Source organism: Mycobacterium sp. P2_H7, from assembly GCF_056403275.1.
In genome coordinates, this window is sequence record NZ_JBFUFU010000008.1 from 34,027 (window position 1) to 91,697 (window position 57,671).

The window sequence follows — 57,671 nt, forward strand, 5'->3', positions numbered from 1 at the left end:
GGGGGGCCCCCACTGCTGTCGGGCCTACTGGCTCTGCAGGTTGGCGATGCGGGCCGGGCCGTGGTTGTTGTGCCAGCCGGGCTTGGCGGTGGGGGCGGGCTTGGCATAGGTGTCGGGGCTGTAGGAGTAGCCCGGGCCGGTCGGGCTGGTGGTCGTGGTGGCTGCGGCGGCGGTGCCGGCCAGGCCGAGCGCTCCGGCGCCGATGATGCCGGCGGTGCAGATTCCGAGTGCGATGTTCTTGATCATATCTGTAATCCTTTGTGTAAGTGAGGCTTTGGCTTGTCTTGTCGGCTTGTTTTGCCGTTGAGATAAGAATGCCCCGGATCACGCGCCGGATCTGTCGGGTGACTGGTGGATGCACCGGATGAAGTCGCTGTCCCCCGATCAGGGGAAGCGCGTCAGGTGCGTGCGAACGTTGATTACCGCTCGACTTCGACACGCTCACATAGCGCGGTAACCAACGTTCGCGGGAGCCAAACCGACAACACCCGGCGTACGGTTGATGGGGCGACCGTAACCCGTCCGATCAGCGACGAAAGGTGCCCCGATGACACTAAGTGGAACCAACAGCGTCAACGACATTCGCAACGCGATACGCGAGCTGACGGCTCGCGCCGAGCTGGCCCGCAAGGAGAGCCGTCCAAGCGACGCGGCCGAGATCGAGCAGCGCATCGCTGCCTACCGCGAGGAGCTTGCGGGGCGTCCTTAGACGCCGAGCTTGCGGAACGTGCTGCGGTGGAAGACGATCGGCGGCACGTCATGCACGGTGATGTCGGTGACCTGGAGAACCACGATGGTGTGGTCACCGGCCTCCACCTGCTGATCGATGGTGCTGCGCAGCCATACGCTGGTGCCGTGCACGAACACCGCACCGCTCTCGTGTGAGTGGGTTTCCAGGCCTTCGAACCGATCGCCGGTCTTGGCGGCCAGGGTGCGGGCGGCCTGATCGTGCGATTCGCCGAGGACACTGATGCCCAGCGACGGCAGATCCTTGAGCTTGGGCCAGGTCTCGGAGCTGTTCTGGACGCAGAACGCTACCAGCGGCGGATCCAGCGAAACAGGAACGAAGGTGCTTGCCGCCAGGCCGACCCGGACGCCGTCAACTTCCGCGGCGATCGCGATGACACCGGACGGGAAATGGCCGAATGCCTCACGCAGGGAGGCCGGGCTCAGCTCTGTGTCACTCATAACACTTCCATCTTCACACGTAACGGTGCGCCGCGGCCACATCAGGGTGCGCACGCAATCGGCTCTTCCACGCATTACGCCCGTAAACAGCGTAGATGCGATCGTTGGCGGGGTCGTCGGTGACTCCGCGGGCTTGGGCCGCCAGTTCGTCGGACAGCGGCAGGACGGGCAGCTGCGCATCGAGGCGCGGGTTGAAGAAGTAGGCGATCGACAGGCGTTCTGCGTCGCGGATCCGTACACGGTGCTCGGTGGCGCGCAGGTAGCCGCCGCTGGCGATCTCCAGCATCTCGCCGATGTTGACGATGAGCGCTCCCGGTAGCGGGTCGACGTCGACATATCCCGCTTCAGTGCGGACCTGCAGGCCCGCACTGCCCGGTTCTGCGAGCAACAGGGTCAGCACCCCGGCGTCGCGATGTGCGCCGACGCCCTGGCCGGACGGCGCGCCACCGGGATATCGGATCACTTTGATGAGCGTGGCCGGTGTGCCCGCGAACGCCGCGTCGAAGACGTCCTCGGGATTGCCGAGCGCAACGGCCCAGTGCCGCAGCAGAGTTCGACCGACCTCGGACAGCGCCGCGTCCCACTCGGCGATGACCTCCGGCAGTTCAGGCAGTCCGGCCGGCCACTGATTGGGCCCCTGCAGGCGCAGGTAGGGCTCGGCCGGGTCGGCCAGTGGGGTGCGCTCAGGACCGATGTCGATCTGCTCGCGCCAGTCCACCTCGCCGCCGGTCAGTTCGCCGCCCAGCCGGGTGTAACCGCGGAAGTGCGGGCTGTTGACCATCGCGACGGCGTCCTTGGACTCCTGCGGCAGCGCGAACAGCCGCCGGGACTGTGTCAGCACCCGGTCGATCAGTTCGTCGGGGACACCGTGGCCCGAGAGGTAGAAGAACCCGACCTCGTGGGCCACCTGGCCGAGGGTGCGCCGCAGGACCTCCGGGTCATCCCGGAGGTCGACGACCGGCAACGCCGTCTGCACAGACACCACAGGACCATCTTCCCTGCCGGTCGGCTGGGTGGCCATGGTCTGGCTCAGGCTGAACGCAAACTCGGCCCGCTTACTTCGGCTTGGATTCTCCGTAGTAGCTGTACGAGTACGCGTACGCCGAGCTGTTCTTCGCGGGAATCATCGTCAAGACCGATCCCAGGAGCGTCGCACCGACACTGTGCAAACTCTCGACAGCCTGCGCAAGTTGCTCGCGCTTTGTCTGGCCATAACGCACCATGATCAATGCGCCATCCGCGTTCGCAGCAAGTATTGCGGCATCGGTCACTGCGAGCAGAGGTGAGGAGTCGACGATCACGTAGTCGAAATGGGCACGTAGTTCAGCAAGGATCTTGCTAGCTGCCTGCGAAGCAAGGAGCTCGCTTGGATTGGGCGGCGTCGCGCCGGCCGCCAACACAGTCAGTCCGTCGAACTGCGTCTGCTGCGTAGCTTCGTCCAATGTCACTGCACCGCTAAGCACCGTGCTAAACCCCACGGTGCCCACCAAGTCGAGGTACTTGTGCACAGTGGGCCTGCGCATATCGCCGTCGACCAGTGCGACGTTGTTGCCGCTCTCCGCCAACGCCAAAGCGATGTTGATGGCGGTAGTCGACTTTCCTTCGTTCGGAACCGAGCTAGTGACGACGATGACCCGCGGCGGGTTGTCGACCGCGAGGAAACTCAGATTGGTACGCAGCTTCCTGAACGACTCTGCAATGGCACTGTTGTCTTTCCCGAAGAAGATCGGTGGCGTCTTTCGGCGTTCCTTGTCTAGTTGAATTCCACCTACAACCCCGACCTCGGAGATCTCCTCTAGTACTTCTCTGCTCTTTACGGTGTTGTCCAGGAGGTCTCGAAGGATGGCCAATCCGATACCGAGTGCTAAACCTGCCGCTAGCCCGAGCAGGATATTTCGAGTCTTCTTCGGGCTAACCGGTGTTTCGGGAACGGAGGCGCGTTGTTCCACGACTACGCGGGCATCTGGCGTTGCGCCACCTTCTACAGTCTCCAGTTGGCGGACCATGACCACGAATTCGTCGGAGAGCGCATTGGCTACGTCGCGCGCGCGGACCGGCGATGCATCGAGGACAGCCACGTCGATGAGCACAGTTCCCGTTTTCGCTGTTGCCTTGACTTTGGCCTGCAACTCACTTGCGGTCATTTCCAAGCCGAGCTTGTCGATGGTGCGTTGAGCAAGCGTCTCGCCCATGAGCAGCTGCGCGTAGGACACGACACGTTCTTGAGAGAAGCGGTTGCCCTGGTAGATATCGGTAACACTCGAAGAACTGGAAGCCGACACGAACAGCCGAGTCGACGCTTGGTATAGCGGAGTCGTTAGCAGAGTGACCGCTACCGCAGCCAGAGCGGCAACAATTACCGAGGCACAAACGGTAATCCATCGAGCCCGAATCAATTTCAGGAAATCTTGTAGATTCAACGCCAACCCTTCGCCGTAAATCTTTTGCGTATCAACGCCCTGCGGCCAGGACTCTGACGCTCGGGCAGCATACCGTCGGCTGTCGGTGCAACCCGTGTCAAACCAGTTACCTGTACCTGCGACCGCCCGTCACGCTCTTCCCCTGATGACCAATTGTTGGCCATTACGGGCATTCCGGCACTTTAACGATCGGAGCGACGCTATCGATCAGGGGCTGCACCGGAACACGCGGGGCGCCCGCCGCCGTCGGTTCCGACAATCGGAAGACTAGCTCGCCCGCCTGCCGCGGCGGAATAGCCACCTGGATCTCGAAAGTCGGATGCCCGCGCTCCGTACCTGTGAACACCGGTACCCGTTCGCCGTTTGAGAACGCGCTCAAGATCTTGGCGTCCTTCGTCGCAACTAGGCGCACCGACGTCAGCATCGACCCGCTTGGCATCGTGAACGGCAGATTCGGAATGACGCCGCCCGCCGATGCTACGTAGTCGGGCAATGGCATATCCGGCGCCACACTCTTCAACTTCACCGTGACGGTGGTATTCCGCTGATCCTGCGAGCAACCGTCGGCCGCGTACTCGATTTCGCGCCGGAGGTAGTAATCCATCTTGTTGCCGCCGAGGTTATTGATCACGACCGCGGCGTACGGCGCGGAGTCCTCCGGAATGGTGTGGGCAAGCGGGGTCTCTTCGAGGATCTTCTGATCCGTCGGCGAAGCGCTCCATACCGCGATACGTCGTTCGCCAACGGCTCTGCCCAATGCGTCGAGCAGCTGGCGCGGAGCCTCTACCTGCCCCGTCATTTTCTTCACAACTGCGTTGGCAATGTCTTGGAGGTATTGCTTGCGCGCAACCTGATCTGTCGGGAAGCGTTGATATGCAATTGATTCGGTGAGCTCGACCACGTTCTCTTTGGTGATCTTCTCACCGTCGGCCAGCGTCACCGGCCCGACGGCACCAAGAATGTAGCTCAACGCGACGGGGTCGATGGCGATAGCGCCGTCGACATTCGTTCCCGACTGCTGCGCCCACATGGACTTCCAGATCTGGGCCGCGTACGGGAAATGCGAACTGAGGTTGCTGTTGCGGAAATCTGTGCTGGCGTTGGTAAATCCGTACTGCTCGGTGTACTCCGGACCGAGGTCGAGAGTCGTGAACGGTCCCTTGAGTTCGGTGTTGGCTCCCAGCGCCTCGACGGTGGGTGCACCGTTGTCAAGGTGAAGTATGCCGAATCCGCCGAGAATGCCGCCTGTGCCCCGCGCTTCAGCATTGGTCTGAAATCCCATGAAGTATGATCGCGGACCGTCTGCGCCCATCATTGAAGGCGCCAAACGAGCTGCAAGAGCGGTGTTTTCAAGCAGGGCGGTAATCTTCTCGGTCTGCGTTTGGACTTGCGTGCGGGCCTTCCCGAGCACCGAGAGATATGCAGGTTGCGGGATCGCATCTGCCTCTGCTTCCAGACGACGCGCATCCGCGGAGATCCTGCTGAGTGCCGGCTCGTTGTCGCGGAGAAGACGTACGTTCAGACGCGACCCTTCGAACAGCTTGTCGGGCGAAATGGCCGCGCCGACTTGCGACGACGGCTTGAGAACGTCTCTTGCCAGACCGAGGACCACGTTCGAAATCTGCTTACCGGTCTCGAATGGGCTCCCCACCCACGGGACCGCCGCAGCGATGCCCCATGGAAGCGAATGGGTTGAATCGCTCGCGGCTTGTGCATGAGATTGGGCCGAGTCTGCGAACCGCTGGGCCTCGTCGACGCGCCCGTCGGCCAGTGCATCCTTCGTTTGCTGCGCTGCCGCGCGAGCTTGCTCTAGGGAACCCTTGGCTGAGTAGGCCTCGAACCCAAGCCAACCGAGCAGCGCAAGCACAACAACAAGAAACGCTGCAGCGATCAACTTCGTCTCACGTCGACGCAGTAGGTCGCCAAAATGCTCGAACCTCGACGAGTCCTCTACGTCCGCTATTGGATTGTCATCTTCATTGTTCGAAGATTGGCTCAGCGGACGTAGCCTTCCCATATCGGGTTGCAGCCCGGAATCCGGGCTGCAACATCAACGGGACAAATGACTGTCCCGACTAGCCGACTCGGCGGGACTAGCAGCCCCTGCTGAACGACACGGTGAAGGTGCCATAGGGCCCGATCTTGGCACTGGCTCCAAGGAAGCACACCCGGAAGTCGAGCCCGCCCGTGATCGACTTGTAAATCGGCTTCAGGAACCCCGGGATGAGTGCGAGCGGCTTGAACACAAGCACCTGAGATGAAGGCTTCGGGGGAACACGATCTTCACCAATCCACCAAAGCTGATTCTGCAGCCAGTTGTCTTGGGCGATGTTGTCCAGCACCTGGGTCACCGGAGCAAGTGGTGCCGGGGTGGCGATATCGGCCTGAGCGGCAATCGCCGGAGTGAGCGTGGCAGCGGCTGCGACGGCGCAGGCTGCAGCAGTCACCTGAAACTTAGTTGTTGCGTGGGAAAAGCGTGTCGCGATAGCGGACATTTTCCTGGCCTTCCGTCAGGGAACTTGGGATAAAGAATCGCAGACTGTACGCGCTCTGTCAACACGAAACGTTGCAGGTGAGAGGATGTTTCTACGTGCAAGCAAATTAGGCGGAATGTTACCGCTGAATGACCGCTATCTCGGCTTAGTCGTGCCCGCGGAGTGGGTTTTCGCGGGATACATAACTTGCCAGCATCTCGCTGGCATCGGCCGCCTGATATCCCGCGGAATACGCTTTTGCCAGGTCTAATGCGCTATTTCGGGGCCGTGGCGCGATTGGATGTGCAATCGAGGCAAAGTATTGTTCGGAACTCACCCCACCTACGCGGTCCGGGTCATGGCCAGACAGCGCAAACACGCGACGGGCGATGTCCGCCCATGAGGTCACCGGCCCGGAGCCCGTCACGTTGTACACGCCGTGCTCGGCACGCTGATCCACCAAGAAGCGGATGGCACCGGCCAGTTCGGATGCGAAGGTCAATCTGCCGAACTGATCGTCCACCACTGACGGGTTCACGCCCCGCGCGGCAAGAGACACCATGGTGCGGACAAAGTTGGGTCCGTCGCCGATCACCCAGGACGTCCGCACGATGTAGTGCTTTGGGACCGTCGAAACAATCTGGTCGCCGGCAGCCTTCGTCGTTCCGTAGACACCCACTGGGGCTACGGGGTCATCCTCGCGGTAGGGCCGTTCTGTCGCGCCGTCAAAGACATAGTCGCTGGAGACGTGCACCAAGGTAAGGCCGTATTCAGCTGCAATACGCGCCAACGCCGTCAAGCCGGTCACGTTCGTCGCCCACGCGGCACCGCGGCCTTCTGGGGTCTCGGCCGCATCGACTGCGGTATACGCGGCAGCGTTGATGATGGTGTCGTAGTCCTGCCACCGGAACGCATCGTCGAAGTTGGCGAGGGACAGGTCCAGTTCCGCCCGTCCGGCGAAGTCCACGTGAGGGAAGTCGGCGTAAGCGCTCCGCAGGGCTCGCCCGACCTGTCCATTCGCGCCGAGGACCAGCGTCTTGCGTGGCAAAACCGGATCGACGTCCACCAGCGCCGGATGGACGCGGTCCTTAGCCGACAACTCTGCATTCTGCGGCGGAATCGGCCAGGCAATCGCGAGTGTTTCATCCGCGAGATTGACTGACGTGTAAGAAGCCTCAGGTGAATAGTGATCGTTCACCAGATAGGTGTAAACAGTATTCGGCTCAAGGGTCTGAAAGGCATTGCCGACGCCGCGCGGTACATACACCGCACGGGACGGATCGAGCTCGGCCGTGAACACTGCCCCGAAAGTGGGACCGGATCGCAGGTCGACCCACGCGCCAAAAATCCGCCCTGCGGCGACGGATACCAGTTTGTCCCATGGCTCGGCGTGGATGCCGCGGGTAGTTCCCACTGCGTCATTGGACGACACGTTGTTCTGCACCGGTCTGAAGTCGGGAAGCCCTGCGGCCATCATCTTCTCGCGTTGCCAGTTCTCCTTGAACCATCCGCGGTTGTCACCATGGACGGGGAGGTCCCAGATCGTCAGGCCTGGAATCGGGGTTACGTTGGCACGTAGTGCTTTTCCATATTCAGTCACGGTCACTGCCCTAGACGGGCGTAGAAGGCCTCGGTCGCGTCCTTGCTGGGCGCCCACCAGGCTTCGTTTTCGCGATACCACTGGATGGTCTCCGCCAGCCCAGTCTCAAAGTCGCGGTAGCGCGGCTCCCAGCCGAGTTCGGCTCGCAATTTGGAGGAATCGATTGCGTAGCGCAGGTCGTGACCCGCACGGTCGACGACGTGGTCGTATGCGTCGCCCGGTTGGCCCATAAGCTTGAGGATCATCTCGATGACAGTCTTATTGTTCTGTTCGCCATCAGCGCCAATGAGATAGGTCTCACCGCTACGGCCATTGTCCAGGATGGCGAGCACAGCCGATGAGTGGTCATCGGCATGGATCCAGTCCCGCACGTTCAGGCCCGCGCCGTACAACTTGGGGCGGATACCCCGCAGAATGTTGGTGATCTGGCGAGGTATGAACTTCTCGACATGCTGGTAAGGCCCATAGTTGTTGGAGCAGTTGGAGATTGTGGCGTGAACGCCGAAGGATCGAACCCAGGCGCGGACCATCAGGTCGCTGCCCGCTTTGGTTGATGAGTAGGGCGAGGACGGGTTGTACGGAGTTGCCTCGGTGAACCTGGACGGGTCGTCGAGTTCCAGGTCGCCGTACACCTCGTCCGTTGAAATATGGTGCAGCCGAACCCCATGCCTGCGGGCGGCCTCCAAGATCGTGAAGCTACCCACCAAGTTCGTGTGCAGGAAGGGATGCGGATCGCTCAAGGAGTTGTCGTTGTGAGACTCTGCTGCGTAATGCACCACGGCGTCGACCGATCCAACCAAACCGTCCACCAGTGCGACATCGGCTATGTCGCCGAGGACGAAAGACAGTCGATCATCCGGTAGACCCGCCAACGACTCTCGGTTACCCGCGTAGGTGAGCTTGTCCAGCACCGTCACGTGGTGGTCGGTGTGCGCAACGACGTAGTGCGCAAAGTTGGAGCCGATAAACCCTGCGCCACCGGTGACTAGCAATCGCGCCATCAGTGCCCTCTGTCCAACAGACCCAGCAAGTAGGTCCCGTAGCCCGACTTCACCAGCAGCTCAGCACGCTCACGCAAGTCATCATCGGTGAAATATCCTTGCCGCCAGGCGATTTCCTCGGGAACTCCGATCTTCAAGCCCGTGCGCCGCTCCATGGTGCGAACGAATTCGGCGGCATCGGTCATCTGATCAAATGTCCCGGTATCCAACCACGCGGTACCCCGAGGCAACACCTGCACGTGTAACCGACCCTGCTCAAGGTAGGTGCGGTTGATATCAGTGATCTCGTATTCACCGCGCGCACTGGGCTTGAGGACTTTCGCCATCGACACCACGTCATTGTCATAGAAGTACAGACCCGGGACGGCGTAGTTGCTCTTGGGAGACTTCGGCTTCTCCTCCAGCGACACCGCGGTTCCCTGCGCATCGAATTCGATGACGCCGTACGCAGCGGGCTCCGCGACCCAGTACGCGAAGATGGCACCACCATCCACGTCGTTGAACGCCTGAAGTTGCGAACCCAAACCAGGGCCGTATAGCAAATTGTCTCCAAGTACGAGCGCAACGCTTTCCGCGCCAAGGAATTCGGCACCAATCGTGAACGCTTGAGCCAGCCCATCTGGTGAGGGCTGCTGTGCGTACGTAATCGACACACCGAATCGCGAACCATCCCCCAGTAAGCGCTCGAAACTGGCTGCGTCGTGAGGGGTGGTGATCACCAGGATGTCCCGGATACCGGCCAACATCAACGTCGACAGCGGGTAGTACACCATCGGCTTGTCGTAGACGGGGATCAACTGCTTGGACACCCCCATGGTGATTGGGTACAAACGTGTTCCCGAACCACCAGCCAGGATTATCCCTTTCACGCGGCCATCGTGGCACAGCGTGGGCCGGTGGGCTAACTTTGTAGCGCGACTGGATCCACATCGCTACCAGCAGCAAATCCGCACCGCGCACCAGAGCTGAACCGGGAGTCGATCTGCACGTCCTATTCGTCTGCACCGGAAATATTTGCCGATCCCCGACCGCTGACCGGCTCGCCGAGGCGCTGGGTGCAGAACTTCAGATCCCGAATTTCGCGGCCTCCAGTGCAGGTACCCGCGCTGTCATCGGACATCCGATGCACGCCGAAGCTGCGCGTGTTCTCAGGGACTTGGGCGGTGATCCCTGCGATTTCGCGGCTCGACAGTTGACACCGCCTATAGCCAACCGCGCCGACTTGGTCCTCACGATGACCACAGCGCACCTCAACGCAGTGTTGGAACTCGCGCCGCGGCAATTTCGCAGAACCTTCACGCTTGGCGAGGCCGCTCTACTGGCGACTGCGGACGAATTACCAACCGTCGCGGACCTGGCCGTCCTGCGTCCACGACTTGCAGGTCGCGCTGTTGCCGACATTCCAGACCCCATCGGACAAAGCCCGGCGTACTTCGACGAGGTCGGATCACGGATCGCCGCACTACTGCCACCGATCCTCGAGCTGTGCCGGCGGTCCGCTTCGGCGAGCGGCGACTAAGCGCCACATGTGGCTCACCCTCTTCGTCATGGCCGTTGCGGTCAGCCTGGAACCCTTCCGCATCGGCATGTCAGTGGTGATGCTGAAGCGCCCACGCCCTCACCTGCAACTCGCTGCATTTCTTGCTGGCGGTTTCGCGATGGGACTGGCCGTAGGCGTCACGTTGTTATTCGCGATCGGCGGGCGGTTGCCCCAGGCACACTTCACGCTGCCCCGCGTGCAGATCGCAATCGGAGCCTTGGCGATCGTCGCGGCGCTCGTGATCGCAGTTACACCGGGGAAGGCGAGGACGCCTCCGGCCTGGCTGACGCGAGCGCTGGAAGGCCAGTCGCTCTGGGTCGCTGGCTGTGCCGGATTGGGGATCGCTCTCCCATCGGTGGACTATCTGGCGGCCCTCGCCCTCATCGCGTCGTCAGGGACCGATCCGTCAGTTCAGTTGGGCGCGGTCGTCTCGTTCAATGTCGTGGCATTTGGACTGGTGGAGATCCCACTGATCGCCTATCTGATCGCGCCAACTCAGACCAGCGCCGCTATGAGTGCCCTGAACGACTGGATACGCGGCCGGAAGCGCAGGGAAGTCGCCGTGCTCCTGTCAGTCGTCGGAGTGGTACTTCTCGTCGCGGGCCTGCTGGGAATCTGAGCTGGGCCATGGGGAGCCGGATCCGTGGGGGTTCCTTGGATCGGCATGGCCGCCGCTCGAGAATTTACTTCTCGTTCATCCCAGCATCAGAGGCCCACTTGCGCTCGGCAGAGCACCACAGGCATCCCGCTACTTGTGGTGTGGCCGATGCGACGACCGCCTGCAACCCACCGTCGGGCCCGCACTTTCCCGATGAAGCAGTGGCGGCAACTGTGTTGGCCGCACAGCTATCCCACAGTCAAGATCAATAGCTACAGCGCAACGCACGGCCGCCCACGTTGCCTGGCGTCGCCACAACGGAGACGGCGGATGCACACAATTCGGCGCCAATCAGGCAAGAGGGCTGTCGCACAAGGGATAAAGCAACCACGCATCCGGCCCGGACACTCCAGCCGCTTGTTTGCCGCACACAGATAAGCAACTCGGGATGGTCGACACACCTGCAGGCATCGAGCTATCGCGGCTAACGGCGACATCTGCTTCAAAACGGAAACATATGCGGCGCAATTATCGAACAACAATGCAAATACAGCAAACTCGAAGTTAGTCGTTTTCGTCGATTCGGGACAATCGAGACTCGCCGATTTCAACGAAAATCGTACGTTCGGACGACAACGAATATCGCTGTCCGACCTGCGGTTTTACGCGTATCTGGACAGTGCAGAAGGGTAGATCCAAAATTTTTAGCGTGCTCGTCAATAATTCACTGTGCAAACGCCGCATACGGCCGTTAGTATCCTCCTGAACTGCAGAAAGGATGAGAGTTGCATGGCGGAAGACGCACTCAAGAGCCTCGTATTTGATCGCGCACCTTCTTTGCAATTCAGCAAACCTTCTACAGGAACCGGCGACGCAGCCTCAGCGATAGCGGACAACGGCGTTCACTGTCACGCGCACACCCACGAAACATTGCCCGAATTGACGGTGCCGTCAGTGCAATACCAGCTTTAGCGTCGATATTTCAGAAATTCTGCGGAGGCCAAAATGTTTGCTGACTTCGAACGGACAGGCAAGTGACGGACGTAGCTGACGCCTTTACGAATACCGCTGATGCTGGGAAAACCCCGAGAGCCGACGAGGCGGTTAAGAAGCTGACCGCGGGCGCAGCCGAGGTGGCGCGGATGGGTTGGGACCGAATCGTGGTGCCGACAACCCGAATGGCGCCGCAGCCGACCGCCGATATTTCCGTCCGGGCCATCGACAAGACGGCACCCAGCCGACCGTTTCTCAGTCGTATCCGTGGATACATGGTGGTGCCAGTCGTTGATTGCGCCATGATGTTGGCCCCGCTGGCTTGGCGGCCGCCGCAAATCTATTCCATGATTGCGTTGGCTGTCCTTGGGATGCTGCTCCTCACCGGCGGCACCAAATACACGGCGCCACTGCACCTCAGCGTCTTGGACGAGCTGCCGACCATCCTCACCCGACTGTTGGCTGCCACCGCAGTTGTTGCGACGGCAATTCTCTATACGCACCAGAAGATCTCAGTCCTGACGTTTCTCGAGACGGCAGCGCAGGCTATCGCTCTCGTTGTCGTTGGCCGCGTGATCACGACGCGCGCCATCGCGGCTAGCCGCCGGCGGGGGCTGACGAGGCACAACACCGTCCTCATCGGCGGAGGGCCGGCGGCCGCCGAACTCGCGCGCACTCTTGCCGAGCATCCCGAATACGGACTGCGAGTCGAGGGATTTGTCGACGACTGCGACCTGTGCCCAGCCGAACAGCATCTTCCTCGCCTCGGCCGCGTCGCGGACTTGGACATGGCAGTAGTGACTTCCGGTGCAGACACGCTCCTCATTGCCGACGGCGCCTTTGAGGAGCGCGCTTTGATGACGGCCGTTCGAACCAAAGAATGCTTGACAGCGGAGCTGCTGATCGTCCCGCGGATGCATCACTTTCACACTCAGACTGGTATGGCCGACCAGATCGGCTCGATCCCGATCATGCGGATCCGTAATCCCAATCTGCAAGGACCCACCCGCGTGATCAAGCGAGTGTTCGACATCGTCGTCTCGTCGATCGCGCTCATGGTGCTGACCCCGGTGTTGGCTGCCGCCGCGCTCGCGGTTCGGATAGAAGGCGGTCCCGGCGTCATCTTCAAGCAGGTTCGAGTCGGTCGTGACGGCAAGCAGTTCGAGCTGCTCAAATTCCGTTCGATGCGTCCAGCGAACGAGGCCGAGTCCCAGACTCGGTGGAATGTCGCCTCCGACAACCGAGTTGGCGCTGTTGGCCGATTCCTGCGATGCACCTCAATTGACGAGCTGCCTCAACTTTGGAATATTTTCCGCGGCGACATGACCGTGGTGGGGCCCCGCCCAGAACGGCCACATTTTGTGAAGCAGTTCTCCGATGAAGTCGACCGGTATGCCTACCGCCACCGGGTTCAGGTCGGACTTACCGGCTTTGCCCAGGTCAGCGGACTCAAGGGGAATACGTCAATATTCGACCGAGCGCGATACGACAACTTCTATATCGAGAATTGGTCCCTCTGGCTAGATATCAAAATCGTGATTCGGACGTTCCGCGCGGTTGTTCTCTATCGCGAGAGGTCCGGCCGCTAGCGAGTTTCGACTGGACCAGAAACATCTCGGTCATCCTGTGGGCGTGGAACCGGCAGACACCCACCACAGGATGACCGAGTCGTTGAGTAGCCTGACCACCATGCCGAACGCGTCCATCCTGACCCTGCTGCAGGAACGCGCCATCGCGACTCCCGACGCCGAGGCCTTCACGTTCACCGACTACGACGTCGACCCGGCCGGTGTCCCGGAAACGCTGACCTGGGCGCAGGTACACCGCCGCACCGTCAACGCGGCGCTGGAGTTCGAGCAGTACGGGTCACCCGGAGACCGGGCTCTGATCATCGCGCCCCAGGGTTTGGACTACATCGTCGCCTTCCTAGGAGCCATGCAGGCCGGCTTCATCGCCGTTCCCCTGTCGGTTCCGGTGCCCGGCTCCCACGATGAGCGGGTCAGCGCCGTCGTGGCCGACACATCGCCGGTGGTGGTGCTCACCACCTCCCCCGTTGCTCACCTGGCCACCCAGTACGTCGACGACGGGGCTGCCGTGGTCGCGGTGGTATCCGTTGACACCCTCGACCTCGACGGGCCGGTGCCTCCCAATGCAGATCCGGCCGACGGCCCGGATACCGCCTACCTGCAGTACACGTCGGGTTCGACCCGATTGCCGGCCGGGGTCATGATCAGCCATCGGAACCTGCTGGCGAACTTCGAACAACTCATGGCCGACTACTTCGCCGACTTCGCAGGAGTGCTGCCCCTGACCTCGAAACTGGTGTCGTGGCTGCCCTTTTACCACGATATGGGCCTGATGCTGGGAATCGTGGGGCCCATCCTCTCGGGACAACCCGCGCTCCTGATGAGTCCGATCGCGTTCCTGACCAATCCGGTGCGCTGGGTAGAGACGATGTCGCAGCCCGAGTACGCGTGGTCGGCGGCGCCCAACTTCGCCTTCGATCTGACCGCGCGACGAACCACCGACGCCGATCTCAAGCGCCTCGATCTCAGCGGAGTCGTCGGCATCATCAATGGTGCCGAACGGATTCACCCGTCGACACTGGTGAAGTTCAACGAGTGCTTCAAACCGGTGGGTTTCCGGCCGGAGATGGTGGTGCCCTCTTACGGACTCGCGGAGGCGACGGTCTTCGTCGCCAGCGGCAACAACAACCGTGCATCCGATGCCGTCGACTTCGACCCTGCCGCGCTGGCCGCAGGCAGCGCGGTCCGCAGTCCAGGGGGGCTGCCTCTGGTGCGGTACGGGATGCCCGTCTCGCCGTTGGTGCGGATCGTCGACGCCGATACCTGCCGGTCGTGCTCGGACGGCACCATCGGTGAGATCTGGACCCACGGAGAGAACGTCTCTGCGGGCTACTGGCGTAAACCCGAGCAGACCGGGTCGGCGTTCGGCGCGACGCTGATCGAGGCTCCTGCGGGCACCCCTGACGCGGGTTGGCTACGAACCGGCGATCAGGGCTTCATCTCCGAGGGTGATCTCTTCATCGTGGGGCGCATCAAGGACATGCTGATCGTGCGAGGCCGCAACTACTACCCCGAGGACATCGAGGCCACCGTCCAGCAGATCACCCGCGGGCGGGTCGCTGCCATTGCCGTGCCCGACGAGCAGACCGAGAAACTGGTCACCGTCATCGAGTTGAAGAAACTCGACGACTCGGGGGATCTGGCCATGGTGAGAAACGATGTGACAGCTGCGATTTCACGCGCGCACGGACTGCACGTCGCCGATATCGTACTGGTGGCTCCTGGTTCGATCCCCACCACGACGAGCGGCAAGATCCGCCGGGCTGCGTGCATCGACCAACATCGGCAGGGGCAGTTCGTGCGGCTCGACGCCTAAACCGTGACCTTGTCGGCGGTCAGTGGTTTCGCCGTGTTCGGGAACGAATGCGTGCCGTGACACACACGCCGCGGAGCGCTGGACGGTGCCCGTTCAAGTGAGAGCCTGGCGGCAATGCTTGCATCAGAATCGAGCGTGACGCTGCAGAACTACTGGTTGCAGCACTTTCTCGTCGCCGCTAAGCGGGAGCATAAGAGCGTATGTCGCCCCCATGATCAACATCAGAAGGCCATACAGCGGATCAGATAACAGACCCCAGCCCGTAAAGGTGCTGATGACGAACGGAACGAAAAAAGCTGCCGCGGCCGCGGCTGGTACTTGGACGATACCGACTTCCTTGCGCAGGCGAAATCCGCGAATGAACGTCCAGAGTACGGGTAGCCACAGAGCAATTGCACCCACTACACCCACCTCCACCGCTGCCAGCAGGAATGCATTGTGCACTGGTACACCCGAGGCGGTAAGGGCGTCTGACAGCCCGATGACACTGACATAACTGTTCGGGCCCACCCCGACCAGTGGATGGTCCATGACAGCCTGCAGCCCGATGTCCTGAAGAACGCTGCGACCGCCACCGGTCGGATCTTCCTCGAACCGTTTCTGCAATACCGGATAGCTGGCAAGCAACCCAACTATCCCGATACCCAACGCTCCGAACCTCTTTCCCCTCGGAGCCCTCTGTCCATAGGCGAAGAACGCCCAACCCATCAGCAATACAAGAGCTCCGAGAATCTGCGCACGGCTTCCCGCTCCGATACAGATTCCCATCACGAGCACGAAAATCAGCGAAGTGCGTCCGCTCCGCCAAGAAGCTGCCGAATCACGAAGGGCAAGAATAAGAACAAAGATCATCAACGTTGCATTCGCAAGCTGGCCTGGGTGATTCAGAAGGCCGTTGTATCGCCCCTCGAGGAGGGCAAGCTCCTCAGCGCTCATCGGGTTGATGTCAAACCCGATCGCTTGCGCGATGACCACCACGGCCTGTATCCCGAGCAGTCCCGTCAGATACATGGCAGCACGCTCGCGTTCACGCGGATCGGCGCGTAAGGCGTAAGCGCACGAAGTTCCGACGAGCCACGCCGCAAAGCCGACACCGAGGTGCGCGAGGCCAGCGTCGTGTTCGTCCGATCGACCCCACGACAGCCAAGTCCCGGCAACCAGCCAAATTGCGGCCGGTGCGAGAAGCCAAGCTCCCGGGCAGTGCATACGGCCTGCAAGATTGATGAGCAGTGCCGTAACCACGGCAATCATCACCGAAGTCACGCCGACCGAAGACGGGGCAATATCGACGTGCTTGTGCACGTCGCCTAGATAAAAGAGATACACCGGGGCCAAGTAGCACACTGCGACGATGAAGACCAGGGTGATCGCCGCGCTACCTTGAGCATTCTTCTGCAACCCACGCGCAACGACCAGCGCAAACACCACCGCAAGAATGTAGACAGTGGTCATGGCATCGCTACCCTTCGACCCTTGGACCATGTCGAGGCCGCACCCCAATGCGTGCTCAAGAAGCCATCAAACTTGCTATCCGAGCCGCGTTTCTCGACTTATGCTTCGAACAATACGTCGCAAAACCTTGCCAATACACTTTCGATTTCCCCACGCCTCGCGTCGAGGTGCTTTCGTAATGAAGAGCATCTATGTCGCGAAGAACGATGTTGCGGTAGCCCCGCGCATTCACCCGACGTGCCAGATCGACGTCTTCGTAGTAAAGAAAATAATCCTCGTCGAAGCCGCCGACGTCCGAAAATAGTTCGTACCGGATCGCAAAACAGAAACCAGAAACCCAATCAACCTCCAATTCGGGCCCTTCCCGCAGGCTGTCCGCCAGCGTGTTCCGCTTTCCCAGAACTCGTCCGCCGCCAGCAATGATCTTGTTCCGCAATCCAGTCGGTAGCAGATCATCCAAACGAGTCGCAGCAGCAACCTCTTTCAGCAGCGACGGCCAAGGGCCCCCGGCGAAACCGAGGCGACCATCCGGATACCGCATCCTCGGAGCCACCATCCCGACGTCGTCCGCGTTGACGCGAGTATTGAGGCGCTCGACTACGCGCGGAGTAACCACACAGTCCGGATTGACCACAAGGAGATTGATGTCATCTGCTGTCGCTGCGCGTGCGGCAGCGACAGCACGGTTGACCCCTCCACCGAAGCCGTGGTTCAGACCGTCCGACAAAACTGCGACCCTACCGCTCGCGATCTTCTCGATGACCGATCGTGTCGCGGTGTCGGGCGAGTTGTCCCATACGAATACGCGCAGTTCCGGGACTGCCAGCAGAGCGTTTATGCATTCGGCTATCACCGCCTGCGAGCGGAACCCGACCACGATGGCCACCGGAGTGTTCATTGAACCGACAAGCCAATCCCGCTTCGGCTGAGCTGGCGGGCGGGTGTGCCGGACGCGGCCGTTCGATCGCTATGCCCATCTCCACTCAATTTCAGATTTGTCAAGATGACAGGCGCTCCAAACGATTCCGGGTGAATAGCCACGAGTAGCTCAGATTCACTTCAGGATAGGGGATGTAGATGCGGTGTGACACACGGAGGGAAGCATTCGATTTTCACATTTTCTTGCCTCCCGGCGCGGCACTTCGGAATAGACAACGACGGCCCCGCGTCCGCACTGTCCCGATGTTTCCATTCGGCGTACTGCCACCCTGGATCTTCCTCCTGGCGCGACATCAACGAGCCGCGTGTTTTGCAGCCAGATCGCTGAAGACGCGCGCGTACTCCTGGGCATAAGAGGTCCACGAATGGTGCTTCTCGACGAATCGCCGGCCTGCCGCTCCGACGGTACGTGCGAAAGTCGGGTCGGCGAGAACTCGTGATACTGCTTCTGCCGTGCCCACCGCGTCGTCCGAGACGAGTGCCTCCTTGCCCCAGTCGAGGCCCACCAGTGCTCGCGCAGCCAGTGAATTCAGCACCGTCGGCGCACCCGCTGCGAGCGAATGCAGTGCTTTCAGCAGCACACCGGCCTCAACCATCGAAGGAGCGAGAACAACGTCTGCTCGTCCGAACTCGCCGTGATAGTCATCGGTCGCCCCGACGACTTGTACTCCCGGGATACGAACAAGATCCCGGACCGAGTCCCGTGGTCGCGCGCCCACGATCCGTAGGACGGCGTCGGGGTGCTCTCGCCGAACGAGAGGCAAGACCTCATTCGCGAGATACTCGGCAGCAAGCACGTTCGCAGGCCGCCACATGGCGCCCGCAAAAAGCAAAACCGGAGCCTCTCGCTCCGCGCACGTCCAAGCCGGCACGTCCAGAGAGATCCCAATCCGGGGCGCGGACGACGATTGCGTCAAATGCACCACGTCGTTCCTATCACTCTCGGACAGGGTGAACACATGCGCGGCGCGACGAATAGCGGCTCGCTCCCAAAACCCAAACCGCTTGAGTTCTACACGGTTGAAGGCTCCACGTGGCGTATACCAAGGAGAACGAATGGCCTGGCGGTACGCGCGGGTGCCCAAGTCGTGCAACGTAACTGTCGTGGGGATATCTCGAATTGCCAGCGCCGCTTCTGCGGGGTGAATGTATTCCATATGCACGACATCAGGATCGACCTGCTTCGCGACCCGAAGCGCTTCACGCGTTGATTGCCTGCTCCAAGATGCCCGGAAATGATAGGGGTACAGTCCTGCAGCTGCAGCCACGCTTTCTCGCACCGGTGATGCGGCGTGATAGTTGACGCCGCCGACCACAGAACATTGAGTCTTGTCGGCGGTAGGCGCGTACACGTGCAACTCGACAAGCTTGCCGAGTTCGTGAGCCAGCGGCGCCATGTAGTCAGCGGCCGCATGATCGTGAGCCTGCAGCGGAGAGAACGGCGAGATCAGAAGGACCCTGGTCACTTCCGTTGGACCGGCGTTCACAGCAGGCCCGAAAGTGAAGAAACGGACTCCTCGAGTGCCGATCTGAGAATACCGGCCGACCGCTGCCGAACTTCTGACTCCGCCTCGATCTTGTCAAGTAATACTTTTGGCGCAGAGGCGATGTCGTGGGTGTCGATCCAGTACGGAGACGATCCCACACTCTCAAAATAGTCTGCGTACTTGAATTCGGGCTCGCCGGAGAGCTGTGGCTCCGAGAACCTGAGCAACGCAGCCGGCACACCGAGCGCATCGGCGACGATCAAGCCATGCAGACTCGAGGTGTAGACGATCGAAGCATCCCCGATCGCACGTACGACTTTTATCGGGTGCTCGTTGGGCAGGACGACCTCACACCCATCCGCAGCCAATGCTTTCAAGTGCCCCCGCGACTCCGAATTCGCCCAGACTCGATAATGCGGGACCACGACTGGGCGCGACCCGCGCCGAAACTTGAATCCTTCGACCAGAGCAGGGGCGAGTAGCCCAGGGTCACCGAGCGTCGTGCTCAGCGGCAGCCCTAGAGCGTCTCGCGTCCGAGGCCCGCGGACAGCTACGAACGTTCCCACCGACCGCAATACGGCTTCACGCGATTCCGTCGTCGGGGCAGAACGCAAGCCCGATCCCCATACGACCGAGCAAGTCGGTTTGCGTGCCCACGTATACAAGTCGAGGATAGATCCGATGCCTGTGACTTCAGCGGAGTCAAGGGAAGCCCACGTGACGTGATACCCGAACGAACGAAAAATCAGTGGCGACATTTCATCGCCAAAGTTCGACAGTAGTCTGCCACCGCTGGCGCGCAAACGAACCCACGTCGCGGAGTTGGATCTCATCTCTACCCAAGCAGCGCGCAAATCTCTACGCGGGGACCACCAGAAGAGCTTCATGCGCGATCGTCCGACTCAAGCTCGCTCACGCGCAGCGTCACGATTCCTCGGTTAGGAAGCAGCCAACTTGCTTCCAAGCGCCCCTCAGTGATCGGCCGTAGGCGAGGGAGTGAGAACTTCCGGGGAACTGCACCTCCCCGGCCGGCGCACCGCTCACCCAACCCTCTGGATGTACAACGATCCCGGCTCCCGATCTTCGGTCAGATACGGGCACTTTGCCTTCAGTCGATCGAAGTGGTTGTGACGCAGAAAGTTGAGAGCGCCCAGCACTTTCCAGTCCTTGTTCGATGTCAAGAACGCCTCAACTATGTATTGCTCGTTCCAGAAACGCACTTCGTCGACTAGCCACTCAGCGGGGTAATCCTTCGGCGAGAAAATATCGTGGATATGGACTATCACGCCAGGCTTCAGCCTGGGGAGGATGTCGAGATACTCCACGACCACGTCGCCGCCAGGGCGGATGACGTGCGACGAATCGATGAACAAGATGTCATCTTCGTCGAGATCGTCAAAAATCCCGAAGTCGCAGTCTTCGACCTTTTCGCGGATCACCGTGACATTGCCACCCAGTTTCTCTAGGTAGTCGTGCTCGTAAGGTTCGATGAGCACATGCTGGCAGCTGTAGCTCGGATCTTCGGCCAGGTTCGCCGCGAGTGCACGTCGAGCGAGGCGCGTCGAGAATCCGCTGCCGATTTCGATGATCCGCTTCGGCTTTTTCAGTCGGATCAAGTTGTACCAGTACTCGGCGTCTCCAGACTCGAAAGAACTGTTCTCCAGATAGTAGTCATAGCCGGGTGCACTATGCCTAGGCAAACTATCCAATTCGCTGTCGTGCGAAAATGACTCCAATAGGCCAAGTTGATCGGCCACATTCCAGTCGATGCCAGGTAGCGGCCTGTCCTTTGCGAGCAGGCTTCGCACCGACTCGTTGTTAAAAGCCGGTTCATAGTAGTGATCCAGAAGCGGAAAGCAGCCGGCTCGAATGAGCATCGACTTGCTCTTGGGGAGACGCTCAACTCCTGCTCGCCGCACCAGCCCGAGAACGACCGCGCACAAGAACACAAGCGGCGAAATCAGCAGATCGACGGCGGGCGCAAGCCGCTCAGCCATCTGCTTGGAGAAAACCTTCAACGACCCTCCTGGATTAAGCAAGCGGCGGTTCATTTAGCCGTCGGTCCGCTCGCGTGGAGCCTAGCTTGGATTGGCGAGAACGATTGGGTTGCGTGACTCCATGTTGCGTCAAAACTACTGTCCCACAACACATCATGAGACGCCTGGCGGTGACTTGCTCAACGGAAGGCACTAAGGGAGCAGCGTATCCCAATAGCGTCTCGGGTGGAGAGTATCCCGGTTGCCTCCGGGGCGAAAGTTGTGACGACACGCAATGCGCCATGACGGTGGCCCCTCAGTGATTACGCAAGTGGTTTCAGCCGCCTCAGCACACACCCTGACCACGCTTGCGGATTCCTATCGTGGACTATTGGCGACACCGATAGCTTGCAGCTATTTTCTATCCGCATTTTTGCTTTCGGCAGCATGTCGAATTTTCTCAATCAGAGTCGCGATCGAACGATGCACCCCATAAAGTGATGCGCATAGGCGTCCAGCTCTGATCGCATTGCGCTGATAGATCACGATAGGCGATCTACATATGCGAGCCGAGCGGGTACTTGCCAGATTGAAGGGACCCAAGAAATGGCGAAGGTACTGCTCATCTCATTTTCGACTCTGCCCACGATGCAGAAGTACCTTTATAGCGCCGGCGATGAGCTCACGGCCCTCGGACATGATGTTTGGACTGCTGGTTCCACGAACTTACGAACTATCTACGAACTGGGACCTCGAAACCTCGTCGTCAGCACGCCAGCAACTCCACGCCCTTCCTTCTCGTCTCTGTGGTCATCAAAAAAATCCCTCGATATCGTGATTGAGCTAATTCAGCGTGTGCGTCCTGATGTTGTTCACTTCGTCAACAAGCACGCTTGGAACTACTTGCTTCTGCAACAAGTGAGATGGCGGGGTATCCGCACGAGATGGGTGCATACATTCCACGATCCGATTGGACACCAGGGAGACTCGGTTCAGCGAGGAGTTGTGGCCTACCACAAGGTCGTTCAGCGTCAGCTCGACGCGATCATCGTTCACTCCGAGACAGCACGATCTCAAACACAGCAGGTGCTCAGACCGAAGTGCCTCGTGGCCCGATCGCCTCTGGGCCTCAAGCGGTGGAAGGACTATGAGACCGCCGGTCCCCGCGCCTCCAAACGCGCTCTGGTGTTCGGACGATTGAACCTTTACAAGGGCTGCAAAATGTATCCGGACATCTTCAACGAGGTCCACCGACTCGACCCGAGCATCGAAATCACGGTCGCCGGGCAGCCGTCCAAGGATGTGACAGACGAGCTTCTCACTCGGATTGCAGCATGTCCCAATGTTCGTCTGGACGACCATTTTATCGAGGAGCACGCAGTGGAGCGGTACTTCCGCGAAGCGGCACTCGTCCTCACCCCGTATACATCGATGACACAGTCCGGGGTAGTCCTGGATGCGTACTCGCACTCGCGTCCGATCCTCGCGTTTCATATCGATGAGATGCGCGAATTCTTGCCGCATCGGACAAACGCAGTGAGTCCTTTCGACACGAGTGAGTACGCCAGAGCTCTGGTTGAACTCCTCAACAACCCCGCGGACTGCCACAAAGCCGGACGTGAGGCGTGGGAGTTCGGGCGGGAACAGTTCTCGCCGTCATCGATGGCCGCCGGTTTCGCTGCGGTCTATGAGGCAGTGACGGCAGGTTCGGTCAACGAACCATCAGTGGTCCAATAACAAACTGACCCTACGAGTTGTGCAGTCTGCAACTCAACGCCGTCCGCCACGGCGACGCGTCGGCGTGGACTTGGTGAGGACGCGACCCAGAACGTCTGCCAACAGTTTTCGCGTCGGTCCGCTCAGTAGGAGCAGAGGAAAGTAAACCAACCCGCCAACCGCAAGGCCGCCGAGAAGACTCACCACGGTTGAGCCCGCGTCCCACTGCGTGACAGCCCAACGCACGGCGCCGCCTGCCACAAAACCGCACGACAGTACGTGAAGCCCAGTTCGCAAGAACTTCCAAGCGGGCATCTCGTCGCAACGGTGTAGCCAAACGAGACTGACGAACCACGAGATCGCCAGTCCTACAGCAAATCCCCAAGCGACGCCCTGGACTCCGCCGATCGATCCGATGAGAATGCAGGCGACAAGGATCGGTTTTGTGACGAGGCTGAAGTAAAATAATTGCTTCGCGTTACCAGATGCAAGAAAGGCCCAGTACGACACGTAGCTTAGGACTTGCGCTGCGCCGCCTATAGACAGGATCGCTAGCAGTGGTGCAGATTCGACCCATTTCGGCCCGAGCACAAGTTGTACCAACGGCTCTGCGAGCGACGCTGTCAACGTGAAGACGAACAACAGAGATGCCGAGAGAACGACTTGCGCCTTCCACAGTAGCGGGTAGAAGTCGTTGCCTTCGTGGTGTTTCCGAGACAACAGCGGCAGAGCGACATTCGTCAGCGGCGCCAGAAGTTGGTTCGCAGGAACAGAGAATATTTGAAAGGCCCGGTTGTAGAGACCGAGTGGACCAGCCCCCCAGCGCATGCCAATCAGGTAGCTGTCGGTGTTGGAGGCCGCGTAGTTGATCAATTGGGAAGCGCCAGAATGGATGCCAAACACATAGAGTGCTTTCATGCCCGGCTCGCGACGTGGTCGCCCAGGCCACCAACGGGTGACAACCGCGCGCAAAATCAGCAGTGATCCGTAGACACCCAACATCTGGACGACGAGCGACCAGTAGCTGGCCCCAGCCACCGCCGCGGCAATCCCGGCAGCGAGACCGATAACTTGAGATGTCGTATCGGTGATCGTCAACGCGACGAAACGAAAGTCGCGGGCCAGCCTGACCTGGAACTGGGCTTGCAGCGCATTGATCGTAAACGCGAGTGCAACGAACGGAGCGATGTCCCGCAGCACTGGCTCGCTATACATGCGCGCTACCGCTGGTGCGGCCAGCGACAGCGTTGCTGTCATGGTGATTCCGACAAGCGTATTGGTCCAGAAGAGGTTGCTGGCTTGGCCATGCGTCAACTTGGACGTCTGGATTGCGGCCTGGGACAACCCGAAATCACGGAGCAGTTCTCCGAGCATGACAAAGACCGCCAACATAGCGATCAGTCCGATTTCGTAAGGACTCAGGAGCCTAGAAAACGCGATCAGACCCACCAGCTGTACCAGAGCTTTGATGAGCTGGCCGGCGATGGTGACCGCTCCGGCCCTTGTCGCGGAGGTGGCACGCATCTGCTCAGTGGGTTGAGACATCCGAGTCACCCTGCTTCGTGACGTCGGCGCAGCGAACGCGGGGTCGATTTACGTCGATGTCTCTACTCCTATGGATGGGACGTCATCCTGCCTCGTAGGAAGTCGCGTTCCGGGGTCCGTCGCGGCGGAGACCCGGCCCAGCATCGGCGCACTGAAGAGAGCTAACCAGGCGCGAGATGTATCCGCAGCCCTGAAGTGATGGCTCATTATATACAGCCGATTGTGACGGTACGTTTTGCGCTCACGGGTGGGTCCATGAAGACATCTCAGCCACTCGATTCCCATCATCGACGGATCGATCCGGTCAGATAATACCGGCGCGTTTCCGGGATATTGCTGTGAAAGTCCAACCCCCCTAGTTGGATTGGACACCTCAACAGAGTTACATCACTGACAGCCTAGCGACAAATGAATACCGCCGGCGCCCCGCACTGAGCGAGTAGACGCCGTGCTCAACGCGTGAAACGATTCGGCGCATGCAAAGTGGGACGCTATTTCGAATCACCATCCCGCGCATCTTCCCGGCGATACTGTGTTTACTCGGTGTCATCTCATGCGGTACACACCAGACTCAGGTGCCGGGCACCGCAGCCCCCTCGATGCGTGAAGTGGGGCTCCAGGGGGATCACTGCACGAGCTCGAATACCGTCGCAGCGTTCGGCGACTCTCTCACATACGCTCTGACCAAAGACGGCGATTCCTGGATACAAGCCAGACCGACTTGGCTCCAGACGATGGCGACTGATCTCGGAGGCTGGTGCTCCTTTAACGGCGGCGTGCCATCTGAAGGCTCCGCTCAGATAGCCGTGCGACAGGGCGGACTGCGACCACGGCTCACCTTGGAAGGCAACCAGATCCCGGCCCACGCAAACGAAGTCCCGGTCGCGGCCGTGAGCCCTTCGGACGGATGGTCACTCGATACGAAGGCGGGCATCCTCACCCTGAAGGGAACATTGGCCGGTGTAGCAGGCAAGCTGCAGTACACGCCTACTGGCGGAGCCAATACGTGGTCGTATCTACCGGACTCTCCGCCTCCTTCGGCTGTCTCGGTACCGATGGAATCGGAATTTCTGGGAGATCAACAATTCGGCGATCACGACGCCCTGCAGATAATTTGGGCTGGAACCAATAATCGGGTGCAGATCGACGCCATCGAGCGAGATACGGCAACGATGATCGCTTCACTGCCACCGACCACGCGGTACCTCGTTATCGGCACGATTCCCGAAACCAAGGATGTTCTCACTGCAACATATGGACAAAGGTTCGTGGATCTACGCACCTGGCTTTCCACTCATGGCCTCGCCGCGGCCGGGATTTCGTCACCAACCACCGAAGACCTGGAAGCTACCGCAGCGGGCCGCATTCCACCATCTTTGACGGTGGCGGGCGGGCACTTCACTCAGGCCGGGTATGACGCAATCGGGCATTATTTGGCGAAAGTTGTGGTCGCACTGGGCTGGGACTAGTGGAAGAGTCTGTGGTCGCGAGTATGGGCGTTCATCGATGATTGTCGTGACCTAGCAATTGATGGATCAGCGTCATCGCCTCAGATGACCCCGGCACGCTTGAGGGCTTCGCCGATGACTGGGGCAAGCCTCACACCGTAAACATCGGACATGTGTTGGTCGTCCCATCGCGTCGGAGTTGAGTCGGCAAAACTCGGACACCGGTCCTGCATGCAAAACCACGGTCTCGAATCGATCCAGATTCCACCAAGCGATTTCGCGAGATCCTGCTCCGCTGATGCCCTCAAGCGCCAGATGCGAGTAACCCTGTTGACACATCCAGACGGAGTACTCGACCGCTTTCCGTAGCAGTCCCGTATGTTCACGCCGACGTCAGCTGGCGGGGCGGCCAGGAGTGCAATTTTATTCACACTAGCCCGTATCTTCGCCACGATACGATTTGTCGACGAGGTCCAATCCGCCGGTGTCATCTTCCGGTCGGCGCCGTTGACTCTTTTTTCCAGATAAGTGTTCGAAATGATCACCACATCGGGCTTGGTGGCGTTGATGTAATCGATCGCATGCTGCTTTTTTGCTGGACATGCGGCCATCGCCTTGTCGTCCCCGATGTAGAGAACGTCATCGACGAATTCGCAACCATACATCGCTTCGGTGTGAACCTGTACCGCTCCACCGGAATTCAACGCGATTTCCTTCAACGGTCCTACGTACGTCATTGCAATCGAGTCGCCGACCAGCACGATACGAGTCTTCGCAGAACTCGAACCCCACGTGCACGAACCATCTATCTGATCAAGACCGCTGCACGCGGCGATATCCGGTGGAACATTGGGGCCACCGATGACATCCTCAATCGAGGGGTGGAGTTCAGGCCACGATGCTGCTGTCAATGCTTCGGCGATCTGGGCTTGAAGCGCGGAACCTGCCGGGCCCAACTTGAGTTCGGCAGCGGCTGCCGCTACGGCACTCGGGGCGATCTCGCCGTCCGTGAGCACATCGTCGTGATTGACCGTCGGTTTGATGACCAGGATGCACATGGCGGCGGTCAGCAGAAGCGTTGCGGCAGCGGCGCCATACTGACTTGATTGTTGCGGGTGGTACTTTCCGCGCCGAATCCTTTTTGCGGCGTTGCGGACCTTGGCTCGATCCACGCGGCGCAGTGGCTTTTCAACCAAGTAATAAGATGCGATCGCCAGTCCGAACGACAACGCCACCACCGCCACACGGTAGTACGTGTCCTGGTCGATGACAGAACCCAATAGGACGATCACCGGCCAGTGAACCAGATACAGCGAGTACGAGATGTCGCCGATGAAGGTACTCACGGGGTTGCGGAGGAAGCTTTGCCATGCTGGTTCGCCGTCAACACCAGCAGCCAAGACCAATCCCGCGCCGACCACAGGTAGCAGTGCCCACGGAGCCGGAAAACCCGCGGAGCCGTCCTGGATCAGATAGAGGCTGGCTCCGATGGCTAAGAGACCCGCCCACGACAGGATGGGTTTCATTGTCAGGGGTATGCGGGCGAGCAATCCCGCCGCCGTCGCAAGCAATGCGCCGACACCCAACTCCCAGACCCGCGCAAAGGTATTGAAGTACGCCGATGCGGGAGCAGCCACGGTTTCGTCCACGGCCCACCCGAATGACGCGGTCACGATCACGGCCATCGCACAACCGGCGATCTGCATTCGGCGAGCATGGGTCCAAGCTTTGCGAAGAACCATCACGCCCACAACGAAAATCACTGCCGGCCAGACGAAGTAGAACTGCTCTTCGATTGACAATGACCAGTAATGCTGTAGCGGCGACACCGCATCGCCCGCGTTGAAGTAATCCGTCCCCTCGGCCGCAAAATGCCAGTTCGCGAGGAATCCGAAGGCCCATAGGGCATCCACCCCCACCTGATGCGACTTGAACGGCAGAAACACCAGCAGCGACGCGAGGTACGTCAGAATCAAGACGACTGTGGCTGCTGGGACGATCCGGCGCAACCGGTTCCAGTAGAATTCGCGGAAGGAGACGTTTCCGCTGCTCTCGGCCTTGCGAAGAAGGTTTCCGGTGATGAGAAAACCGGAGATAACAAAGAACACGTCGACGCCGACGAAGCCCCCACGTGGCCAGTTGAATAGATGATTGGCAAATACCGTGACGACTGCGACCATCCGCAAGCCCTGGATATCCAGTCGTTGATGTGCGCGCGCAGCGTGTCTTCGACGCCGCCTAGATATCCTTCTGTTTCGCTGCAGAATAGTTGTCATTGCTCCCCCAGGGACCGCACGCGTTCACGTCGGACTGTGAATTTCGGTGACGTTTTCCGACATCCTGCTAAGGCAGAAGAAAGCGAATTGTCTGGAGCCGAGTATTCCACAACCAGGTGCATTGAAGCGCGTTGAGCGACAGCACGGATAGTGCAGCATCAGGCGGTGCGACGACCCGCTCCCAGTCCGCTGTGCTGAAGCGCCTGAGAAAAGCGCCAGCTCACTGTTAAGGCCACACGAAGCCGTGCGCGGCGACGTCTTCGATCCCCCGGATCTCAGATGGACAACGGCCGGATCGCAGCGTCTTGGTTGCCGTGTCTCTCGCCCTCGAGTATTTCTTCGCGTCAATTGAACTTACTGAGAAGGTCAGTCAAAGTCTTACGCTGACCGGTATCGACAGACAGCGGGTGACCTCCCTGCGAGAATCCGCTGTTGTCCCAGACTCCGATCTTGTCGATGTCGCCGACCCCCTGATCGGCAAGTCCCCAAACGATCGAACCAAGGACGCCTGGAACATTATGCAGGTCCTTGCCACTCACGATGCGACCTACTTGTTGCGCCGGCGTCAACGACTGTGGGGTGCCGAACTCGCCAACCAAGATCGGTTTACCAAGACTTGAAAAATTCGACAGATTCGAAACGTCCACGTTTTCGAGATATACGTGGATATCGATGAAATCTGATCCACCGTTCGCGGTCCAGGCCTGATACTGGATCGACTTTTGGTCGGACCAGAAGTCAGCAGGATTTCCGAATCCGTCCGACGAGTTGGACGTAGTCAGCGGAATCCCCGGTGCAACAGCCCTGATCGCGCTATACAGATCGAGTACGTTCTTGACTGTCAGCCCATCATCTTTGCCTGAGCCCTCTTGAAAGACATCGAATCCGATCACGTTCGGGTATGACGCCAAAGCCTTCGCCACCTCGGTGATCGCGCCGACGCGGTCAGGGTCGGCGAAATCGTAAGTCGATCCATCCCAAAATGCCCACTTCTCGCACAGTGCGGGATAGAGCATCATTCCCAGAGAATTCGTGTAGTCGGCAAGCTGCCTCCATCTGGAGACATATTGTTCCTGGGTGATCGCGGGATAGTTCTCCCCGGCGGGCATGAAGATGATACCCGGGTTGCCGATCAGCCGGATGGTGTTCATACCCAATGCGCGAGCACGATCTACCTGTGGCTTTATCCAATTGTCCCAGTCCCACTCCGAGAACAGTCCGCCCCACGAGCCCCCATAGGACTTGACGACGATATTGCCGCCCTTGATCTTGATTCCAGGAATCAGGGTTCCGAACCCTGCGGCAACCGGCACCGAAGCAACTCGCACATCGGGTGCGCTTTCACCGTTCGGTGTCGATTGTCTATCGGCGTACAACGCGTCGGCGGCGTGCCAGTAGGGCCGGCCCATGGTGCCTGCCGGGTTCAGATCTCCGCTTGCGCTGGCCAATTCCGTTGCAGCGGCGCCCGATCCCCAAATCGATGCGCTTGAGCGAGACGTGTTGCCATCATCTGCAGCTTGCTGTGCCGAGGAACAGCTGACCAACAGGAGAGCCACCACCGCTACCAATGCTTTAGCAAGTCGCACTACCCAGTTCACCACTCTTCGTTGATTAAGACGGAATCAGGGGCCGTAGCTTTCTGACGCTACGTTCTCGGTGTGACTTGGAGGTTGATGTAGATACCGGGGTTGTTTCCACCTGTGAATTGTGGGTCGAGCACTACCCGAACCCGTCGCGGGTGGTTCCGAATAGTTCGCTTGACCGTTACCGGCAATATCGAGGCTTCGTTCGCAACCGTCGGCGCTGGCAGATTCGGGCCGCGCCATGGCACCCCCTCGACGATGTCGGAAGCGAAGTTCTCCTCGGCAAGGTCGTACCAGCGATTCTTCGTGTACTGGAACCCATCCATATTGTCGAGGCAATACTGGAACCTCACACCAAGAGACCACGCGGAGGGTTCACCCGTAACCGATTCGACACCCAGCACCCACGTCAGGGTCTCTGCCCATCCGAAGTCCATCGGGTGGCCCGGCTGAGCTAGGCTGATTCGACCTTTTGCAGACGCGGGTCGTATAGGTCCTTGACCAAGTCCGTCGGTCGTAGACGACGAAACCAGAATTTGCGTCTTCGACAACCGCAACATCAGCTCGTCACCTCGTTGACCGTGCCCACGGCCTGATCCACGACGATGAACGACTCGCCCGATCCTGCCGGCCCCGGATAAGCCGCAACACCAAAATTCAGCCCGCCCGCGAATGATGCCATCGCACCGCCGCGTTGAGGGCTTTGGTTCGCGCTGCCCGCGCTCAATTTCGCGAGGTCGAACGTGCGGCGATTCACCTGGCACGAGTGGTACGCCCCAGCTCCATCGTTGGCGTCAAGGTCGACGGTCAGGCTGAGCCAGTCAAAGTTGAACTTGTTTTCGTTATCTCCGGCGACGAAGTCAGATCCGCTGTAGACGTCGACCCACTTTTGATCATTGTCAGATATTGAGAGCGTGCGGGATTCGCCGGATGCCTTACGGCTCACCTGGAGCTTGAAAAATGAGCGCCTTGAGTTGTCCCACGCCTGCGTATCGATCATCAGCCAGAATCCACCGAGGGACGCTGTGGAGTCGTCAGAGCCATGCGCGATGTAACACGAAAAAGTCACCAGACGGCCGTCGTAATACCGCGACAGATTCTTGAACGCAGCGGCATTCGCGGGAGCCCAGCCGTCTGTATAGCCGTCATCCGGGGCCGCCGAGCAGCCGATCATCAGGGCGTGACTTCCAGAAAACACCGGATACGAAGTCAACGAGAGGGCAGTCGCAGGGCCGCGGCCGTTGTAGTGGTCCCGCCACCCGTTGAAACCGTCGTCGAAAGTGTCGTGGAAAAGCACCGTGCCGCGTAGGGGATCTCGTTGCGGAGCCCGCGCAACTGAAAGGACCGAATCCTCATCACTCTGCGGACTTTGCGCTTCATCTCGCGAACATGAACTCAGTGCCATGCTCGCACCTGCCGTAGCCACCGCAGCGCCAGCAGCCCCCAAGACGGACCTACGGGACATGTCCCAACTCATATCGTGGTCGCTTTCACTCTGGCAGTCCTTTTCATCGGCGTTCGCATTGACTGGCGGAAAGGTGAGAGGTCAAGTGTGTCGGGGCAGAGACAGATCCAAGGTCACGGCACGTAGTGACCGACTCCGATGACGGCAACAGTGCAACGATCGTCTCCAACCAAGCGCCAGGCGCAACTCTAGAACTATCTGATCGCCTCATTTCGAACACGCCGGGTCACTCAATTCTGAACATCGACGAGCCGTAACCGATTGGTCGGATAGTACCGGTGCACGGCCAAAGCATCCCTGTGAAAATCCCCTGACTCTAAGCGCATTCGCGTCCCGACCGAGGGATGGCGTGTTGCTCACCCGACAGCACATCTCCGTGCAATTGCACGGGGGTCTGTCAGTATGCAGAACTGGCAGGGGCGAACGGCGGCCAACTGCCAAACCGGCGAAACGACCTGCGCGAATGCCTATGTTGCTTCGCCCGGACTGATAGCAGCAACGCATCGCCCGTCGAACACGGCAGTCCGATAAATCAACAGCGCCGGGAACTGATTTACCGCTCGACTAGAGCTCACCCAAAGATTCGATCGCGGTCTGCGACCGAGTGGATCGTCAACCTACAACCGACAATGTCTCGTCCGAGCAACTTCCCGTTCGATCGCACAACGTCTTGCAATCCTTCGTATTACCCGTGCACCACTCCATTCCTTCTGGGGTGGTGTTGATCCAGGTGACGCTCTTCAGATCCTTCTTCGCGTCTTGGCCCTCTGGTGTCATCAGCGAGTTGCCAGACGACCCGCCTTTGGCCAGCTTGGCACCGCAGTTCAGTGCCACCAGAAATCCACTGCGGTGGCTGAAATTGTCATTGCTCACAGATGGAGCCTTCTGGGATGACGTGACAATGCACTCGTCCATCGGCAACGAGCCTCCGACGACGGTAGAAATAATCAGCTGGCTGCCCCAACCGGATGCGGTCTGAGTCGCGTCTGCATACGTCTTGCCTGCCAACGCATCTGCATACGCGATGCCGCCGCCCAATCCGAGGACGATGGAGACAGGTACCACCAGCAGGATGGCGATACGACCCGCAGCTGCCTTTACCGACACCGACTTCTCCATTCGCTCTGGATGCGGCATGAGCATACAGGCGCAGAACAGGAATTACGCGCCGAATCTGACTACAACGTTAAATATGCAAAGAGTCGCCTGTTGCCACGAGATCGTTTGTGCCGCATGAGGTCATCGCGAGACTCGTCACCGACGCTCATAAATAACTGGAGCCAGAAACCACCGGTACACGGATAAGAATTTGCTAGTTCGACGTCAAGCCGTACCAACTCAGTGCACGTTGTGATCCAACACGTACTGGAACCCGGCCATCAGCTGTGACAGCGGATCGACGCCTCCGCTACCGAACGCGGCCTCACTCGCCCCGGCGGTGACGACCGCAGGGTCGTAGCCACGTACCGGGTCCACGGTGATGGGAGCGGTCAGCGGATTGTCGTTACGCGTATATCCGGCGTCCACATAGGGTTTGAGCACCCCGTCGAGCTTGTTCAGCGTGCCCTCGTCGATGCCCGCGTATTTGAACGGCATGACCAGCGGAAGGTGCTGCTCGGGAATCATGTACGTCGTGTTCTTGGCGCCCCGCGAGTTGTACGTGACCGCGACGTTCTGGGGCGGCACGTTCGACGGGTTGGTGAACGCCACCGCGGTGTGACCGGTGGCCAGACCGACGATCGCGTTGGTGACGGAGATGATGTTGTCCTGGCGCTGCGGCCAGTCGGCGATGCTGTCGTACGGAGAGATGAATTCGTAGGTGTCGTATTGACTGTCGACCTGCGGCGGCATCGTGAAGTCCAGGGACGGGACCACACTGCCCACCGGGAAGTTCTGCCGCAGGAAGCTCTGGCCGAACGGGTTCGTCGTCAGGGGATCACCGAATGTCGCGAAGGACAACTGGTCCGGCGGCGGTGCGGCCGGATCACTGGCCAACCGGTTCTTCACCGCGTTGAGCACCATGGCGCCCTCGGACAACCCCATGGCGGTGCCACTACCACCCGCCTGGACGGCACGGATGAGGTTGCCCTCACCCACGTCGACCGACTCGCCGATACTCGGGCCGTCGAGTCCGAGTCCGGGGAAGCCGTCATCGAGCTTCCCGATTCCCGGGAACAGCCGTTCCAGGGTGTGTCCCTGAACCTGACCTGCCGGATACCAGATGTTCTGGCGATCCAGGCCGGGGAACCAGTCTGCGCCCGTCCGGCGGATGTACTCGTCATAGGGGATGCCGAGCACGTGGGCGCCACCCATCGCGTACGCCTTGCCGGGGGTGCCGCGCTGCGGCGCCGGGGCATTGGACCCCACGCCCGGAGCCGGCGCGGGGGCCGGCTCATCGGCTCCCGCGATACCGAAACCGGAAGCGCCCGTGACACTCACGGTCGCCACCACCGTCACCGCAGCGAGAAGTTTCTTCATGTCTGACTGCTCCCCTGCAAGGTCGGACGAGATGGCCACCAATTCGCCTTACCGACCAGCGTAGCGATGGCCGGCACGGTGATGGTGCGCACCAGGAAGGTGTCCAGCAGGATGCCGGCGCCGATGACGAACCCGCCTTGCACCACGGTACCGATGCTGGAGAACAACAGGCCCCACATCGAGGCGGCGAAGATCAAACCGGCCGCCGTGATCACACCACCAGTCGACGACAGCGTCCGGATGATGCCGTAACGCGTGCCATGCGGAGACTCGTCACGCAATCGGGACGCGAACAGCAGGTTGTAGTCGGCACCCACCGCGACCAGCACCACGAAGGCCAGCGGCGGCACCGTCCAGTGCAGCTGTTGACCGAGCCCGTACTGGAACACCAGGACACCGATACCGAGCGCCGCGAAGTACGAAAGCACCACGGAGCCAACCAGATACAGCGGCGCGATGATCGAGCGCAGCAGCAGCATCAACGTCAGCAGCACCACGATCAGGGTGACGGCGATGATGAAGCGGATGTCTTTCTCGTAGTAGTCCCGGGTATCGCGCAGCGCCGCCGGATACCCACCCATCGAGATCGACGCGTCGGACAGGCTGGTGTTGGGCTGTGCGCCCTTGGCGGCATCGCTGATCGCGTTGACCTGATCCATCGCCGCGACGCTGAACGGATCGAGCTTGGTGAGCACCAGGTAGCGCACCGAATGCCCGTCCGGCGAGATGAACATCTTGGAAGCCATCTGGAAGTCGGGCAGTGCCAGCACCTCGGGCGGGATGTTGAATCCGGCCATCGCCGGCCCCGACGCATTCTGCTTCATCGTCAACAAGAAGGCCGACGCCTGATCCAGGCCGCTGCGCATGAGCTGGATCTGGTCGACCACCTGGTTCACCCCGGTGGATACCTCCCGGCTTCCGGTGGCCGAACGGTCCGCCTGTTGCCGCAACTTGCCGAGGGTGGCCTGCGCACCGGCAGGCGAGTCCAGACCCAACGTCTTCATCAGCTTGGTGAGGTTGGTGAGGGCGCCGCCGATCTGGTTCAGCGAGGCGTTGAGCGACTTTTTGTCCTGCATCGACTGAAGTTGTCCCGCAAGGTTGTTGATCTCGTCCAGGGTGCCGTCCTGACGCGCCTGGGCCAACCGTGAGAAGTGTGCTCGGGTCTCGCTGCACGACGCGTCCAGGTCGCAGGTGACGTTGCCCTGCAGCGCCACCAGAACCGGGCCGATCCAGGCGAACATGTCCTTGGCCGCAGTGACGCTGATGCCCATCGAGTTGCCCAGCTGGTTGATGCTGTCGACCAGCTTGGCGCCGACCTCGACGTTCTTGACGAGCGTGTCGCCGCCGTTCTGGGCCTTCATCGCCGAGAACGCGTTAACCATCTGCTGGATGGTGCCGGTGATCTGGGTAACCTGGCCGCGCACGTCGCCGAGGCCGGTCGCGAGGGTTCCCGCACCCTTCGACAGCCGGTTGAGATCGGCCATGTTCGCGGTGATCATCGAGGCGCCCGTGCCCAGCCGGTCACCGACGAGACCCGCTTGATAGGTGGCCCGGAACTCTTGCGGCACAACACCGAGCGGCCGGGTGATGCCGCTGACCAACCCGATATCGGGCACCTGGGTGATGCGTTCGGCCATCTGCTCGAGGTCCGCGAGCGCCTGCGGGGTGCGCAGGTCGTGCGGGGACCGGACCAGAACATAGGACGGGATGGACTGATTCAGGTCGAAGTGCCGCTCCAGCGCCGCGTATCCCACTGAGCTGGGGTCCGAGTCCGGGACCGCCTTGCGATCGTCGTAGTTGTACTTCGCCAGACCCACACAACCGGCCAGCAGCAGCAGCACCAGCAGGCTGGACACCAGGTGCAGCCGCGGCCGGCGCACGATGCGGATACCCGACCGCCGCCACGCGCGGGTGGTCAGCTCACGACGCGGCGAGACCCAGCCCCGCGGCCCGACGATGGCGAGAATGGCCGGCAGGAGCGTCAGTGCTGCGAGGAACGCCACCCCGATCCCGATCGCGGAGGACACCCCGACCGTGGAGAACACACCCATCTGGGCGAAGCTGATTCCCACGAAGGTCAGACCGATGGTCGCCGCGGACGCGGTGATCACCTTGCCCACCGAACCCAGCGCGTGCCGGACCGCGTCATCGGAGCTCTCGCCTTGGCGCACGTAGTCGTGGTAGCGGCTGATCAGGAAGACGGCGTAGTCCGTTCCGGCACCGGCGATGATGGCGCTGAGCAGGATGATGGCCTGGTTCGACACCCCCAGTCCGGTCAACGCGGACAGGCCGGCCACCAGGGACTGGGCGATCACCAGGGATATCCCGATCCCGGCCAACGGCAAGAGCATGGTGACCGGATTGCGGTACACCACCAGCAGCACCAGGAGCACTAGGACGGCGATCGCGATCTCGATGGGCAATCGGTCGCGTTGGCCCGCGACCGTCAGGTCGGCGACCGTGGCCGCAGGCCCGGTGAGGTGAACCTCCAGCGGGCCTCCCGCGGTGTTCTGTTTGACGATCTCGGACACCCGGTTGAAGGCCTCATAGGACTGCGGGGTGCCCAACGCACCCGCCAGTCCCACGGGCAGCACCCAGGACTTGTTGTCCTTACTCGTCAGGAACGACCGCAGGGCGGGTGTGCCGACGAAGTCCTGCAGCATCACCACGTCTTGCTGATCGTCACGCAGCGCGTCCACCAACTTGCGGTAGGTGGCCTCGTGCTCGCGGCCCAGACCCTGCTCGTCGGTGAGGACCACCAGCAGCAGGTCGTCGCCGCCGGGTTCCTGGAACGCCTCGGTCATCTGCTTGGCCGCGACGCTGGACGGGGCATCGCCCGGCAGCATCGCGAGCGGATGCTTCTGCGCCATCTCGTTCAGGCTCGGGAACGTCAGCGGCAGGACCACCGCCAGCGTCACCCACAGCCCGACCAGGATCCAGGGCCATCGCACGACAAAATCCGCTAGCCGACGCACTGTGCACCCACCTGTGATCGTCGTACTCGTGTGGCCCTGCAACTCGCTGTCACAAGATCAAGCCGCACTGTCCTGTTCGGCCCCGCACCGCGCCTCACGCAAAACGGCCCCAATCGCCGCTTTCGGCGACCTGCTCCACGACGGACTTCATGGTCGCGATGTAGCGGGCGACGGATTTCTGCGCCACCGGGTTGTCCGGGAACATCACCGCCATTGCCGTCCCGGCCTCGTACCGGAATACGTAGATCGTCAGCTGGAAGGAGAATCTGCCGTCGGAGTAAATTCCGATATTGTTCGAGTAACCCATCTCAGCAGCAGCGATTACCGCGTTGAGCGGAGCGGCGCCACCGTGCAAAAAGTTTGAAACGGGAAAGTTGGGCTGAGGATTGTCCAGCCACGGCGCCAATTCCAATACACGGTAATACGGAACCCGGGCGAGGTTGAGACCCGAATCGAACGACGTCTGCGCGGCCCATGCCGCTTCGGGGAAAGTCGTGGCGGCGATCGGAACGGTGATCGGGACCAGACCGGTGAACCAGCCCTGGGTCATGAAATTGTCCGTCGTGCGGCGGGTATCCCGCGGAGTCAGCCCGTAATAGGTCGCTGCACCGGTCAGTTCGTGCTCGACCATGGCGGTGCAGGCGTAGAGGCCACCGACGAATCGGGTGCCGGCCGCTTTGCAGGTCGCTTCGAATCGCGCGGTCTGATCGGCGTCCAACAGCATCTCCCCGACCATGTCGGCGACCGTCGGCTCCAGCGGGTTACCCAGCGGTAGCGGGAACTCCGGCATCGTGCCGTTGTTGTTCTCAGCAAATTCGATCCAGGCCCGAACCTCCGGCGAATCGACCGTCAGATCCGCCGTCGACGCACGCTCGTTGACGCAGAAATCGTCGAACCGTCCGGCTTCCGGTAGCGGCATCGGCTGGCCTGTCGTCGTCAGCGACGTGTACATGCCGTGGGCCTCGAGCATCGTGATTCCGATGAGCGCCGCGTCGCCGTGCACATGGTCGATGCTCGCGTAGAAATCGAAATGATCCTCGCTCTGAACAATGCCGAAAGAAAAGCAGCCCCATTCCAGCGGTGAGGGAATGTCCACAATGTGTTTGCGCGCGTCTTCGGCGGTGATCTCGCCATGATCGACGGGCTCGAATTCGATGTCTTCCGGATCGACAATGGAGCGCCGGACGATGTCTCCGGAACCGGTGTATTCGAACCAACTGCGATAGGTGTCATGGCGCCGCAGATAGGCGTTGAGCGCGACGTTCATCGCGGAGATATCGCACGTACCAGGCACTTCGCAGGTGGCGATAATCTGGCGCGAATAATCGAGCCCGGCGGCCTCCTGGTGGTAGACGCCCCGAATGTGCTGACTTTGCATATAGCTGACGGGGACGTTGCTGACCGGCGCCTGCCGAGCCTTCTCCATCGCCGCAGTTGTCGGATGCCAAGACGTCACCACACCCGGGCTCGGCGCCCAATCACCGATGGTGCCGATCGTGATCTTCCCGATTTGCAAGGTGTTCCTCCCGGGTCTGAGCGGCGGCGGCTCCGGTCCGGCAACGCTGATGGCGACTTCACGATAGCGCCTGCCGCGGCAGGGGTCGCGGATAGACCGGTGTCGGCCTGCTGAGCAGACCGCTCACGAAAAGCCTGTGTGCCAGCTCAGCGCGCCGACCACCGCAAATTCGTCAACTGACCCGAAACAGCCAGTTTCAGCAACACCCGTGCAATACTGACCCGCGGGTAAGAAACCGGCTGTGACAGTCGGAGACTGAGCGCGCCACTGCCGTCGCACAACTTTTCCAGTCCTCCTTCGGTCTTTGCAGCACTCGGATTTGTTGGACCGCCGCGGGGAAGCGAACTCAGAAAATGTCACCTACTGAACACACCGCTGCGCCTGCTGAGCAGTCGTCCAGCTTCGCGATCATCGGGTACGCCGCCCGCCTCCCCGGCGCTGCCGACGCCGAGCAGTACTGGGACGTCCTGCAGCAGGGCCGCGACGCGGTGTCGGAGATCCCCCAGGACCGCTGGGATGCTGACGAGTTCTTCGACTCCGACGCCGGCGCACCCGGCAAGGTCGTCACCCGCCGCGCGGGCTTCGTCGACGACGTCGTCGGGTTCGACGCGCCGTTCTTCGGGGTCTCGGCCCGCGAAGCCAGGTTGATGGACCCGCAGCACCGGTTGCTGCTGGAGACCTCGTGGCGGGCCGTCGAGCACTCGGGCACCGCGCCGACCGCACTGGCGAACAGCCGGACCGGCGTCTTCGTCGGGTTGTCCACCCACGACTACCTGGGCATGGCCTCCTCCGAACTGACCTACCCCGAGATCGAGGCCTACCTGGCCATCGGCACGTCGGGCGCGGCCGGCGCCGGCCGGATCAGCTACCGGCTGGGCCTGCACGGCCCGGCCGTCACCGTCGACACGGCGTGCAGCTCGTCGCTGGTGGCCATCCACCAGGCGTGCCAGGCGCTGCTGCTGGACGAGTGCGACCTCGCCCTCGCCGGCGGCGCGAACGTGCTGCTCAGCCCGGCCACCATGATCACCTTCTCGCAGTCCCGGATGCTGGCGGCCGACGGCAAGTGCAAGACGTTCGACGCCTCCGCGGACGGCTACGTGCGCGGCGAGGGTTGCGGCGTCATCGTCATCAAGCGCCTGCAGGACGCCCTGCGCGACGGCGACCGGATCCGGGCCGTCATCCGCGGTAGCGCAGTCAACCAGGACGGCGCCTCGGGTGGGCTGACGGTGCCCAACGGTGTCGCCCAGCAGCGCGTCATCACCGAGGCCCTCGATCGCGCGGGCCTGGCCCCCGGCGACGTCGACTACCTGGAGGCGCACGGAACCGGGACGTCCCTGGGCGATCCCATCGAGGTCCAGGCCGCCGCCGCAGCCCTGGGCAAGGGGCGCACCCCCGACCAGCCGCTGCTGATCGGCTCGGCGAAGACGAACATCGGGCACCTCGAGGCCGCGGCGGGTATCGCCGGTGTGCTCAAGGTCGTGCTGTCCCTGGAAAATCAGGAACTGCCCAAGCACCTGCACTTCCAGAACCCGTCGCCGCACATTCCGTGGGACCGGATCCCTGTGCGGGTGGTCGACGAGGCCACCGCGTGGGAACGCAACCGCCGGCCCCGCATCGCGGGTGTGAGTTCGTTCGGATTTTCCGGCACCAACGCGCACGTCATCCTCGAAGAGGCACCGGTTTCACAGCCCGTCGCCGCCGAGGCCGCCGCGGATGACCGCCTGTTCAACGTGCTGCCGCTCTCCGCGCGTACCCCGGCCGCCCTGGTGCAGACCGCCGAGCAGTACCGCAGCTGGCTCGGCGAGCACCCGGAGGCCACCCTGGCCGACGTGTGCCTGACGGCCGGAGCCGGCCGAGCCCACCTGGAACACCGCGCCGCCCTGGTGGTGAATTCACTGGATTCGGCCCGCGAACTGCTCGGTGCGCTGGCCGACGACCGGCCGGCACCGGGCCTGGTGCGCGGCCATTGCGCCGACGCCCCCAAGACGGCGTGGTTGTTCCCCGGACAGGGCAGCCAGTACGCCGGCATGGCTCGCGAGCTGTTCGAGACCGAGCCGGTGTTCGCCCAGACAGTGACCCAGTGTGCCGAGGCTTTGACCGGCGTGCTCGAAAAGCCCTTGCTCGAACTGCTTTTCGACGCCGAAGGTGGAGACACCCTGCGGCTGACCCAGCACGCCCAGCCGGCGATCTTCGCCGTGGAGATGGGCCTGGCCCGACTGTGGCAGTCGTGGGGCTTCGAGCCGGACGTGGTGCTCGGCCACAGCGTCGGCCAGTATTCGGCGGCCTGCGTCGCCGGTGTGTTCAGCCTCGAGGACGGCGTCCGACTGCTCGCCGAGCGGGGCCGGCTGTTCGGTGAACTGCCCGCAGGTGGCCGGATGGCCGCCGTCTTCGCCGACCCGGACCGGGTCGAACGTCGCACCGACGAATTCCCCAGCCTGTCCGTGGCCGCCTACAACGGCGCCAACACGGTGCTCTCTGGGCCCGCCGAGGACCTGGAGCAGGCCATCGCCGGACTGACGGCCGACGGCGTCCGATGCGACTGGCTGGACACCAGCCACGCGTTCCACTCCGCCCTGCTCGATCCGGCGCTCGACGCCTTCGAATCGTTCGCGGGACAATTCGAATTCAAAGCGCCGCAACGGATTCTGGTGTGCAACCGGACCGGTGCGACCCTGGGCCGTACCGCCAAGCTGGACGGCCCGTACTGGCGCCGCCACGCCCGGCAGCCCGTCGAGTTCGCCAAGGGTGTCGCCACGCTGGCCGAACTCGGCTGCGCCGTACTGCTGGAGATCGGCCCGCAACCGGTACTGACCGCCGCCGCAATGCGGGCCTGGCCCGACCCGGCCGCCGCGCCGCGGGCGATCGCCTCGATGCGCCAGAACGGCGCCGACCACCGCCAGATCGCCGACGCCCTGGCCAACGCCTACGTGGCAGGCCACCTGCCTGAGTTCGGCACGCTGCTGACCCAGCCCGCACGCAAGCTCGACCTCCCGATGTACCCGTTCGAGCACCGGCACTACTGGTTCCGGGACAAGCAGGTCCAGCCGGCCAAGAAGACCGATTCGGCGCGCACCGAAGCCGTCCGGTTGCTCGAAGACGGCCGCATCGACGAACTGGCTGCCCTGCTGGGCGGTGCCGATGGCACTGCTGACGTACTGAACAAGCTTGCCGCACAACACAACCGGCAGCGCAGCGCCCAGTCGATCTCGGACGCCCGCTACGAGGTCCGCTGGCAGAAGTCGACGGGCAACGCCGCGGACGCCGGCGAAGGCACCGCCTGGCTGCTCATCGGCGACGACGACGCCGTCATGGCGCCGATCATCGGCGCGCTCACCGCGCACGGCCACCGGCAGCGGGTTCTCGGGTTGCCGATGTCCGACGCCGACGAGAAGCAACTCGAAGCCGAACTGCGCGCCGCGGTGGAAGCCGAACCGGCCCTGCGCATCCTGCACGTCGCCGCCCTGGACACCGATGGCACACCGTCGATGCGGACCCTGCTGCGGATGCAGCACCGGGTCCTCGGTGGCACACAACGACTGTTCCGGGCCGCGGCCGCCGCCGAACTGCGCGTGCCCATCTGGGTGGCGACCCGCGGTGCGCAGCGGGTCACCGACACCGACACCGTGGCACCCGAACAGAGCAGCCTCTGGGGCTTCTGCCGGGCGGTCGCGCTGGAATACCCGCAGGTGTGGGGCGGACTCGCCGACGTCACCGCGGGCACCTCCGACGAGTGGTTCCGGTTGATCCGCCAGGTCGTCGCGGCCCCACGCGGCGAGGACCAGATCGCCCTGCGCGACAACGCGGCCTACGTGCCCCGGCTGGTCCGGCGGACGGGACAGCCCAACCCCACGAAGCTGGAATTACGTTCTGAGGCAACATATCTGGTGACGGGTGGGCTGGGCTCGCTCGGACTGGAGATCGCCGGTTACCTGGCTGCGCACGGCGCCAAGCACCTGGTGCTGACCAGCCGGCGCGCGCCCAACGCCACCACCCAACAGCGCATCGACGCACTCGCCGAGCAGCACGGCTGCCAGATCCGGGCCGTCACCGCCGATGTCGCCAATCCGCACGACGTCGCCCGCCTGTTCGCCACCGCAGCCGCCGAGCTGCCACCGCTGGCCGGCATCGTGCACGCCGCGGGCGAGAACAGCACCACTCCCCTGAGCGACCTCGACGCCGCCGAACTGGACCGGGTATTCTCCGGAAAGGTCTGGGGTGCCTGGTATCTGAGCGAGGCGGTTGCCGACCTCAAACTGGACTTCTTCCTGTCCACCTCGTCGATCTCCGCGGTGTGGGGCAGCTACGGCCAGAGCGCCTACAGCGCCGCCAACGCCTTCCTGGACGGCTTGACGTGGCACCAGCGCGCGCAGGGCATCCCCGGCATGAGCGTCAACTTCGGTCCCTGGTCGGCCGGCATGGCCGATCCCGACGCCCGCGCCCAACTGGAACGCCGTGGCGTGCGCACCTTGTCGCCCGCCGACGCACTTGCGGGCATGGCCGACGTGATGGTCGGCGCGGACCCGCAAGGGGTGGTCACCCGCATCGACTGGGCCCGCTTCCTGCCGATCTACCTGCAGACCGGCCAGCGCGCACTGCTGGCCGAAGTGGCCCGCGAGGTCCCGGAATCGGTGACCGCGCCGGCGGGACCGACGGGCACCACCCGCTTCGTCGAGCAGCTCACCGCCGCACCGGTACAGCAGCGCAAGAAGCTGGTCTTGGAGTACCTGCGCGACGCCGTCGCCGAGGTCACCCAGATCGACGCCTCCGAAATCCGGGAAGAGGGCGGATTCTTCGACCTCGGCATGGACTCGCTGATGGCCGTGGAGCTGCGCCGCCGGCTGGAACACGCTGTCGGCAAGGAACTTCCGGCGACGCTGGCGATGGACTACCCGCGTCTGACCGATGTGGCCGACTACCTGCTCGGTGACGTGCTGAACCTCAACGAACGGGCCGGGGCGAAGGTCGTCACCCAGCACACCTCGCTGGCCACCTCGGCGACTGACGAACCGATCGCCATCATCGCGGTGGCGTGCCGCTTCCCCGGCTCCCCCGACCCCGACGCGTACTGGGAGCTGCTGGCCGGCGGCGTGGACGCCATCCGCGAAATCCCCGAGGATCGCTTCGACGTCGACGAGTTCTACGACCCCGAGCAGCAGACCCCCGGCAAGATCTACACCCGCAACGGCGGATACCTGGACAGTGTCGACGGATTCGATCCCGAGTTCTTCGGCATCTCCCCGCGCGAAGCGGTCTGGATCGACCCGCAGCAGCGCCTCATGCTCGAAATCGCATGGGAGGGGCTGGAACGCGCCGGGTACTCCCCCACGTCGCTGCGCGGTAGCCGAAGCGGTGTCTTCGTCGGCGTGGGTGCGAACGAGTATTCACACCTGCTCTCCGGCGACTCGGTCGAGAAGCTCGAAGCGCACTTCATCACCGGCAACGCGCTGAACGCCATCGCGGGCCGGGTGGCCTTCACCCTCGGCCTGGAGGGGCCGGCCATGGCGGTGGACACCGCGTGCAGCTCCTCGCTGGTGGCCGTGCACCAGGCCAGCCAGGCCCTGCACTCCGGCGACTGCGACCTGGCCCTGGCCGGCGGCGTGAACGTGCTGCTGAGCCCGGCGTCCATCGTCGCCGCCTCCCAGGCCCGGATGCTGTCCCCGGACGGCCGATGCAAGACCTTCGACGCCTCTGCCGACGGCTACGTCCGCAGTGAGGGTTGCGGTGTCCTGGTGCTCAAGCGCCTGTCCGACGCCCAGCGCGACGGTGACAAGATCTGCGCGGTCATCCGCAGCAGTGCGGTCAACCAGGACGGCGCATCCAGTGGCCTGACGGTGCCCAATGGTGGTGCGCAACAACGACTCATCACCTCGGCACTGAACCGCGCCGGCCTCACCGGCGGAGACGTCGACTACCTCGAGGCGCACGGCACCGGTACCCCGCTGGGCGACCCGATCGAGGTGCAGGCGGCCGCGGCCGCATACGGCGCAAACCGCGACGCGAACCGGCCGCTGCTGATGGGCACGGCCAAGACCAACATCGGGCACCTGGAGTCCGCCGCGGGTGTCGCCGGTCTGATCAAGGTCGTGCTGTCGCTGCAGAACGAACTGCTGCCGCAGACTCTGCACCAGCACAACCCGTCACCGCACATCCCGTGGGACACCCTGCCGGTACAGGTCGTGAACGAGGCCACCCCGTGGCTGCCCAACGGCCGCCCGCGCCGCGCCGGCGTCAGCTCCTTCGGCTTCACCGGCACCAATGCCCATGTGCTGCTGGAAGAAGCACCGCTGGCGGCGGATGAACCCGCCGACGAGGTGGTCACCCCGGAACCCACGCGTGAACCGCTGAGCCTGGTGCCGCTGTCCGCCCGCTCCGCACAGGGGCTGACCGCACTGGCGCAGCGCTACAGCGCCTGGCTGGATGCCCACCCCGACGCCACGATCGACGACGTGAGCTTCACCGCCGGAGCGGGCCGGGCCCACTTCGAGCACCGGGCCGCCGTCGTCGCGGGTTCGTCCGCCGAAGCCAAGATGCTGCTGGACGACCTGGTGGCCAACCGGTTGCGCCCCGGCGTGGTCCGTGGCGAATGCACCGACCCGCCGACCACGGCCTGGTTCTTCCCCGGCCAGGGCAGCCAGTACCCGGGGATGGCGCGCGAATTGTTCGACTCCGAGCCGGTTTTCGCCGACACGGTGCGCCAGTGCGCGCAGGCCGTCGACGGCATGCTGCCGCGCCCGCTGCTGGAAGTGTTGTTCGGCTCCGGGCGCGATGCCGCGGAAACGCTGAAGCACACCTCTTTTGCACAACCCGCGATCTTCGCCGTCGAGATGGGCCTGGCCCGGTTGTGGCAGTCGTGGGGCATCGTGCCCGACGTGGTGCTGGGCCACAGCGTGGGCCAGTACGCGGCCGCCTGTGTGGCCGGTGTGCTCAGCCTCGAAGACGGGGCACGGCTGATCGCCGAGCGCGGCAGGCTGTTCGGCAGCCTGCCGGCCGGCGGCCGCATGGTCGCGGTGTTCGCCGACCCGCAGTACGTAGAGGACGCCGCCGAGGCGTTCCCGCGGGTGTCGGTAGGCGCCTACAACGGCCGCAACACCGTGCTGTCGGGCCCGGGTGAGGATCTGGAACAGATCATCGCCAACTGCAGCCAGGACGGTGCCCGCTGCACGTGGCTGGAGACCAGCCACGCGTTCCATTCCGAACTGCTGGACCCGGTGCTCGACGAATTCGAGTCGTTCGCCGCGCAATTCGATTACGCAGTGCCGACCCTGCCGCTGGTGTGCAACCGGACCGGCGCCGTGCTCACCGCCGAGACCCCGATCGACGCGCTGTACTGGCGGCGGCATTCGCGGCAGCCGGTGCAGTTCACCGAGAGCGTGCGCACCGTCGCGGCGCTCGGCTGCTCGGTGCTGATGGAGATCGGCCCCCAACCGATCCTGACGGCGGCCGCGCTGCAGAGCTGGCCCGAGTCCTCGGACGCGCCGAAGACCATCGTGTCGCTGCGCAAGGGCGCCAACGCGCAACGCCAGATCACCGAAGCGCTTGCCACCGCGTACATCAGCGGGCACCGGCCGGACTTCGCCGCCAAGCACCACACGCCCGGAGCACGCCTGGCGCTGCCCACCTATCCATTCCAGCGGCGCCGCTACTGGCCCAAGACCTCGGGTATCCGTGCGGACGGTACGGCCACCTCGGGCATCCTCGGCAGCGCCAAGGACCTGGCATCCGGTGACACCGTCTACAGCAACGTGTTCTCGGTGAAGACGCAGCCATGGCTGGCGCACCACGTCATCTACGGCACCGTTGTGGTGCCGGGTGCGACGTACGCCGCGATGGCGCTGGCCGCCGCGGGCGCGCCGGCACGGGTCAAGGAAGTCTTCTTCTACGAGCCGATCATCCTGCCCGACAAGGCCTCTCGCGAGGTGCAGCTGAGCCTGCATCCGATCGACGACGGCTGGAAGTTCCAGGTGCACAGCCGGCCGTATGGCGTTCGGGAGTCCGAGTGGTCGCTGAACTCCGACGGCACCCTGCTCTCGGGTGTCGATCCCGAGACCGAGGCGACCTCGGAGGTCACCCCGGACGAGGCGATCGAGCACATGAATCGCACCCGCCCGCAGGAACTGTTCGAGATCTTCCACGACATGGAACTGGCCTGGGGACCGACGTGGTCCACCTCGCTGAAGTCGTTGTGGGTCGGCGAGGGCGAGGCCATCGGTGACATCGCCATCGGCGAGGAACTCGCCGAGCACCTGAGCAGCGAGCCGATCCACCCGGTGCTGCTGGACCTGTGCACCGGCGTGGCCTTCCCCGCCTTCCCGGCGATCCTGGCGGCCGAACAGGGCATGCACGACCTGTTCCTGCCGCTGCGGTACGGGCAGGTTCAGGTGGCCGAGAAGATGCCGCGGCGGTTCTACTGCCGCGCGCGTTGGCACGAGAGCGCCCTCAACGGTGAAACCCAGGTGTTCGACATCGATTTCGTGGACCGCGACGGGCGAGTGCTCGGCGGGATCCGTGAGTTCACCGTCAAGCGGGCCCCGCGCGAGGCGCTGCTGCGCGGGCTCGGCGGGGACTCGACCCGGCTGCTGTACACCCTGGGCTGGCAGGAGGCCGCGGCCCCGACGCTCGAGGAGGCCACCACCGGTGCGGGCACCTGGCTGATCGCCGGATTCGACTCACTGGCTGCCGAGGTTCCCGGTGCGGCCACCGTCGAGGACGTCACCGACCCGCAGTCGTGGCAGCGGGCGTTCGCCACCGCTTCCGAACAGGGTGCACCGGTCAGCGGGATCGTCTGGCGCAGTGCCGGACACCCGGAGCTCGACACGGATCCGTCGACGCGGCTGGAGGCCGAAGTGGCGGCGCTGCTCGCCGCCGCGCAGACCGGCGCGGCCGATGGCCTGCGTGGCGGACTGTGGATAGTCACCGAACAGGCGGTGGCCACCGAACCCGGTGAGCCCGTCGATCCGGTCCAGTCGGCACTGTGGGGATTCGGGCGCACCCTGATCGCCGAGCAGCCGACGCTGCGCGTCCGGTTGGTGGACGGCGACGGAGGTGAGGAGTCCTTGAGCTGGCTGGCCGGCGCGCTGGGCGCACCGGTGGTCGAGCCCGAAATGGCAGTGCGGCAGGGACGTTTCCTGGTGTCGCGGCTGCTGCACTGGGCCCGTAGCGGCCAGCTGCCCATGCCGCGCAGCGAGGACTACGTGCTGGCACCGACCGAGCGCGGCGCGATCGACAACCTGCGCCTGATCGAGAAGGAGGTCTCCGCACCGGAGCCGAACGAGGTTCAGGTGCGCATCGAGGCCGCCGGTCTCAACTTCCGCGACGTGCTCAACGTGCTCGGCCTGTACCCCGGCGATCCCGGCCCCATCGGTGGCGACCTGTGTGGCGTCATCACCGAAGTGGGTTCCGAGGTCACCGGATTCGAGGTCGGGCAGCGGGTGTTCGGCTCGATGCAGGGCGCGTTCTCCAGCCGGCTCAACGTCCCGGCGCCGCTGCTGGCGGTGGTACCCGACGGCGTCAGCTCGGTGGATGCGGCGACCATCTCGGCCGCGGCGCTGACGGTCCGGCTGGCCTTCGACTGGGCCCAGCTCAAGCCGGGCGACAAGGTGCTCATCCACGCAGCCAGTGGTGGTGTCGGCTTGGCCGCGGTGCAGATGGCCCGCCAGCACGGCGCGATCGTGTTCGCCACCGCCAGCAAGTACAAGCGCGCCACGCTGCGTGAGATGGGCGTGGAGTACGTCTACGATTCGCGGACAACGGATTTCGCGGATCAGATCCTCGCGGACACCGACGGCGCGGGCGTGGACGTGGTGCTGAACTCCTTGACCAGCGAGGGCTTCATCGACGCGACATTGCGGGCGACCGCTCAGGGTGGCCGGTTCGCCGAGATCGCCAAGCGCGACATCTGGACCGCTGAGCGGATGGCCGAGGCACGGCCCGACATCAACTACGAGATCGTGGCCCTGGACGTCACCATGATGTCCGACCCCGACCACATCCAGAAGCTGATGGCCGAGGTGTCCGAGGGGCTTGCCACGGGTGTGTGGACCCCGGTGCCCGCCGAGGTCTACCCCCTGACCGAGGCGCGGACCGCGTTCCGCCGGATGCAGCAGGCGCGGCACATCGGCAAGATCGTCGTACAGATGCCCAAACCGCTGCAGCCGCACGGTGATCGGAGCTACCTGCTCACCGGTGGTCTCGGTGCGCTCGGCTTGCACACCGCCTCGTACCTGGCCCAGCTCGGCGCCGGTGACATCGTGCTGACCAGCCGACGCGCACCCGACGCCGAGGCACAGCACGCGATCGACGCGATCACGGAGCGGTTCCACTGCCGGATTCATGTCTTCTCGGCAGACGTCGGCGACGAGGCCTCGGTGGCCGCACTGTTGGCGAAGATCCGCACCGAGCTGCCGCCGCTGGCCGGCGTTGCTCACCTGGCAGGTGTGCTCGACGACGCGCTGCTCCCGCAGCAGGACCTGGAGCACTTCCGGTCCACGTTGGCACCGAAAGCCTATGGCGCGCACCATCTGCACCGCTTGACCAAGGACGACGACCTGGACTTCTTCATCCTGTACTCGTCGGCGTCGGCGGTGCTGGGTTCGCCGTCACAGGCCAACTACGCCACCGCGAACGCCTTGCTGGACGGTCTCGTCGCGCAGCGCCGCGCGCAGGGGCTGCCGGCCACCGCCGTCAACTTCGGTCCGTGGGGTCACGGTGGCATGGCCAGCTCGCAGGCCGCGGTGGCCAACCTCAGCGCGCAGGGCATGATGCCGCTGGAGCCGTCGGCGGCACTGTCCGCGCTGGGCGAGGCGATTCGGCACGGCGCGGCGCAAGCCACCGTCCTGAAGGCGAATTGGCAGCGGACGGCGAAGATGCTGGGCGGTATCCGCCCGCCGCTGCTGGATCAGGTTCTGCCCAGCGGTGACGGGGCGATCACCGGGGACAGCGAGCTGCTGCGGCAGCTCCAGGAACTCCCGGTGGCCGCGCGCGGCGGGTTCATCACCGAGTTCCTACAGAAAGAGGTGCAGGGCTTCCTGCGGCTCGCGCAGCCGCCGGCTGCGTCGAGCAGGTTCCTGGATCTGGGCACCGACTCGCTGATGGCCGTCGAGCTGCGCAACCGTCTGTTCGGTCAGTTCGGTGGCAAGTTCGACATCAGCCCGACAGCGGTGTTCGACTACCCGACCATCGGCGAGTTGGCCGAGCACCTGGTGTCGCAACTGCCGGACGCGGAGACTCCGGCGGCAGCCGAAGCAGAATCTGACGCTGTGCCCGCGGAGTAGTCCGCGGGCACGGGGGCCGAAACGACGAAGTGCCCGTAGCGATTTCGCAAACCGGATACCATCGGGGCTGAACCCGAGGGGGTCCGATGGCGATCAAGTCGCAGCGGTTGCGCATGATATTTGCGGTAATCGCTGCGGCGGCACCGCAAACGGTCAAGCACGTCATCTATCGGCGGCTCTTCGGGTGGGACATCCATCCGACGGCACGCTTCGGACTTTGCTTGATCAACGTCGACCGGTTGAGTGCGGCCGAGGGTTCGGTGGTATCGCACCTCACCCTCATCAAGGGCTGCGATGAGGTCCGCCTGGGGGTCCGCGCCACCGTCGGGCCGATGAACTGGATAACCTCTCCGCCGCGCTCGGCGGGGTTCTTCCCCCACTCCCCGGACCGGCGACCGGGATTCATTCTGGGTGACGAGGCCGCCATCACGACGCGGCACATCCTGTATTGCTCCGATGAGGTGGTGATCGAGCCGTACGCCGTCCTCGGCGGGTTGCGCAGCCTCGTCGTCACCCATGGCCCCGATTACGTGACGGCCCGTCAACTGACCGCGCCCGTGCGCATCGGTCACCATTCGATCGTCGCCGCCAGCTCCACCGTGCTCGCGGGCACCATCGTGGCGCCGTGCTCCATCGTGGCCGCCGGGTCGACGGTGGCCGGCCATCTGGCCGAAGAGTTCACGCTGTACGGCGGAACGCCGGCCCGCAAGATCAAGAAACTGCCCGAGGACGCCGCGTTCTTCCATCGTGAGCTGGGTGCCATCGATTGATGACAGGAGCTTCCGTCAGTCGCAACGACTGCCTGTTCGCCGGGAACAGGGGCCGATACTTCGTCGGCCCGTTGGAAAATATGGACGACTCAGCCCGATTGCGCGAGCGACTGGGCCGGATCGCCGCCGGCGGACCGTCGAACCGGATCGGCCTGTTTCCCGACCCGACATCTCGGCGGTGGCAGTTCGACCCGACCGCCGGCACCGAGTCGGTGACGATCATCGAAAATCCCGCGCTGGATGTCACAGACCCCGGCCGCGCCCTCACCGACTTCGTGGTGGACGCGGATCACCGGACACCAATGCACCTCTACCTGGCAGACCCGTGGTTGTTCATCGACTTCGACCACGGTCTGGGTGGCGGGAAGTTCATCACCGAGCTCATTGCGGCAATCACTTCCGACGCAATGCTATTCGCCGACCCTCAGCCGCTGACCGACTGCAGGGCCCCGTTGCTCCGCGCGTTGACGCATTCGGCGCGGGTCGATCCGCGCAAGCTCGTTGCGGCCATCGACCTTGAGCGCGGACCGAACCCGCCGAGCTGCAGCGGTCCGTTCGAAGAAACGACGGATGTGGTGTTCGTCCGTAGTGATCCTGAGTTCCTGCGCCAGGTCCGTGCTCGGCGCGACCGCGACAACCCGGGTGCCTCGGTGCTGGCGATGCTCACGTCGGCCATGCTGCACGCGCTGAACGCAGTCGGCATCGAAACCGACCCGGCCGTCGGCGTGATGGTCGACTTGGGCAGGTACCTGCCCACAGGAACCGGCACATTGTCGAACTTTGTCGGGGTCGCACCGATTGTGGTGGATCCACCGTTCAGTGCGCGCGCCATCGGAGACCAGATCGACCGCTACACAACGGGTTACCGATCGCTGTCCCGGTTCGGTCTGGCGGCACTCGCCGGCCTTCTGAGGCCCACCGCGCAAGCGGTCACACAACGCTGCGATGCCGGCCGTGCACGCCTGGTCGTCACCGATCACGGGGAATCGCCCGCGGCACGCAAGATCCGCTGGGCAGAGCCCGAAGCCGACCGGGTCTATCTGCGACACGCCCCGATCGGCTATTCGAGTCAAGTCACGCTTGCGACGAACAGGGTGGACAATCAGCTCCACCTGAGCGCCACCTTCTACGGCACGCAGTTCGACCGTGGGAGTATCGACGCCGCGTTGCGTCGTGTCGCCACGGGTGCCGACCTCAGGTGAGGACGGCCCCTTTTTCGGCGATGTCGTTGACCAGCACCGACATGTTGCCGCTCGGGTGTTGGTTGTCGAACATCAGTTGATGCATCTTGCCGACATCGTCGAACCCTCCGATGTAGGAGAGGCAGGGATCGACAGTTCCCCGCGCGACGAGTTCGGTGATGGCTCGGCACTGCTCGAAATTGGCGAAATGCGAACCCTGGAAGCGCTTCTGACGCATCCACAGGTAACGGAGGTCCACATCCGCATGGAAGCCTGAGGTGGCACCGCACAGCACGACCATTCCTCCGGTGTCGCAGAGGAACATCGAAGTCGGTACAGTGCCCTCGCCGACGTGCTCCAGCACGATGCGCGGGGACCGCCGATCGCCGAGGGCTTCCCAGAATGCCTGTCCGAAGCGGCGTACCTCACGGGACCACTCACTCATGCGCTCGGTGTCGTCGAGCGCCGGCATCCGACCCCAATGGTGGAACTCGGTGCGGTTAACCACACCTTGGGCGCCGAGCCGAAGGCAATGTTCGCTGCGGTCGTTGTTGGAGATGACCGCGATCGGGGATCCGCCGAATGATCTGACGATCTGTATCGCCATAGAGCCGAGACCGCCGGATCCGCCCCAGATGAGGACCGGGTCACCGGGCCGCACCACGTTCGGTTGCCAGCCGGTGAGCTGTCGGTACGCTGTCGCGCCGGTCAGCATGAAACACGCCGCCTCGGCCCAGGACAGCCGACTCGGCTTAGGGTGGATCTGATATTCGTCGACGACCGAGAACTGTGCGAACGATCCGAAGTTCTCCTCGTAGCCCCAAACCTGTTGAGTCGTCGACATCATCGGGTCGACACCAGCACGGATATCAGCAGCGGACTCATCCCACTGACACGAGGAGAGCACGACGTGGTCTCCTACTTTCACCTGGCTGACCCGATCTCCCACCGCCCAGACAATTCCCGACCCCTCGGAACCGCCGACATGAAAGTTCTCGGCCAGCGGATCCCGGCGGCGGCGCATAGCCACGACGTCGACCGGCTTTCCCAGCGCGGCCCACACGTTGTTGTAGTTGATGCCGGCCGCCATCATGTACACAAGCACCTGGCCCGGACCGACTTTCGGAACCGGGATCACCTCCGTCTGGAAGGCGTCGGCAGGATGTCCGTATCGATCGGGCCGGATGACCGAAGCCCACATCGATTCGGGCACAGCGCCGGTCGGAGGAATCTCGCCGAGGTCGTAAAGTTCCTTGAGCATCATTGCACCCCCATTTTCATGATGCGAAGCGTGACCTTGAGTGATCGTAATTCGTTTGCGGCACAATACTGACGCTTTCGAAAAAAAGTTTGCCGAACGGCCGCGGCCCGCCGATCGACAGTCATAGCATCAGGCATGTGGCCAGCTCGATTCGGGCGCCCACACTGACCGAGTGCAGAGGCGGGCCATGATGGCAAACTCTTTCCGACACTGCGCAATAGCGCTCCTCCAACTCGTAGCTGCGTCAACGGTGGCTGTTGGTAGCACTGGTGTTGCATCAGCTACAGATCCACTCGTCGGGCAGACCTATTCCGAGGCGTCCGCCCAGATTTCGAAGATCTGGAAGGCCGAGGTGGTGCTTGCCACCGTCGTGGGTGACAGCGTGTCCCTGGATGACTGCATCGTCTCGTCGTGGCGGAAAGAAATGAGCACCAAGAAGGTCTATCTGTCCCTGTACTGCAACGACCGACTCGCGTCATCGACGAGCGCCGGCCACTCGGCGGCGAGTCCGGAAGGGCGTGCCGCCAAACAGCACGCCGCCGACGTGAAATGGCTGCAGGACCACCCCGAACTGTGTGTGCAGTACAAGGCGAAACACCCAGAACTATTCGAGCCCAAGCCCATCGAGGGTTGCGAAGGCGCCGTCTAGTTCATAGCCGGTCGGAGAAATCGTCATGACGTGGTGGCCAGGCTCCCTTTTCACCCGTTACTCTGCCGCCCTGGTGGTCGTGGTGTGCGCAATGTCAACCTCATCGCTTCCGCCCAGAGCCGATGCGGAACGGTGGTCACGGCAACTTCTCGGGGTGGCGACCGTGGCTACGATGCTGCCTGGCACCGACATCGGCCGCGAAGTCGACGCGATCGCGGCGACCGGAGTGAATGCGATTCGCATCTCGGTGAAGTGGAATCTGATCGAACCTGACCTAGGCGGACAGTTTCGCTGGGATGCCGTTGATTTGGCAGTGGGAACTGCTCTCGGCCACAAGCTGCAGATCTTGATGACACTGGAGGGTCCGGCCCCTCGATGGGCGCAAGACCCAGCCGCCGATCCTGCAGCCAACGGCAACCCGCCCATCGATGCAAGAGATTTCGGAACTTTCGCCAACGCTGCTGCCAGCAGATACTTGACCGCTACCAGCTGTTGGGAGATCTGGAACGAACCCAACGTGCCGCACTATCTCGACCCGCCGACGGTGGATACCTACCTCCCACTTCTGCGCGAGGCGTCGGAGGGCATCCGACGGTCCGGCAGCGTGGTGCCGATAGTGACGGGCGGCACGTCGAGCAATCTCATCGGTGTGCGCGACATCGACTTTGTTCAGGAGTTGTACGCCCGGGGAGCAGGCAGCTACTTCGACGGAATCGCCGTGCACCCGTACACGTATCCGCTGCCGTTGTCCTTCACCAGTGGACTCGGGACGATCGTGCCGCAGATCCGACAGGTCATGCATGACCACGGTGATGACCACAAACAGGTGTGGATCACCGAGTACGGCCAACCGACGGGCAACACCGCCGTGTCCAGCAGCGAACTCGACCAGGCCACCAAGCTGAAGGACGCAGTCGGGAACGCCCGCGCCGTTCCGTGGATCGGCGGCTTCTTCATCTTCAACACCGTTGACCTGGCGCCGGATTCACCCGACCCGGACATGAACTTCGGTCTGTACCGCTATGACTTCACACCGAAACCTGCCGTCGCCGCAGTTCGTTCGGCAGTCGTCACGGATCGGTGACCAGCAGCGGCCCGATCCAACTCAGCTCTGCCGGCAGCTGACTCGAGGCGAACTCCCCGTCATGCGCACCGGACGAAAAGCTGCCTGCAGGCGGTGTCGACAACTGAGACACATACTTTCGCGCCCCGTCATACATCGGGTCACCGGTTCCGCAATCGATGCGTAGCGGAATATCTGCCAAGGCTTCCAGACCCCAGATCGAGTGCGATCGGAAGTCTTCGACTCCGTCAAAAGCTTGTTCGGGAAAGGCGTCTTCGGTCCAGAACGCCGCGCTCGTGGTGCTGATGGCAGCCACCCTGGGCCAACCCAGATGCGCCCCGAGCAGCAGTGCACCGTAGCCGCCCATCGACCAGCCCATGAAAGCAACCCTGGAGGTGTCCAACCCTTCACGTTCAAGCAGCGGGAGGAATTCGTCGAGAATCATCGCCCCTGAGTCGCCCCCCGCCATCCGGGCATGCCAATAGGTGTCCCCTCCATCGACACTCGCGACAGCGAATGGCGGTGATCCGTTCGCCACGGCGGCGGTGAGTTTACGACGCATCCCCAGTTGCATGACTTTCTCGGCATCACCGGTACGCCAATGCAATGCGATCACGGGTCTGAGCCGTTCGTGGTGACCGTCCGGTCGCGCGATGGCCCAGTTGGTGCGGACGCCACCCCGCGCCTGGGAAACGAACGAACCCCGCTGGATGGCCGGATCGCGCTCCGACGACGGTGGCCTGATGACCATCTGCACTTCGGGATTCGTGTCACGATCGTATGCGGCGAGCGCGCTCGCCGCGAGACCGCCGAGCCCCATCGCCAGCAGGGTGCGGCGGTTGAGCAGCTGCATTCCGTTCCCTCTCACACGCGGTGATCCGATCTGCAGATCGTGGCGTCGTCTTCTATCGCCGCTTCAAACTGCTCCATCGTGGCGTTGTGATGGACCGCGAACGCGGTGCGGGCGCGGCGCGAGAGCGTCTCGAACGCAGCCGCATCCATCATCGTGATATCCGAAACCAACCGTGCCGCACCGTCGATGTCACCCGGCTCAAGCACGTGGGCGCCGAGACCCAATCGCTGCATCTGCTCGGTTATCCAACCGGTACGCCACACGATCGGTAGGCAACCCATGCTCACCGCCTCGTACAAGACGAGCGGCTGCGCCTCGTGGTGGTAGGAGGACAGCAAGAGAAAGCAACGAGCCCGGGACAGCTCCTCAAGCTTGTCCTGTCCGTGCCGCGGCCCGATCGCCTCGAACGGGACACCCCGGCGGCGTGCGTCATCCAATAGCGAACTGATCTCCGGTCCGGCGGACCCGATCAAGCGGACGCTCACGCCGGTTCGTTCTGCAACGTCCAGAACCGCATCAAGCCCTTTCGCCACAGACAAGTTCGACAGATGGATCACCCCGGACCGGATGGCAGGCGAGTCCGTCTCGGGTGGCAGCGGCATCAGACCCGCGTTGTCGACGACGACGAATCGATCAGGGTCGATGCGGTATCGCGCGGCGAGCGCGATCCCCATGTTCGTATCGAGCACCACGTGTCGCATACACGGGCCTCCGGCAGCGAGCGCCAACCTCAGGAAGTTCGAATTGTCACGCACGTAGTGCGCGGAGTGGTGCATCAGTGAGGTCGGAACGCGTCGGAACCGAGACGCCGCCAACGTCACGGCCTCGGTAACGAGGCCCGCTTCGCCGGAGGCGATGACAACCAGGCGATCAGGCACCCGGCCACACAACATCGCAAGGGCAATGTGCAGGCACCGCAGTGCTTTCCGTATCGCGCTGACATGGGTGTCGACCACATCGACGTGGTTTCCGGCAGCTCGGGTTCGCTGGATGAGCCAACTGGTCACCAACGCACGACCATCTACCGGCGGGGGCACCGGGCCCACAATCAGTACGTTCGTCATGACTGCCTGCGTTCGAACAGCAGGTCGGCCTGGTCGAGATCCCAGATGCGACTCGACCCGGGGACCCGAGCCACCCCGGCAAGCGTGAATCCTGCGTCCAGAATCGATCCGATGACAGCGGTCGCATCCGACTGCCCGCAGTAGAAGTCACCGAACGACACTTCGACAAGAATCGCATCCGTATGGGTCAGCACGTGGGTGAGACCGGACAGGACATCCAATTCCGAACCTTGGACGTCGATCTTGACGAGCAGCGGTCTGTCGAACGGGCCCGTCAGCACGTCGTCGCCGGCGAATACGTCGACCTCATGTTGCCCGACCTCGCGCAGCGCCACCGGAAGTTCCGCCCCCGGTGCGACCGGTAGCAGCGACGAGCTGTCGGACGCCGCCGTCACATGCAACGTCTGCCGGCTGCGGACGGACCCGAGAGCGGCGTTGACGATGGTGACGCGCCGCGGACGCAGATACGCGGCGACCTTGGTGAGGTACGTGTCGGCGTCGGGGAGCGGATCGACGCAGACAATGTGTTCGACGCCGAGAACGGCGGCGGCCCAGACCGTGAACTGACCGCGGTTGGCACCGATGTCGATGAGCGAGTTGAACCGCCGGCCGGAGAGTAGCCCACTGTGTTCCAACGATGGCGCGATACCGGCTCGCAGCAGCGGCCACGAACCCGGCCGCCGAAGAAGCCACCACAGCTTGCGGCAGCGCAACCCGAGTAATGCTCCGTCCATCGATCTCATGCCGCCGACCCACTTCGCCTTCCGGCGGGACGTAGTGCGGAGCTGCACGTGTAGTTCGCCATGACCATCGCCACGACGACAACGATCTCCACGACCAGCGGTACCAACCACAGTTCGCCGACCAGGTCCAGCATTCCGGCCGCACCCAAGAGGGCAAGGCCGACCAATCCGCCCGCGAGAATCGCCATGCTCGCGGGAAGAGGATGCCCCAGCGCGAGCAGTCGCGCGCTCAGTGCCTGAGAACAACCGCTGATGCCGGCTCCGATGGCCATGCCGATCACGATGGGTTCGGCAGCCCGATACTGCGGCCCGACCACGTAGCCGATGAGGTCGGCCAACGGCCACGAGAGGACCGACACAATGACGAGATAGACCAACGCCAAGCCGATGATGCTGTTGAACAGCCGATCGAAGCGAGCCGGCTGGGCAAGCCGCCTCACCAGTTCCGGGACGACCACCACCGAGACCGAGGCAGTCAGGATCGATATCGGACCGACGACCTTGGCAGCCAGACTGTACGTCGCCACCACCGAGGCCGAGGTGACCGCGGCCAGAACCGGCACCTGCAACTGTCCGATCAGAGCCGACATCGAATAGGCCCAGTAGCCCGACCCGCCGGCGAAGGCTGATCTCCACTGCCGCAACGACTGCGGGATGGACACCAGAACAGCCGGAACGACGAGCGCCACCAGTGCCGGTGCCAGCAGAACCGCGGAGAAGGCCGCAAAGTTCATCCGCGGTCCCG

General features: G+C 62.7%; 39 protein-coding genes (1 of these 39 running past the window's edge). 12 read left to right on the forward strand and 27 right to left on the reverse strand.

Annotated elements, in window-relative coordinates; translation table 11 throughout:
- Positions 1 to 24: 24 nt before the first annotated feature.
- Complete coding sequence (locus tag AC1DY7_RS11705) at positions 25 to 246, reverse strand: hypothetical protein (RefSeq protein WP_477493853.1); 222 nt, start codon at positions 244 to 246, stop codon at positions 25 to 27.
- A gap of 301 nt (positions 247 to 547) precedes the next feature.
- Here AC1DY7_RS11705 and AC1DY7_RS11710 point away from each other — a divergent pair, with 301 nt between their 5' ends.
- Positions 548 to 709, forward strand: coding sequence for a hypothetical protein (locus AC1DY7_RS11710; RefSeq protein ID WP_477493854.1), 162 nt, complete (start codon positions 548 to 550; stop codon positions 707 to 709).
- Here the strand turns inward: AC1DY7_RS11710 and AC1DY7_RS11715 are convergent.
- From AC1DY7_RS11715 to rfbA, 8 genes are all read right to left on the reverse strand, one after another.
- The gene (locus tag AC1DY7_RS11715) at positions 706 to 1,188 is read right to left on the reverse strand and encodes a flavin reductase family protein (protein ID WP_477493855.1); all 483 of its coding nucleotides are present in this window, start codon (positions 1,186 to 1,188) and stop codon (positions 706 to 708) included. The genes AC1DY7_RS11710 and AC1DY7_RS11715 overlap by 4 nt on opposite strands.
- Before the next feature lie 13 nt (positions 1,189 to 1,201).
- Positions 1,202 to 2,209, reverse strand: a complete 1,008-nt coding sequence (locus AC1DY7_RS11720; RefSeq protein ID WP_477493856.1) for an isopenicillin N synthase family dioxygenase — start codon at positions 2,207 to 2,209, stop codon at positions 1,202 to 1,204.
- A 34-nt stretch (positions 2,210 to 2,243) separates the two neighbouring features.
- Entirely contained in the window at positions 2,244 to 3,608 is a 1,365-nt protein-coding gene (locus AC1DY7_RS11725) for a tyrosine-protein kinase domain-containing protein (protein WP_477493857.1), read from the reverse strand.
- Between the two features lie 163 nt (positions 3,609 to 3,771).
- Positions 3,772 to 5,625, reverse strand: a complete 1,854-nt coding sequence (locus tag AC1DY7_RS11730) for a DUF4012 domain-containing protein (RefSeq protein WP_477493858.1) — start codon at positions 5,623 to 5,625, stop codon at positions 3,772 to 3,774.
- A 76-nt stretch (positions 5,626 to 5,701) separates the two neighbouring features.
- Positions 5,702 to 6,103, reverse strand: coding sequence for a hypothetical protein (locus tag AC1DY7_RS11735; RefSeq protein WP_477493859.1), 402 nt, complete (start codon positions 6,101 to 6,103; stop codon positions 5,702 to 5,704).
- Between the two features lie 145 nt (positions 6,104 to 6,248).
- Positions 6,249 to 7,682 carry a sugar nucleotide-binding protein gene (locus AC1DY7_RS11740; protein ID WP_477493860.1) on the reverse strand — a complete coding sequence of 478 codons (1,434 nt, stop codon included), beginning with the start codon at positions 7,680 to 7,682 and terminating at the stop codon, positions 6,249 to 6,251.
- Between the two features lie 2 nt (positions 7,683 to 7,684).
- Positions 7,685 to 8,683: a dTDP-glucose 4,6-dehydratase gene (gene rfbB, locus AC1DY7_RS11745; protein ID WP_477493861.1), complete on the reverse strand. Its 999-nt coding sequence runs from the start codon at positions 8,681 to 8,683 to the stop codon at positions 7,685 to 7,687.
- Entirely contained in the window at positions 8,683 to 9,552 is an 870-nt protein-coding gene (rfbA, locus tag AC1DY7_RS11750; protein ID WP_477493862.1) for a glucose-1-phosphate thymidylyltransferase RfbA, read from the reverse strand. Before rfbA ends, rfbB begins: the two co-directional genes overlap by 1 nt.
- A gap of 113 nt (positions 9,553 to 9,665) precedes the next feature.
- Between rfbA and AC1DY7_RS11755 the strand changes: the two genes are divergently transcribed.
- The 4 genes from AC1DY7_RS11755 (at position 9,666) to AC1DY7_RS11770 (ending at position 15,216) form a co-directional block, all read left to right on the forward strand.
- Positions 9,666 to 10,202 carry an arsenate reductase/protein-tyrosine-phosphatase family protein gene (locus tag AC1DY7_RS11755; protein WP_477493963.1) on the forward strand — a complete coding sequence of 179 codons (537 nt, stop codon included), beginning with the start codon at positions 9,666 to 9,668 and terminating at the stop codon, positions 10,200 to 10,202.
- A gap of 7 nt (positions 10,203 to 10,209) precedes the next feature.
- Complete coding sequence (locus AC1DY7_RS11760) at positions 10,210 to 10,842, forward strand: GAP family protein (protein WP_477493863.1); 633 nt, start codon at positions 10,210 to 10,212, stop codon at positions 10,840 to 10,842.
- Between the two features lie 1,013 nt (positions 10,843 to 11,855).
- A complete protein-coding gene (locus AC1DY7_RS11765; protein ID WP_477493864.1) occupies positions 11,856 to 13,403 on the forward strand; it encodes a sugar transferase in 1,548 nt (515 codons plus the stop codon).
- A gap of 100 nt (positions 13,404 to 13,503) precedes the next feature.
- Positions 13,504 to 15,216 (forward strand): AMP-binding protein, encoded by a 1,713-nt coding sequence (locus AC1DY7_RS11770; protein WP_477493964.1) that lies wholly within the window; start codon positions 13,504 to 13,506, stop codon positions 15,214 to 15,216.
- Between the two features lie 123 nt (positions 15,217 to 15,339).
- Here AC1DY7_RS11770 and AC1DY7_RS11775 read toward each other — a convergent pair whose 3' ends face one another.
- The 5 genes from AC1DY7_RS11775 to AC1DY7_RS11795 form a co-directional block, all read right to left on the reverse strand.
- Positions 15,340 to 16,668, reverse strand: a complete 1,329-nt coding sequence (locus AC1DY7_RS11775) for an O-antigen ligase family protein (RefSeq protein WP_477493865.1) — start codon at positions 16,666 to 16,668, stop codon at positions 15,340 to 15,342.
- A 55-nt stretch (positions 16,669 to 16,723) separates the two neighbouring features.
- Complete coding sequence (locus AC1DY7_RS11780) at positions 16,724 to 17,554, reverse strand: glycosyltransferase family 2 protein (RefSeq protein WP_477493866.1); 831 nt, start codon at positions 17,552 to 17,554, stop codon at positions 16,724 to 16,726.
- Positions 17,555 to 17,900: 346 nt separating this feature from the next.
- The gene (locus tag AC1DY7_RS11785; RefSeq protein ID WP_477493867.1) at positions 17,901 to 19,073 is read right to left on the reverse strand and encodes a glycosyltransferase family 4 protein; all 1,173 of its coding nucleotides are present in this window, start codon (positions 19,071 to 19,073) and stop codon (positions 17,901 to 17,903) included.
- Positions 19,074 to 19,090: 17 nt separating this feature from the next.
- Complete coding sequence (locus AC1DY7_RS11790) at positions 19,091 to 19,981, reverse strand: polysaccharide pyruvyl transferase family protein (RefSeq protein ID WP_477493868.1); 891 nt, start codon at positions 19,979 to 19,981, stop codon at positions 19,091 to 19,093.
- A gap of 153 nt (positions 19,982 to 20,134) precedes the next feature.
- Entirely contained in the window at positions 20,135 to 21,145 is a 1,011-nt protein-coding gene (locus AC1DY7_RS11795; protein WP_477493869.1) for a class I SAM-dependent methyltransferase, read from the reverse strand.
- A gap of 531 nt (positions 21,146 to 21,676) precedes the next feature.
- Here AC1DY7_RS11795 and AC1DY7_RS11800 point away from each other — a divergent pair.
- A complete protein-coding gene (locus AC1DY7_RS11800; protein WP_477493870.1) occupies positions 21,677 to 22,807 on the forward strand; it encodes a glycosyltransferase family 4 protein in 1,131 nt (376 codons plus the stop codon).
- Positions 22,808 to 22,840: 33 nt separating this feature from the next.
- Here AC1DY7_RS11800 and AC1DY7_RS11805 read toward each other — a convergent pair whose 3' ends face one another.
- Positions 22,841 to 24,331 carry a lipopolysaccharide biosynthesis protein gene (locus tag AC1DY7_RS11805; RefSeq protein WP_477493871.1) on the reverse strand — a complete coding sequence of 497 codons (1,491 nt, stop codon included), beginning with the start codon at positions 24,329 to 24,331 and terminating at the stop codon, positions 22,841 to 22,843.
- Between the two features lie 734 nt (positions 24,332 to 25,065).
- Here AC1DY7_RS11805 and AC1DY7_RS11810 point away from each other — a divergent pair.
- On the forward strand, positions 25,066 to 25,800 hold the full coding sequence (locus tag AC1DY7_RS11810; RefSeq protein WP_477493872.1) for a hypothetical protein: 735 nt from the start codon (positions 25,066 to 25,068) through the stop codon (positions 25,798 to 25,800).
- A gap of 80 nt (positions 25,801 to 25,880) precedes the next feature.
- Here AC1DY7_RS11810 and AC1DY7_RS11815 read toward each other — a convergent pair whose 3' ends face one another.
- The 7 genes from AC1DY7_RS11815 to AC1DY7_RS11845 form a co-directional block, all read right to left on the reverse strand.
- Entirely contained in the window at positions 25,881 to 28,055 is a 2,175-nt protein-coding gene (locus tag AC1DY7_RS11815; RefSeq protein WP_477493873.1) for an acyltransferase family protein, read from the reverse strand.
- 344 nt (positions 28,056 to 28,399) lie between these two features.
- Positions 28,400 to 29,653 (reverse strand): glycoside hydrolase 5 family protein, encoded by a 1,254-nt coding sequence (locus tag AC1DY7_RS11820; protein WP_477493874.1) that lies wholly within the window; start codon positions 29,651 to 29,653, stop codon positions 28,400 to 28,402.
- A 544-nt stretch (positions 29,654 to 30,197) separates the two neighbouring features.
- Positions 30,198 to 31,043: a hypothetical protein gene (locus AC1DY7_RS11825; protein WP_477493875.1), complete on the reverse strand. Its 846-nt coding sequence runs from the start codon at positions 31,041 to 31,043 to the stop codon at positions 30,198 to 30,200.
- Between the two features lie 672 nt (positions 31,044 to 31,715).
- Positions 31,716 to 32,222 carry a hypothetical protein gene (locus AC1DY7_RS11830; RefSeq protein ID WP_477493876.1) on the reverse strand — a complete coding sequence of 169 codons (507 nt, stop codon included), beginning with the start codon at positions 32,220 to 32,222 and terminating at the stop codon, positions 31,716 to 31,718.
- A 219-nt stretch (positions 32,223 to 32,441) separates the two neighbouring features.
- The gene (gene pe, locus AC1DY7_RS11835; protein ID WP_477493877.1) at positions 32,442 to 33,581 is read right to left on the reverse strand and encodes an acyltransferase PE; all 1,140 of its coding nucleotides are present in this window, start codon (positions 33,579 to 33,581) and stop codon (positions 32,442 to 32,444) included.
- Positions 33,578 to 36,556 carry an MMPL/RND family transporter gene (locus tag AC1DY7_RS11840; protein ID WP_477493878.1) on the reverse strand — a complete coding sequence of 993 codons (2,979 nt, stop codon included), beginning with the start codon at positions 36,554 to 36,556 and terminating at the stop codon, positions 33,578 to 33,580. The genes pe and AC1DY7_RS11840 overlap by 4 nt, the downstream gene beginning before the upstream one ends.
- Before the next feature lie 94 nt (positions 36,557 to 36,650).
- Entirely contained in the window at positions 36,651 to 38,072 is a 1,422-nt protein-coding gene (locus AC1DY7_RS11845; RefSeq protein ID WP_477493879.1) for a condensation domain-containing protein, read from the reverse strand.
- Between the two features lie 353 nt (positions 38,073 to 38,425).
- Here AC1DY7_RS11845 and AC1DY7_RS11850 point away from each other — a divergent pair, with 353 nt between their 5' ends.
- The 3 genes from AC1DY7_RS11850 to AC1DY7_RS11860 all read left to right on the forward strand — a co-directional run bounded on the left by AC1DY7_RS11850 (position 38,426) and on the right by AC1DY7_RS11860 (position 51,314).
- Positions 38,426 to 49,342, forward strand: coding sequence for a type I polyketide synthase (locus AC1DY7_RS11850; protein ID WP_477493880.1), 10,917 nt, complete (start codon positions 38,426 to 38,428; stop codon positions 49,340 to 49,342).
- 86 nt (positions 49,343 to 49,428) lie between these two features.
- Positions 49,429 to 50,112 (forward strand): acyltransferase, encoded by a 684-nt coding sequence (locus tag AC1DY7_RS11855; RefSeq protein WP_477493881.1) that lies wholly within the window; start codon positions 49,429 to 49,431, stop codon positions 50,110 to 50,112.
- A complete protein-coding gene (locus AC1DY7_RS11860) occupies positions 50,112 to 51,314 on the forward strand; it encodes a hypothetical protein (RefSeq protein WP_477493882.1) in 1,203 nt (400 codons plus the stop codon). The genes AC1DY7_RS11855 and AC1DY7_RS11860 overlap by 1 nt, the downstream gene beginning before the upstream one ends.
- On the opposite strand, the gene ccrA is transcribed toward AC1DY7_RS11860, so the two are convergent.
- The gene (gene ccrA, locus AC1DY7_RS11865) at positions 51,307 to 52,620 is read right to left on the reverse strand and encodes a crotonyl-CoA carboxylase/reductase (protein WP_477493883.1); all 1,314 of its coding nucleotides are present in this window, start codon (positions 52,618 to 52,620) and stop codon (positions 51,307 to 51,309) included. The two genes, AC1DY7_RS11860 and ccrA, sit on opposite strands and share 8 nt — an antisense overlap.
- A gap of 184 nt (positions 52,621 to 52,804) precedes the next feature.
- On the opposite strand from ccrA, the gene AC1DY7_RS11870 reads away from it, so the two are divergent.
- Positions 52,805 to 53,203 carry a hypothetical protein gene (locus AC1DY7_RS11870; RefSeq protein WP_477493884.1) on the forward strand — a complete coding sequence of 133 codons (399 nt, stop codon included), beginning with the start codon at positions 52,805 to 52,807 and terminating at the stop codon, positions 53,201 to 53,203.
- 163 nt (positions 53,204 to 53,366) lie between these two features.
- On the forward strand, positions 53,367 to 54,287 hold the full coding sequence (locus AC1DY7_RS11875) for a glycoside hydrolase 5 family protein (RefSeq protein ID WP_477493885.1): 921 nt from the start codon (positions 53,367 to 53,369) through the stop codon (positions 54,285 to 54,287).
- On the opposite strand, the gene AC1DY7_RS11880 is transcribed toward AC1DY7_RS11875, so the two are convergent.
- The 4 genes in view from AC1DY7_RS11880 to AC1DY7_RS11895 are tightly spaced (at most 11 nt apart) and all read right to left on the reverse strand, a layout consistent with a single transcriptional unit that may run on beyond the window.
- Complete coding sequence (locus AC1DY7_RS11880) at positions 54,274 to 55,119, reverse strand: alpha/beta hydrolase (protein WP_477493886.1); 846 nt, start codon at positions 55,117 to 55,119, stop codon at positions 54,274 to 54,276. The genes AC1DY7_RS11875 and AC1DY7_RS11880 overlap by 14 nt on opposite strands.
- Before the next feature lie 11 nt (positions 55,120 to 55,130).
- Complete coding sequence (locus AC1DY7_RS11885) at positions 55,131 to 56,183, reverse strand: glycosyltransferase (RefSeq protein WP_477493887.1); 1,053 nt, start codon at positions 56,181 to 56,183, stop codon at positions 55,131 to 55,133.
- Positions 56,180 to 56,917, reverse strand: a complete 738-nt coding sequence (locus AC1DY7_RS11890; RefSeq protein WP_477493888.1) for an FkbM family methyltransferase — start codon at positions 56,915 to 56,917, stop codon at positions 56,180 to 56,182. The genes AC1DY7_RS11885 and AC1DY7_RS11890 overlap by 4 nt, the downstream gene beginning before the upstream one ends.
- Positions 56,918 to 56,922: 5 nt before the next feature.
- A protein-coding gene (locus AC1DY7_RS11895) for a lipopolysaccharide biosynthesis protein (RefSeq protein WP_477493889.1) crosses the window boundary here: on the reverse strand, positions 56,923 to 57,671 show its 3' portion. Its footprint extends 490 nt past the window's final position; the window shows 749 of its 1,239 coding nt (coding positions 491–1,239); its start codon lies beyond the right edge, outside the window — the gene reads right to left on this strand; the stop codon is at positions 56,923 to 56,925.

Coding starts and splice junctions, on each gene's coding strand:
- AC1DY7_RS11825 (WP_477493875.1), bottom strand. CDS start 31,043: ATGGCACTGAGTTCATGTTCGCGAGATGAAGCGCAAAGTCCGCAGAGT.
- AC1DY7_RS11710 (WP_477493854.1), top strand. CDS start 548: ATGACACTAAGTGGAACCAACAGCGTCAACGACATTCGCAACGCGATA.
- pe (WP_477493877.1), bottom strand. CDS start 33,581: ATGAAGAAACTTCTCGCTGCGGTGACGGTGGTGGCGACCGTGAGTGTC.
- AC1DY7_RS11850 (WP_477493880.1), top strand. CDS start 38,426: ATGTCACCTACTGAACACACCGCTGCGCCTGCTGAGCAGTCGTCCAGC.
- AC1DY7_RS11770 (WP_477493964.1), top strand. CDS start 13,504: ATGCCGAACGCGTCCATCCTGACCCTGCTGCAGGAACGCGCCATCGCG.
- AC1DY7_RS11790 (WP_477493868.1), bottom strand. CDS start 19,981: ATGAAGCTCTTCTGGTGGTCCCCGCGTAGAGATTTGCGCGCTGCTTGG.
- AC1DY7_RS11880 (WP_477493886.1), bottom strand. CDS start 55,119: ATGCAGCTGCTCAACCGCCGCACCCTGCTGGCGATGGGGCTCGGCGGT.
- AC1DY7_RS11805 (WP_477493871.1), bottom strand. CDS start 24,331: ATGTCTCAACCCACTGAGCAGATGCGTGCCACCTCCGCGACAAGGGCC.
- AC1DY7_RS11705 (WP_477493853.1), bottom strand. CDS start 246: ATGATCAAGAACATCGCACTCGGAATCTGCACCGCCGGCATCATCGGC.
- AC1DY7_RS11720 (WP_477493856.1), bottom strand. CDS start 2,209: ATGGCCACCCAGCCGACCGGCAGGGAAGATGGTCCTGTGGTGTCTGTG.
- AC1DY7_RS11795 (WP_477493869.1), bottom strand. CDS start 21,145: ATGAACCGCCGCTTGCTTAATCCAGGAGGGTCGTTGAAGGTTTTCTCC.
- AC1DY7_RS11860 (WP_477493882.1), top strand. CDS start 50,112: ATGACAGGAGCTTCCGTCAGTCGCAACGACTGCCTGTTCGCCGGGAAC.
- AC1DY7_RS11775 (WP_477493865.1), bottom strand. CDS start 16,668: ATGACCACTGTCTACATTCTTGCGGTGGTGTTTGCGCTGGTCGTTGCG.
- AC1DY7_RS11810 (WP_477493872.1), top strand. CDS start 25,066: ATGGCGACTGATCTCGGAGGCTGGTGCTCCTTTAACGGCGGCGTGCCA.
- AC1DY7_RS11760 (WP_477493863.1), top strand. CDS start 10,210: ATGTGGCTCACCCTCTTCGTCATGGCCGTTGCGGTCAGCCTGGAACCC.
- AC1DY7_RS11715 (WP_477493855.1), bottom strand. CDS start 1,188: ATGAGTGACACAGAGCTGAGCCCGGCCTCCCTGCGTGAGGCATTCGGC.
- rfbB (WP_477493861.1), bottom strand. CDS start 8,683: ATGGCGCGATTGCTAGTCACCGGTGGCGCAGGGTTTATCGGCTCCAAC.
- AC1DY7_RS11800 (WP_477493870.1), top strand. CDS start 21,677: ATGGCGAAGGTACTGCTCATCTCATTTTCGACTCTGCCCACGATGCAG.
- AC1DY7_RS11730 (WP_477493858.1), bottom strand. CDS start 5,625: ATGGGAAGGCTACGTCCGCTGAGCCAATCTTCGAACAATGAAGATGAC.
- AC1DY7_RS11885 (WP_477493887.1), bottom strand. CDS start 56,183: ATGACGAACGTACTGATTGTGGGCCCGGTGCCCCCGCCGGTAGATGGT.
- AC1DY7_RS11855 (WP_477493881.1), top strand. CDS start 49,429: ATGGCGATCAAGTCGCAGCGGTTGCGCATGATATTTGCGGTAATCGCT.
- AC1DY7_RS11735 (WP_477493859.1), bottom strand. CDS start 6,103: ATGTCCGCTATCGCGACACGCTTTTCCCACGCAACAACTAAGTTTCAG.
- AC1DY7_RS11830 (WP_477493876.1), bottom strand. CDS start 32,222: ATGGAGAAGTCGGTGTCGGTAAAGGCAGCTGCGGGTCGTATCGCCATC.
- AC1DY7_RS11815 (WP_477493873.1), bottom strand. CDS start 28,055: ATGACAACTATTCTGCAGCGAAACAGAAGGATATCTAGGCGGCGTCGA.
- AC1DY7_RS11890 (WP_477493888.1), bottom strand. CDS start 56,917: ATGGACGGAGCATTACTCGGGTTGCGCTGCCGCAAGCTGTGGTGGCTT.